The sequence below is a fragment of the Niallia sp. M35 genome, assembly GCF_050971705.1.
GTDB lineage: Bacteria > Bacillota > Bacilli > Bacillales > Cytobacillaceae > Niallia > Niallia circulans_A.
The window spans coordinates 1-57,442 of record NZ_JBPCEP010000024.1 but is presented as its reverse complement, the minus strand read 5'-3'; the positions used below and the strand labels follow the sequence as shown (position 1 = coordinate 57,442).

General features: G+C 35.6%; 58 protein-coding genes and 1 tRNA gene. 56 read left to right on the top strand and 3 right to left on the bottom strand.

From position 1 onward, the window contains the following. Nucleotides 1–39: 39 nt before the first annotated feature. Nucleotides 40–243 (bottom strand): sigma factor G inhibitor Gin, encoded by a 204-nt coding sequence (locus NiCM35_RS24665; protein WP_095333999.1) that lies wholly within the window; start codon nt 241–243, stop codon nt 40–42. Between the two features lie 257 nt (nt 244–500). Between NiCM35_RS24665 and NiCM35_RS24660 the strand changes: the two genes are divergently transcribed. From NiCM35_RS24660 to rsmI, 10 genes are all read left to right on the top strand, one after another. Further along, nucleotides 501–1,937, top strand: coding sequence for an aminotransferase class I/II-fold pyridoxal phosphate-dependent enzyme (locus NiCM35_RS24660; protein WP_433780844.1), 1,437 nt, complete (start codon nt 501–503; stop codon nt 1,935–1,937). A gap of 20 nt (nt 1,938–1,957) precedes the next feature. Continuing rightward, nucleotides 1,958–2,587 (top strand): dTMP kinase, encoded by a 630-nt coding sequence (tmk, locus tag NiCM35_RS24655; protein ID WP_095333995.1) that lies wholly within the window; start codon nt 1,958–1,960, stop codon nt 2,585–2,587. 171 nt (nt 2,588–2,758) lie between these two features. After that, nucleotides 2,759–3,088, top strand: coding sequence for a cyclic di-AMP receptor DarA (darA, locus tag NiCM35_RS24650; protein WP_016204713.1), 330 nt, complete (start codon nt 2,759–2,761; stop codon nt 3,086–3,088). A 253-nt stretch (nt 3,089–3,341) separates the two neighbouring features. Next, nucleotides 3,342–3,599: a YaaR family protein gene (locus tag NiCM35_RS24645; RefSeq protein WP_123258659.1), complete on the top strand. Its 258-nt coding sequence runs from the start codon at nt 3,342–3,344 to the stop codon at nt 3,597–3,599. 57 nt (nt 3,600–3,656) lie between these two features. Continuing rightward, nucleotides 3,657–4,664, top strand: coding sequence for a DNA polymerase III subunit delta' (gene holB, locus NiCM35_RS24640; RefSeq protein ID WP_171509172.1), 1,008 nt, complete (start codon nt 3,657–3,659; stop codon nt 4,662–4,664). After that, nucleotides 4,657–5,484, top strand: a complete 828-nt coding sequence (locus NiCM35_RS24635; protein ID WP_095333991.1) for a PSP1 domain-containing protein — start codon at nt 4,657–4,659, stop codon at nt 5,482–5,484. The genes holB and NiCM35_RS24635 overlap by 8 nt, the downstream gene beginning before the upstream one ends. A 12-nt stretch (nt 5,485–5,496) precedes the next feature. Continuing rightward, on the top strand, nt 5,497–5,874 hold the full coding sequence (yabA, locus tag NiCM35_RS24630; RefSeq protein WP_095333990.1) for a DNA replication initiation control protein YabA: 378 nt from the start codon (nt 5,497–5,499) through the stop codon (nt 5,872–5,874). Between the two features lie 128 nt (nt 5,875–6,002). After that, entirely contained in the window at nt 6,003–6,746 is a 744-nt protein-coding gene (locus NiCM35_RS24625) for a tRNA1(Val) (adenine(37)-N6)-methyltransferase (RefSeq protein WP_123258660.1), read from the top strand. Beyond that, entirely contained in the window at nt 6,736–7,023 is a 288-nt protein-coding gene (locus tag NiCM35_RS24620; RefSeq protein ID WP_095333986.1) for a GIY-YIG nuclease family protein, read from the top strand. Before NiCM35_RS24625 ends, NiCM35_RS24620 begins: the two co-directional genes overlap by 11 nt. Next, nucleotides 7,001–7,864, top strand: coding sequence for a 16S rRNA (cytidine(1402)-2'-O)-methyltransferase (rsmI, locus tag NiCM35_RS24615; protein ID WP_249879543.1), 864 nt, complete (start codon nt 7,001–7,003; stop codon nt 7,862–7,864). The genes NiCM35_RS24620 and rsmI overlap by 23 nt, the downstream gene beginning before the upstream one ends. A 170-nt stretch (nt 7,865–8,034) precedes the next feature. On the opposite strand, the gene abrB is transcribed toward rsmI, so the two are convergent. Further along, nucleotides 8,035–8,319: a transition state genes transcriptional regulator AbrB gene (gene abrB, locus NiCM35_RS24610; RefSeq protein ID WP_047944355.1), complete on the bottom strand. Its 285-nt coding sequence runs from the start codon at nt 8,317–8,319 to the stop codon at nt 8,035–8,037. 468 nt (nt 8,320–8,787) lie between these two features. On the opposite strand from abrB, the gene metG reads away from it, so the two are divergent. The 28 genes from metG to NiCM35_RS24470 all read left to right on the top strand — a co-directional run bounded on the left by metG (nt 8,788) and on the right by NiCM35_RS24470 (nt 37,175). Next, nucleotides 8,788–10,776 (top strand): methionine--tRNA ligase, encoded by a 1,989-nt coding sequence (gene metG, locus NiCM35_RS24605; protein ID WP_123258662.1) that lies wholly within the window; start codon nt 8,788–8,790, stop codon nt 10,774–10,776. A gap of 194 nt (nt 10,777–10,970) precedes the next feature. Beyond that, entirely contained in the window at nt 10,971–11,738 is a 768-nt protein-coding gene (locus NiCM35_RS24600) for a TatD family hydrolase (RefSeq protein ID WP_433780843.1), read from the top strand. A gap of 237 nt (nt 11,739–11,975) precedes the next feature. Next, nucleotides 11,976–13,157, top strand: a complete 1,182-nt coding sequence (locus NiCM35_RS24595; protein WP_164463805.1) for a G5 and 3D domain-containing protein — start codon at nt 11,976–11,978, stop codon at nt 13,155–13,157. Nucleotides 13,158–13,422: 265 nt separating this feature from the next. Next, nucleotides 13,423–13,983: a ribonuclease M5 gene (gene rnmV, locus NiCM35_RS24590; protein ID WP_095333978.1), complete on the top strand. Its 561-nt coding sequence runs from the start codon at nt 13,423–13,425 to the stop codon at nt 13,981–13,983. Beyond that, nucleotides 13,976–14,857: a 16S rRNA (adenine(1518)-N(6)/adenine(1519)-N(6))-dimethyltransferase RsmA gene (gene rsmA / locus NiCM35_RS24585; protein ID WP_095333977.1), complete on the top strand. Its 882-nt coding sequence runs from the start codon at nt 13,976–13,978 to the stop codon at nt 14,855–14,857. Before rnmV ends, rsmA begins: the two co-directional genes overlap by 8 nt. 255 nt (nt 14,858–15,112) lie before the next feature. Beyond that, nucleotides 15,113–15,997, top strand: a complete 885-nt coding sequence (gene yabG, locus NiCM35_RS24580) for a sporulation peptidase YabG (protein ID WP_095333975.1) — start codon at nt 15,113–15,115, stop codon at nt 15,995–15,997. Between the two features lie 314 nt (nt 15,998–16,311). Next, the gene (veg, locus tag NiCM35_RS24575) at nt 16,312–16,575 is read left to right on the top strand and encodes a biofilm formation stimulator Veg (protein WP_016204729.1); all 264 of its coding nucleotides are present in this window, start codon (nt 16,312–16,314) and stop codon (nt 16,573–16,575) included. 198 nt (nt 16,576–16,773) lie between these two features. Beyond that, on the top strand, nt 16,774–16,956 hold the full coding sequence (locus tag NiCM35_RS24570; RefSeq protein ID WP_016204730.1) for a small, acid-soluble spore protein, alpha/beta type: 183 nt from the start codon (nt 16,774–16,776) through the stop codon (nt 16,954–16,956). A gap of 418 nt (nt 16,957–17,374) precedes the next feature. Then, nucleotides 17,375–18,244 (top strand): 4-(cytidine 5'-diphospho)-2-C-methyl-D-erythritol kinase, encoded by an 870-nt coding sequence (ispE, locus tag NiCM35_RS24565; protein ID WP_095334005.1) that lies wholly within the window; start codon nt 17,375–17,377, stop codon nt 18,242–18,244. Nucleotides 18,245–18,299: 55 nt separating this feature from the next. Then, on the top strand, nt 18,300–19,121 hold the full coding sequence (gene purR, locus NiCM35_RS24560; RefSeq protein ID WP_095333973.1) for a pur operon repressor: 822 nt from the start codon (nt 18,300–18,302) through the stop codon (nt 19,119–19,121). A 20-nt stretch (nt 19,122–19,141) separates the two neighbouring features. Continuing rightward, nucleotides 19,142–19,516, top strand: a complete 375-nt coding sequence (locus tag NiCM35_RS24555; protein WP_095333972.1) for a RidA family protein — start codon at nt 19,142–19,144, stop codon at nt 19,514–19,516. A gap of 185 nt (nt 19,517–19,701) precedes the next feature. Then, complete coding sequence (gene spoVG, locus NiCM35_RS24550) at nt 19,702–19,992, top strand: septation regulator SpoVG (RefSeq protein WP_026574035.1); 291 nt, start codon at nt 19,702–19,704, stop codon at nt 19,990–19,992. Nucleotides 19,993–20,293: 301 nt separating this feature from the next. After that, a complete protein-coding gene (glmU, locus tag NiCM35_RS24545) occupies nt 20,294–21,652 on the top strand; it encodes a bifunctional UDP-N-acetylglucosamine diphosphorylase/glucosamine-1-phosphate N-acetyltransferase GlmU (RefSeq protein ID WP_095333970.1) in 1,359 nt (452 codons plus the stop codon). Between the two features lie 85 nt (nt 21,653–21,737). Continuing rightward, nucleotides 21,738–22,694 carry a ribose-phosphate diphosphokinase gene (locus NiCM35_RS24540; RefSeq protein WP_047944366.1) on the top strand — a complete coding sequence of 319 codons (957 nt, stop codon included), beginning with the start codon at nt 21,738–21,740 and terminating at the stop codon, nt 22,692–22,694. Nucleotides 22,695–22,863: 169 nt separating this feature from the next. Beyond that, nucleotides 22,864–23,505, top strand: coding sequence for a 50S ribosomal protein L25/general stress protein Ctc (locus tag NiCM35_RS24535; protein WP_433780842.1), 642 nt, complete (start codon nt 22,864–22,866; stop codon nt 23,503–23,505). A gap of 153 nt (nt 23,506–23,658) precedes the next feature. After that, entirely contained in the window at nt 23,659–24,222 is a 564-nt protein-coding gene (gene pth, locus NiCM35_RS24530; RefSeq protein ID WP_095333966.1) for an aminoacyl-tRNA hydrolase, read from the top strand. Between the two features lie 89 nt (nt 24,223–24,311). Continuing rightward, the gene (gene fin / locus NiCM35_RS24525; protein ID WP_095333964.1) at nt 24,312–24,542 is read left to right on the top strand and encodes an anti-sigma-F factor Fin; all 231 of its coding nucleotides are present in this window, start codon (nt 24,312–24,314) and stop codon (nt 24,540–24,542) included. Nucleotides 24,543–24,968: 426 nt separating this feature from the next. Further along, on the top strand, nt 24,969–28,508 hold the full coding sequence (mfd, locus tag NiCM35_RS24520; RefSeq protein WP_433780841.1) for a transcription-repair coupling factor: 3,540 nt from the start codon (nt 24,969–24,971) through the stop codon (nt 28,506–28,508). A 615-nt stretch (nt 28,509–29,123) separates the two neighbouring features. After that, entirely contained in the window at nt 29,124–29,660 is a 537-nt protein-coding gene (gene spoVT, locus NiCM35_RS24515) for a stage V sporulation protein T (protein WP_047944373.1), read from the top strand. 167 nt (nt 29,661–29,827) lie between these two features. Further along, nucleotides 29,828–30,211, top strand: a complete 384-nt coding sequence (locus NiCM35_RS24510; protein ID WP_328588027.1) for a GntR family transcriptional regulator — start codon at nt 29,828–29,830, stop codon at nt 30,209–30,211. 3 nt (nt 30,212–30,214) lie between these two features. Next, a complete protein-coding gene (locus tag NiCM35_RS24505; protein WP_235850358.1) occupies nt 30,215–31,315 on the top strand; it encodes a DUF1648 domain-containing protein in 1,101 nt (366 codons plus the stop codon). Between the two features lie 458 nt (nt 31,316–31,773). Then, nucleotides 31,774–33,384, top strand: coding sequence for a putative polysaccharide biosynthesis protein (locus NiCM35_RS24500; RefSeq protein WP_433780840.1), 1,611 nt, complete (start codon nt 31,774–31,776; stop codon nt 33,382–33,384). 1 nt (nt 33,385) lies between these two features. After that, nucleotides 33,386–34,843, top strand: a complete 1,458-nt coding sequence (yabN, locus tag NiCM35_RS24495) for a bifunctional methyltransferase/pyrophosphohydrolase YabN (protein WP_433780839.1) — start codon at nt 33,386–33,388, stop codon at nt 34,841–34,843. A 21-nt stretch (nt 34,844–34,864) separates the two neighbouring features. Further along, nucleotides 34,865–35,122, top strand: coding sequence for an RNA-binding S4 domain-containing protein (locus tag NiCM35_RS24490; RefSeq protein ID WP_016204747.1), 258 nt, complete (start codon nt 34,865–34,867; stop codon nt 35,120–35,122). Between the two features lie 135 nt (nt 35,123–35,257). Continuing rightward, the gene (gene yabP, locus NiCM35_RS24485) at nt 35,258–35,563 is read left to right on the top strand and encodes a sporulation protein YabP (RefSeq protein ID WP_095333955.1); all 306 of its coding nucleotides are present in this window, start codon (nt 35,258–35,260) and stop codon (nt 35,561–35,563) included. After that, nucleotides 35,560–36,183, top strand: a complete 624-nt coding sequence (yabQ, locus tag NiCM35_RS24480) for a spore cortex biosynthesis protein YabQ (protein WP_433780838.1) — start codon at nt 35,560–35,562, stop codon at nt 36,181–36,183. The genes yabP and yabQ overlap by 4 nt, the downstream gene beginning before the upstream one ends. 19 nt (nt 36,184–36,202) lie before the next feature. Next, nucleotides 36,203–36,598: an FtsB family cell division protein gene (locus NiCM35_RS24475; protein WP_433780837.1), complete on the top strand. Its 396-nt coding sequence runs from the start codon at nt 36,203–36,205 to the stop codon at nt 36,596–36,598. Nucleotides 36,599–36,692: 94 nt separating this feature from the next. Continuing rightward, nucleotides 36,693–37,175: a S1 domain-containing RNA-binding protein gene (locus tag NiCM35_RS24470; protein ID WP_047944385.1), complete on the top strand. Its 483-nt coding sequence runs from the start codon at nt 36,693–36,695 to the stop codon at nt 37,173–37,175. 175 nt (nt 37,176–37,350) lie between these two features. Here NiCM35_RS24470 and NiCM35_RS24465 read toward each other — a convergent pair. Then, nucleotides 37,351–37,424, bottom strand: a tRNA-Met gene (locus tag NiCM35_RS24465). A gap of 403 nt (nt 37,425–37,827) precedes the next feature. On the opposite strand from NiCM35_RS24465, the gene spoIIE reads away from it, so the two are divergent. The 18 genes from spoIIE to lysS all read left to right on the top strand — a co-directional run bounded on the left by spoIIE (nt 37,828) and on the right by lysS (nt 57,101). Beyond that, nucleotides 37,828–40,305 carry a stage II sporulation protein E gene (gene spoIIE, locus NiCM35_RS24460; RefSeq protein ID WP_172859216.1) on the top strand — a complete coding sequence of 826 codons (2,478 nt, stop codon included), beginning with the start codon at nt 37,828–37,830 and terminating at the stop codon, nt 40,303–40,305. 181 nt (nt 40,306–40,486) lie between these two features. Continuing rightward, nucleotides 40,487–41,221, top strand: a complete 735-nt coding sequence (locus NiCM35_RS24455) for a vWA domain-containing protein (RefSeq protein ID WP_172859217.1) — start codon at nt 40,487–40,489, stop codon at nt 41,219–41,221. Continuing rightward, nucleotides 41,190–42,197, top strand: a complete 1,008-nt coding sequence (gene prkT, locus NiCM35_RS24450; RefSeq protein WP_171509175.1) for a serine/threonine protein kinase PrkT — start codon at nt 41,190–41,192, stop codon at nt 42,195–42,197. The genes NiCM35_RS24455 and prkT overlap by 32 nt, the downstream gene beginning before the upstream one ends. A 150-nt stretch (nt 42,198–42,347) precedes the next feature. Further along, nucleotides 42,348–43,733 (top strand): tRNA lysidine(34) synthetase TilS, encoded by a 1,386-nt coding sequence (gene tilS, locus NiCM35_RS24445; protein ID WP_123258669.1) that lies wholly within the window; start codon nt 42,348–42,350, stop codon nt 43,731–43,733. Between the two features lie 22 nt (nt 43,734–43,755). Beyond that, on the top strand, nt 43,756–44,304 hold the full coding sequence (gene hpt / locus NiCM35_RS24440; protein ID WP_047944392.1) for a hypoxanthine phosphoribosyltransferase: 549 nt from the start codon (nt 43,756–43,758) through the stop codon (nt 44,302–44,304). Nucleotides 44,305–44,411: 107 nt separating this feature from the next. Then, on the top strand, nt 44,412–46,319 hold the full coding sequence (gene ftsH, locus NiCM35_RS24435; RefSeq protein WP_047944393.1) for an ATP-dependent zinc metalloprotease FtsH: 1,908 nt from the start codon (nt 44,412–44,414) through the stop codon (nt 46,317–46,319). A 218-nt stretch (nt 46,320–46,537) separates the two neighbouring features. Next, nucleotides 46,538–47,314: a type III pantothenate kinase gene (locus NiCM35_RS24430; RefSeq protein ID WP_163187701.1), complete on the top strand. Its 777-nt coding sequence runs from the start codon at nt 46,538–46,540 to the stop codon at nt 47,312–47,314. A 60-nt stretch (nt 47,315–47,374) separates the two neighbouring features. Beyond that, nucleotides 47,375–48,253: an Hsp33 family molecular chaperone HslO gene (gene hslO, locus NiCM35_RS24425; RefSeq protein WP_095333941.1), complete on the top strand. Its 879-nt coding sequence runs from the start codon at nt 47,375–47,377 to the stop codon at nt 48,251–48,253. 296 nt (nt 48,254–48,549) lie between these two features. Next, the gene (cysK, locus tag NiCM35_RS24420) at nt 48,550–49,482 is read left to right on the top strand and encodes a cysteine synthase A (RefSeq protein WP_095333939.1); all 933 of its coding nucleotides are present in this window, start codon (nt 48,550–48,552) and stop codon (nt 49,480–49,482) included. Between the two features lie 167 nt (nt 49,483–49,649). Beyond that, a complete protein-coding gene (locus NiCM35_RS24415) occupies nt 49,650–51,062 on the top strand; it encodes an anthranilate synthase component I family protein (RefSeq protein WP_433780836.1) in 1,413 nt (470 codons plus the stop codon). Further along, nucleotides 51,059–51,640, top strand: coding sequence for an aminodeoxychorismate/anthranilate synthase component II (pabA, locus tag NiCM35_RS24410; protein WP_095333935.1), 582 nt, complete (start codon nt 51,059–51,061; stop codon nt 51,638–51,640). The genes NiCM35_RS24415 and pabA overlap by 4 nt, the downstream gene beginning before the upstream one ends. Before the next feature lie 3 nt (nt 51,641–51,643). After that, on the top strand, nt 51,644–52,519 hold the full coding sequence (gene pabC, locus NiCM35_RS24405) for an aminodeoxychorismate lyase (protein WP_095333933.1): 876 nt from the start codon (nt 51,644–51,646) through the stop codon (nt 52,517–52,519). Further along, nucleotides 52,513–53,346 (top strand): dihydropteroate synthase, encoded by an 834-nt coding sequence (gene folP, locus NiCM35_RS24400; RefSeq protein WP_433780835.1) that lies wholly within the window; start codon nt 52,513–52,515, stop codon nt 53,344–53,346. The genes pabC and folP overlap by 7 nt, the downstream gene beginning before the upstream one ends. Continuing rightward, the gene (gene folB, locus NiCM35_RS24395; RefSeq protein WP_095333929.1) at nt 53,339–53,704 is read left to right on the top strand and encodes a dihydroneopterin aldolase; all 366 of its coding nucleotides are present in this window, start codon (nt 53,339–53,341) and stop codon (nt 53,702–53,704) included. Before folP ends, folB begins: the two co-directional genes overlap by 8 nt. Further along, nucleotides 53,701–54,228 (top strand): 2-amino-4-hydroxy-6-hydroxymethyldihydropteridine diphosphokinase, encoded by a 528-nt coding sequence (folK, locus tag NiCM35_RS24390; protein ID WP_433780834.1) that lies wholly within the window; start codon nt 53,701–53,703, stop codon nt 54,226–54,228. Before folB ends, folK begins: the two co-directional genes overlap by 4 nt. Continuing rightward, nucleotides 54,177–54,392: a helix-turn-helix domain-containing protein gene (locus NiCM35_RS24385; RefSeq protein WP_095333925.1), complete on the top strand. Its 216-nt coding sequence runs from the start codon at nt 54,177–54,179 to the stop codon at nt 54,390–54,392. Before folK ends, NiCM35_RS24385 begins: the two co-directional genes overlap by 52 nt. A gap of 26 nt (nt 54,393–54,418) precedes the next feature. After that, on the top strand, nt 54,419–55,420 hold the full coding sequence (dusB, locus tag NiCM35_RS24380) for a tRNA dihydrouridine synthase DusB (RefSeq protein WP_095333923.1): 1,002 nt from the start codon (nt 54,419–54,421) through the stop codon (nt 55,418–55,420). Between the two features lie 190 nt (nt 55,421–55,610). After that, the gene (gene lysS, locus NiCM35_RS24375; protein WP_433780833.1) at nt 55,611–57,101 is read left to right on the top strand and encodes a lysine--tRNA ligase; all 1,491 of its coding nucleotides are present in this window, start codon (nt 55,611–55,613) and stop codon (nt 57,099–57,101) included. Nucleotides 57,102–57,442: the final 341 nt, after the last annotated feature.

Below are 57,442 nucleotides of genomic sequence, written 5' to 3'. Positions count from 1 at the left end.
CAAGCATCTATTCATTAGATGCTTGTTTTTTATTTATATCTAAGCTTGCCGTCTTTCCTGAAGAGTTCGTGCTTTTCTCATTTGATGAACAAAAAATAGATATTTGGGATCATTTGTTTTCGTATTAACAATCTCTCTTTCGCAATCCATACATATAAAGGATTCGAATAGATGAATACCTTCTAATTTATGTTCTTCACATATGAGACAGGCTTCTGCTCTACTTGATTGATATTTCCCCATTTCTCCACCTCCATAGACATTATTCTATCCATTTTAGTAATCACTCATACCTTTATTCTTAAAAACTACCAAACTAAAATACTACAAAATAGGAAAGACTAAAGGGGGATTGATAATATAGCCCAATATGGGTGGATAAGGGATTTATATTATCTGAAATACTTAGATAAGAAAATGGAAAGAAGGAAACGTAAATTACTTCCTATGAAGAAAAAGTGATAAAATAAATAGAGTGAAAAAAGAAAAGAGGAATACTATTGCAAGAAAACACACCGTTATATTCTAAACTGTTGCAATTCCAGTCGAAAAATAATATTTCTTTTCATGTACCTGGTCATAAGAATGGGGAATTAATTTCTTCGGAAGAGGAGTGGAAAGGACCCTTATGGAATTTTGATGTGACAGAGCTCAATGGCTTAGATGATTTACATGCACCAACAGGTGTTATTGCAGATGCAGAAAAATTACTAACAGATTTTTATGGAGTTAAGAAAAGTTATTTTCTTGTAAATGGAAGTACTGTTGGGAATTTAGCAATGATATTAGCGGCCTTAACAGAGGGTGACAAAGTATTTGTACAAAGGAATAGCCATAAATCAATTATGAATGGAATAAAGTTAGCAAAGGCAGAGCCTATTTTACTTAGCCCTGATTATGAGGAAGATTGGAAAGTCGATACTGTCCTTTCAAAAAAAACAATTGAACAGGCAATTGCACGATTCCCAGAAGTCAAAAAGCTTATTTTAACTTCTCCTAATTATTATGGAATGGTTGGAAATTTACAGGAGATTATTGGCTTAGCCCATGCTAATGGCATTTGTGTATTAGTAGATGAAGCGCATGGAGCACATTTTAAAGGAAACCCACATTTTCCACCTTCAGCAGTTGAGTTAGGTGCAGATATAGTTGTTCAATCAGCACATAAGACGCTTCCTGCATTAACAATGGGTGCTTATTTACATTATAATACAGCATTCGTTCAACAAGAGGATGTTAAACATTACTTAGACATTTTACAGTCCAGCAGTCCATCTTATCTTATTATGGCCTCTCTAGATAAGGCTAGGCATTATATAGCAAACTATAGCATGGAGGATTGGGAATACCTACATACGATGCTTACACTTTTTCGGGAACAACTTCATACAATACCCCAGCTAAATGTACTAAATTATCCTTATGATGGAGATCCTTTAAAAATTACTATTCAATCAACAGAAAATAGAAGCGGATTCGAATTACAAAAAGAATTAGAAAAAGAGGGCATTTATACGGAGTTAGCTGATTCAAATAATATATTATTTGTCTTTCCATTGTTAAAGAAAGGAATCTCTTACCCATTAGAAAAGGTTATTTATAAAATAAAAAGGGCACTTCTTAAACATACACATGCTTATTCTTCACAGAGTGAGACAGTTGAATCTATAAAAAAGCGTCAGGATATAGTAGAATTAAAACTTAGTGAAAAAGAACAAGCAATACGAAGTAAGGTAGAAGTTTCATTAAGTGAAGCTTTACATGCAGTTTGTGCAGAAACAATTATTCCATATCCTCCAGGAATTCCTATTTTAATGCCTGGAGAGGAGATAACGAACTATCATATTAAACAAATAACGAACTTATTAAAGGATGGAGCAAGATTTCAAGGAAGTCCATCTATTTATAAAAATAGAATTACAATTTTTAAGAAATGACAACTTAGGAGGACAATAAGGTGACAAAAGGGCTCTTTATTACATTAGAAGGACCAGAAGGAGCGGGAAAGACAACCGTTATCGATATGTTGTTAAATTATTATCAAGAAAAAGAACTACAGATTATAAAGACTAGGGAACCAGGTGGAATTCCTATTTCAGAAAAAATTAGAAATATTATATTAGATCCTAAGCATATTGAAATGGATGCTCGGACAGAAGCGTTACTATATGCAGCTGCTAGAAGACAGCATTTAGTAGAGAAGGTCGTTCCAGCTTTAAACGGCGGAGCAATTGTATTATGTGATCGCTTTATTGATAGTTCATTGGCATATCAAGGGTATGCAAGAGGAATTGATATGGATGAAATTTGGAAAATTAATCAATTTGCAATTGGAGATATCATGCCTGAACTAACCATTTATTTTGATTTAGATCCAAGGGTTGGTTTAGCAAGAATTAATAATACGAGTGATAGAGAAATTAACCGTTTGGATTTAGAAACGATTGAATTCCATGAAAGAGTACAAGAAGGCTATTCTAAGGTAATAGAGAAATTTCCAGAGAGAATAATAAAAGTAGATGCATCGAAACCACTAGAACAGGTTTTGGAGGATACAGTGGATATTATTAATCGTTTTTTAAAGTAGAAGTGCGTTGCTAATTATATATTAGGGTATTATGCATATAGTGATAACAAACAAAAAATAGATAGGCTTTCAAAGAATTATTTTCCTTTCAGCTGTTTGTTTTTATATTTATTGCTATAATAGGAACAAGTTATAAAATCATTCGGAAACTATAATAAGGGGCGGGATAAAATGAAATTAATTCTAACAGTCATTCAAGATAAAGATAGTAACAAATTACTTAATGCACTAGTTGAAAATAATTTTAGAGCAACAAAGCTTGCGAGTACTGGCGGATTCTTGAAATCTGGAAATACCACCTTTATGATAGGAACGGAAGATATACGTGTGGAAAAAGCACTGCAAATCATTAAAGAAAATTGTCAATCAAGAGACCAATTAGTAGCACCTGTATCGCCAATGGGAGGAAATGCAGATTCTTATGTCCCTTATCCAGTAGAAGTGGAAGTTGGTGGAGCAACAGTCTTTGTATTACCTGTAGAGCAATTTAAACAATTTTAAGCTGTACATCGGTTAACTTCTGTTACCGATGTACTTTCATGGTTAAATGATAAAAGTTAAAAGTGAGAGCAGATCTTTTTGCTAACAAGTAGTAGATCGTTCTTCAGGAGGAAGAATATGAAGATTAATAAAGACATTCGAATCAATCTGGAAGGGAATAGATTAGAAACAAAAGGTAGTCTAGGGACTCTAAATTTCAGGGATATGTCCAACAACAAAATGAGAAATTAAAGGTCGATCAGCTTCAAAATTGATGAAGAACATCGATGATATTGGCAATAGGTTAGGGCGATCCCAAAATTTAAAAGACTTAACAAAATATAAATCTCTTGTTAAACAGTTTGTAAAAGAAGCTGTTGAATTAGGGATGAAAGTAAAAAAAGACAACTCGTGGGATCAGTTTGGCCAAGGGAGAGACTTGCGTGTTGTACAGGTAATTGATGATAAGTTAGTAGAATTAACAGAAGAAGTAATTGCGACTGAGAAAAAATGGCATAAATATCTTAGATAAAATTGGTGAAATTAAAGGTTTACTAATTAATATATATACGTAAATGGAGTGATTGTCTTGACAAGGACGTGGGAACAGCTTGAACAGACACAACCCATTGTTTTAAAAATGCTAAAAAACAGCTTGAAAAAAGAGAGATTAGCTCATGCATATCTTTTTGAAGGAATGAAGGGAACTGGTAAACGGGAAATAAGTCTAGTTCTCACTAAGAGCATTTTATGTGAAAATACTATAGATGGATATGTTCCATGTGAAACATGTTCAAATTGCAAGCGGATAAATAATGGTAACCATCCTGATGTGCATTTACTTGAGCCAGATGGATTATCCATAAAGAAGCATCAAATACAAAGCCTACAAGAAGAGTTTTCCAAGACTGGAGTAGAGTCAAAGCAAAAGGTGTATATTCTTGTTCATGCAGATAAAATGACTACAAATGCGGCTAATAGTTTACTGAAATTTTTAGAGGAACCAAATGCAGAAACAACGGCCATTCTAATAACAGAACAAATTCAGCAAATATTGCCGACTATTTTGTCTCGGTGTCAGGTCCTTTCCTTTACACCATTATCCCCAAATGAAATGGCTAAAGAACTAGTAAGAAATGGCATAAAATCAAATGAAGCCCCTTTACTTGCGCAAATTACCAATAATTTTGAAGAGGCATTGACACTTAGTACGGATGAATGGTTTGTACAAGCGCAAAAAATAGTGGTAAAATTATATGAGGCTCTCAAAGGAGCTCCTTTAGAAGCATTAGTAGCTCTTCAAAGGGACTGGTTTTCTCATTTTAAAGAAAAGGATCAGTTTGATAGAGGACTCGATTTATTATTGCTGCTTTATAAAGATTTATTATATATACAGCTTGGCAAGCACGATCAGATTGTATACGTTAGCGAAAAGGGACGATTAGAGACTTATGCTTTAAGAACTTCTAACAGGCGCTTAACGGAACAAATGACAGCTATTTTTGAAGCAAAGCGAAAGCTGCAGGGGAATATGAATCCACAGTTATTGATGGAGCAGCTGGTGCTAGAGCTGCAGGAGGGATCTTCAGTTGTATGATGTTGTAGGAATCCGCTTTAAAAAAGCTGGAAAAATATATTATTTTGATCCAAATGAATTAATCATTCAAAAGGGAGACTTCGTCATCGTCGAAACTGTTCGAGGTGTAGAATTCGGGAGAGTAGTTATTGGACCGAAAAAAGTAGATGAAAACGATGTTGTTTTACCCTTGAAAAAAGTATTAAGAATTGCGGATCATAAAGATCAAATGATTGTAGCCGAAAACAAGGTTGCAGCAAAAGAGGCTTATGATGTTTGTTGTGAGAAAGTTACGCTACATGAATTAGATATGAAATTAGTGGATGTAGAATATACATTTGACCGTAATAAAATTATTTTTTATTTTACCGCTGATGGTCGAGTAGACTTTAGGGAATTGGTAAAAGATTTAGCTTCCATTTTTCGAACAAGAATTGAACTTCGTCAGATTGGTGTAAGAGATGAAGCTAAAATGCTAGGTGGAATTGGTCCTTGTGGAAGAATGTTATGCTGTTCGACATTCTTAGGGGATTTCGAACCAGTATCTATTAAGATGGCAAAAGACCAAAACCTTTCCTTAAACCCAACGAAAATTTCCGGATTATGCGGACGATTAATGTGTTGTTTAAAATATGAGAATGACGATTATGAAGCTGCCAAGGAACTTTTACCAGACTTAGGTGATTGGATTAATACACCGGATGGAAAGGGAAAAGTTGTTGGTTTAAATATTTTAGAACGTGTACTCCAAGTGGAAATTTCTGAACAAGAACGAGTGCTTGAATATACATTAGATGAGATACTGCAAGAGGATGCTGTTTCAGTTCAATCCACAGATTAATGAGGTGGAAGAGTGGATAAAAAAGAAGTTTTTGAATCAGTAATAAATATGGAAAGTCAAATTGGTAATTTGTATAAGCAATTAGGTGATCTTAAACAGCATGTAGCTGAGCTTATTGAAGAGAATAATAGGCTGCAGCTAGAAAATGAAAATCTAAGAAGGCACTTAGAGGATATACCAAGAGAAAAAGATTCGAAACAGGATAAAAATAAAAGAAGGAACATAAAACAAGGTAAGACGATGGAGGAAAAAAATATTGATATAGGGGAAGGGTATGACAACCTAGCAAGACTATATCAAGAAGGTTTTCATATTTGTAATCTTCATTTTGGAAGTCCTCGAAAAGATGGAGATTGTCTTTTTTGTTTATCGTTTCTTAATAAAAAATAAGGATGTCTCAAAGAAATTATTGCCCGAGTATGTAAGCAATACAATCAATGTATTGTCAGGGGATGACTCTTCTTCTTGAGACATCTCTTTTTCTATGCAGGAATAGGAAAGATGGAGGTAAAAAAAGAGTGGTTCCATTAATTGGAGATGAAAGATTAGATTATTTGCTGGATGAACGATTAAGAATTATTCAAAGTCCATCTGTTTTTTCTTTCTCATTAGATGCAGTATTATTAGCGGATTTTGTCTCTATTCCTTTGAAGAGGGGGGCAATTGTTGATTTATGTAGTGGGAATGGAGTAATTCCACTCTTTTTGTCACTTCGAACAGAGGGAGATATTGTAGGAGTAGAAATACAAGAAAGATTATATGATATGGCAAATAGAAGCATTCAGTATAATCATTTAGAACAAAAAATAAAAATGATTCATGGTGATATTAAGGATGCTCCTAGTTTACTTGGGTATGAGAAGTATGACGCAGTGACGTGTAATCCTCCCTACTTTAAGAAGACGAACTCAATGGCAGAGATTAATGGTAATGAGCATCTTGCTATAGCTAGGCATGAGATTCTCTGTACACTTGAGGATACAATTAGTATATCTAGTCAATTGGTTAAACAAGGTGGAAAAGTAGCTTTTGTTCATCGACCTGGCAGGCTATTAGATATCATTACATTAATGAGGGAGAATCGATTGGAACCAAAGCGAATCCGATTTGTCTATCCAAAAGAAGGTAAAGAAGCGAATATTTTATTAGTTGAAGCAATAAAAGATGGGAAACCAGATTTAAAAGTTCTCCCTCCGTTATTTGTTTATAAAGATGGCAACAATTATACAGAGGAAATGAGCAGAATACTGTATGGAAAATAAGAATCATTATTTTTATGTATTAAAGTGTAAGGATGGCAGCTATTATGCTGGTTATACAAATGATCTTCAAAAGCGAGTAAAAACGCATAATGATGGCAAAGGGGCAAAGTATACAAGAGGGCGTTTACCGGTATCTGTTATTTACTATGAGGAATTTCAGACAAAACAAGAGGCCATGAAAGCAGAGTATGCTTTTAAACAGTTAGATAGAAAGAAGAAGGAAAAGTTTTTATGGAAGGAAGTAGGTGAAGGAAATGAAACAACAAAAAAGCTTTAAAGAAAAAAGGGGAGCGCTGTATTTAGTCCCTACTCCTATCGGGAATTTAGAAGATATGAGTTTTCGAGCAATTAGAATTTTGAAAGAGGCAGATATTATTGCTGCAGAGGATACGCGTAATACAAAAAAACTATGTAATTATTTTGAAATTGCAACTCCAGTAGTCAGCTATCATGAACATAATAAAGAGACTAGTGGTCAAAAGCTAATACAAGCTTTGAAAGAGGATAAAATAATCGCATTAGTAAGCGATGCAGGAATGCCAACCATTGCAGATCCAGGATATGAGCTAGCTATAGATGCTATTAATCAAGAAATCCCAGTTATTCCTCTTCCTGGAGCAAATGCAGCATTAACAGCTCTGATTGCTTCGGGACTTCCGACACATCCTTTCTACTTTTATGGTTTCCTTAATCGTCAAAAGAAGGAGAAGAAGAAGGAGTTGCTTTTCCTAAAGAGTGTTCCAGGTACGTTGCTCTTATATGAATCCCCGCATCGTTTAAAAGAAACATTGGTTTTAATAAGGGAAATTCTCGGTAATAGAAAGATCACATTATGTAGAGAGTTGACAAAGTTATATGAGGAATTTATTCGTGGAACTCTAGAGGAGGCAATTGCTTGGTCTCAGTCAGAAGAAATAAGAGGAGAGTTCTGTTTAGTTATCGAACAAGGAGAATTACAAACGGAAGACAATAATTGGTGGGAAGACTTATCTATTGTTCAACATGTAGATCACTATGTGGAAAAAGAGGGAATTACGGTAAAAGAAGCAATTAAAAAGACTGCATTAGATAGAGAAATGCAAAAAAGAGACATTTATCAAGAATACCATATTCAATAAGAAAAAGGGCTGCTGCCTTAAATCGGAACATCAAAAATATGATGGTGTTCCCCTTTAAGGCGGCAGTCCTTTAGTTTATAAAAAAGAACGAATAAGCTTTTCTTATTTATTCATTCAAGAAACTATGAATAAATAAAGAGTGATGTACTTACACATTTCTAACTTTATTCTTATTTTGCAAGTTCAAAATTGCTTTTAATTTCCGCGATTAATTGCTCTGCACCTTCACGGCTAAGAATTAATTTACCACCAGCTAAAGATAGATTATCATCTGATACTTCTCCAGTAACTTGGCAAGTCATGTTTGGTTTATATTTTTTTAAGATGATTTTTTCATCATCTACATAAATTTCTAGAGCATCCTTTTCCGCAATTCCTAATGTACGTCTTAATTCGATTGGAATTACCACACGACCTAATTCATCAACTTTACGAACAATACCTGTAGATTTCATTTTCTTTTCTCCTCCCAAAAGTAAGTATTTATATTTTTTTCGCTAATTTTCGACAAATTTCTTTGTATGTTTATTATAATACCAGCCATTCCCATAAACGTCAATTATTTATTTTGAAATAAATGTATTTTAAAAAACCTTATTAAAGTAGGCTTTTCTGGAGTATGAAATGATAAATAAACATAGGATGGGATAAATTGGTATAGTATTTTCGTTCTATTTTTGTTATTTTTTCGACAAAAAACAACATTTTTATTTGTCATTTTTTCTTCCAAAACATCGCTGTTGCATTACTAATTATTTTTAGGTATATTTTGATGGGATAAAAGGAAAAATGGCAATAATTATGCGGTTTATAAATGTTCTTATACTTTTTTGTTTCGATAAAAAAGAAGAATGGTTACAATAGTAATAGCAGTTATTTTACTAAAGGTACATATTATATACATATACATAGGAGGAAACTAAGTGAAGGATCAAGAAAAAACTTTTTATATTACTACGCCAATCTATTATCCAAGTGGCAATTTACATATTGGGCATGCCTACACAACAGTTGCTGGAGATGCAATGGCTCGTTATAAAAGAATGAGAGGATATGAAGTTCGTTACTTAACTGGAACGGATGAACATGGGCAAAAAATTCAGCGCAAAGCAGAAGAAGCAGGAATTACACCTATTCAGTATGTAGATGAAATTGTGGCAGGAATAAAGGAATTATGGGATAAGCTTGATATTTCCTATGATGATTTTATCCGTACAACAGAAAAACGACATACGGATGTTGTCGAAAAAATGTTTAAGAAATTAGTGGATCAAGGAGATATTTATTTAGATGAATATCAAGGATGGTATTCTGTTTCTGATGAAACGTATTATACAGAACTACAGTTAGTTGATCCTATATATGATGAACATGGCAAAGTAATTGGAGGGAAAAGCCCCGACAGTGGTCATGCCGTTGAACTAGTAAAAGAGGAATCATATTTCTTTAGAATGGGGAAATATGCAGATCGCTTGTTAGCATTTTACGAGGAAAATCCAGAATTTATCCAACCAGAATCTCGCAAGAACGAGATGATTAATAACTTTATCAAACCAGGATTGGAAGATTTAGCAGTCTCAAGAACGACTTTTGATTGGGGAATTAAAGTGCCAGGGGATCCGAAGCATGTTGTGTATGTATGGATCGATGCCCTTTCCAATTATATTACTGCGCTAGGGTATGGCTCTGACGATGAAACATTATATAAAAAGTTCTGGCCAGCAAATGTACATTTAGTTGGGAAAGAAATTGTTCGTTTTCACACGATATATTGGCCAATCATGCTTATGGCATTAGATCTACCATTGCCTAAGAAAGTCTTTGCACATGGCTGGATTCTAATGAAAGATGGTAAAATGTCTAAATCAAAAGGAAATGTGGTTAATCCAGTGACGTTAATTGATCGTTATGGATTAGATGCTCTTCGTTATTATTTATTAAGAGAAGTACCATTTGGTTCTGATGGTGTGTTTACTCCAGAAGCGTTTGTAGAGAGAGTGAACTTTGATTTAGCGAATGACTTAGGGAACTTATTAAATCGTACAGTGGCGATGATTAATAAGTACTTTAATGGTGAAATTCCTACCTATAAAAATTCAGAGGGAACTTTTGAAAAGTCACTTGTGGAAGCACATCAAGAAACGGTTAAGAAATATGCGGAGCATATGGAAAATATGGAGTTCTCCGTTGTACTAACAACGTTATGGCAATTAGTCAGCAGAAATAATAAATATATCGATGAAACACAGCCATGGGTATTAGCGAAAGAGGAAAAGACAGAAGAATTAGCAGTTGTGATGAATCACTTAGCAGAATCTTTAAGAAGAATCGCAATTATGTTAAAACCATTCTTAACAAGAACACCTGATAAAATTTTTAAACAGTTGAACATACAAGATGAATCCTTACAGACATGGGACAGCTTGGAACGTTTTGGCATAATCCCTGCGGGTACTATAGTAGAGAAGGGAGATCCTATTTTCCCTAGATTAGATATCCAAGAAGAAGTGGAATTTATTAAGAGCGAAATGAAGGGACCTCAAAAGGAAGAAGAAACGAAACAAGAGGTTCAAGAAGTTCCGGACGTAGAGGAAATCACAATAGATGACTTTATGAAGGTAGATTTACGTGTAGCACAAGTGCTGGAAGCTGAACCTGTGAAAAAAGCAGACAAGTTATTGAAGTTACAATTGGATCTTGGTTATGAGAAAAGACAAGTAGTTTCTGGAATTGCTAAATATTATTCTCCTGAAGACTTGGTAGGACGAAAGGTTATTTGTGTAACAAATTTAAAACCAGTTAAATTAAGAGGCGAACTTTCTCAAGGAATGATTTTAGCTGGAAGTCATGACGGCGAATTGTCTCTTGCGACAATCGCAGAGGCTTTACCACTTGGAGCAAAAGTAAAATAAAATGATAGGAAAAACATGGAGATGTTTTAATTGGGGAAATCGCCAAGATCTTTAATGGGAATGGGCGAGAAAACTCCATATTTTAATCATCTCTATGTTTTTTCTTCTTTCATTAAGACTGTGGTGGCAAGGATAGAACGGTCTGAGAAAATAAAGTGTAAATATATTTAACAGATGATGGAGGGATGTTTATCATGTTATTTGATACACATACACATATTAATGCAAATGAGTTTCAAGATGATATAGAAGAAGTGATACAACGAGCACTCGATGTAGGAATGGAAAAAATGGTAGTGGTTGGGTTTGATAGACCTACTATTACAAAGGCGATGGAGCTTATTGACCAGTATGATTTTGTTTACGCAAGCATAGGGTGGCATCCTGTAGATGCTATCGATATGGTAGATGAAGATTTGGTTTGGATTGAAGAATTGGCAAAGCATCCAAAAGTCATTGCAATAGGAGAAATGGGACTAGATTATCATTGGGATAAATCGCCAAAGGATATTCAAAAAGAAGTGTTTAGAAAGCAAATTCAATTAGCAAAAAAAGTAAAACTTCCGATAATTATTCATAATCGTGAAGCGACTGCTGATATTGTTGAAATCTTAAAAGAAGAGGATGCAAAAGAGGTAGGCGGGATTATGCATTGTTATGGAGGAAGTGTAGAAACTGCGCTTGAATGTATAAATATGAATTTTTATATTTCGCTTGGTGGAACGGTTACTTTTAAAAATGCACGAAAGCCAAAGGAAGTTGCAGAAGCCATTTCGTTAGATCATTTATTAATCGAAACGGACTGCCCATATTTAGCACCGACCCCTTTTAGAGGAAAACGCAATGAACCTAGTTATGTAAAACTAGTAGCAGAAGAGATTGCTGCTATAAAAGGGATTTCCTACGAAGAGGTGGCGTCAAAAACAACAGAAAACGCAAAAAAATTATTCGGCATAAACTGATAAAGATTTTTGTCGAATGAAGAAAGAGCTTGTCCGAACTTCCTCTTATTTTTAATCGTTCTACATTGCTTCCTTTTCTCATAGACTAATTATGTCGAGATTTCTTTCTTTCCTTTCGCTTGTTTTTTTTGCATAATAGGATATACGTTCAAAGATTCTAAAGGGTTGACAGCGGACATGATACTCTATATAATCACTCCGAGAGAAAAGGAGGCGTTTTTCATCGTAATCAAAAACATGAAAAACCTGTTTTCAAAATCTTTGAGCAAGAAGAAAGTGTCTATCTTTTTAGCTAGTTTCATCGTTTTTGCGAGTAGTATTGGATTTATAATTTATGAAACTACTAAAAGTACTGTGGCACTAACGCTAAATGGTAAAGAACAAATCATCGAGACGCACTCATCTACTATACAACAAATATTTGATGATTTAGATATTACCGTCGGTTCAAAAGATTATGTGTTTCCCTCGTTAAACACAAAGGTGACAGATAACCTAGAAGTTGTCTGGAAAAAAGCTAAACAGGTTGAATTGCAAAAAGACGACGAGAAGAAAACGGTTTGGACAACAGTAGATACTGTTAAGGAGTTTTTAGAAGAACAAAAAATTTCTTTGAACGAGCACGACCAGATCAATCAGAAAGAAAATAACCCTATAGAACATAAAATGGACGTTGTCGTACATACAGCATTTCCAGTAACGCTAGTAGACGCAGGAAAGAAAAAGCAAGTATGGTCCACTTCGACTACGGTCGCTGACTTTTTAACACAACAGGAGATCTCACTTGATAAATTAGACCGAGTTGAACCAGCTCTAAAGGAAAAAGTGAAAGAAGAAGCTATTGTTAATATAACAAGAATAGAAAAGGTCACCGATGTAGTGGAACAACCGATTAATTTTGCCGTAATCACCCAAAAGGACGATGATCTTCCACACGGAACAGAAAAAGTACTTAAAGAGGGAACTGAAGGAGTGGTCTCTAAAAAGTATGAAGTGACGAAGGAAAATGGCAAAGAGATTTCCCGAAAATTGCTAAGTGAAACAACAGTAAAAGAAAAGCAGGATAAAATTGTCTCTGTTGGAACAAAAGACGAAGTCATTCAACTTGCATCCCGTGGTGAAGAACGTGGGCAAGAAGTGTTCGTCAATTCAACAGCATATACTGCTAGCTGTAATGGATGTTCTGGCCGAACGGCTACTGGAATTGATCTGAAAGCTAATCCTAATGCAAAAGTAATTGCTGTCGACCCAAGTTTTATCCCATTAGGAACAAAAGTTTATGTGGAAGGCTATGGCTACGCTGTTGCTGCCGATACTGGCGGAAGTGTAAAAGGGCAGAAAATTGATGTTTTCTTTTCCACAAAAGCCGAAGCTTACCGTTGGGGTAACAGGCAAGTTAAGATAAAAATAATTAATTAGGTAAAATAGAAATCTCGACAATTTATCATCCAATATCAGATGATAGAAAGTTAGCTAATTTGGCAGAGGGAGCATCTCCTCTGTCCTTTTTTATGTTTCATCACTTGTTAATTAAATTGCAATGAATCAGCCATTTGTTTAAACATAAATATTAGCTATAATGATAATAATTAAAACATTTCTTTCTCTCTGTATATATAGACGATTCATGTTACAATTATGTTTCATTTTTTTTTCAAATTTTAAATATTTTTTTGGAGGTTCCATGAAGATTAAAGAAATAATAGTAGTGGAAGGTCGAGATGATACTACCGCTATTAAGCGAGCGGTAGATGCAGATACAATTGAAACAAACGGTTCAGCTATTAATCAAGAGACATTGGATAAAATAAAGCTAGCCCAAAAAACAAGAGGAGTTATTGTTTTGACAGATCCAGACTATCCAGGTCAAAAAATTCGTCATACAATTGAAATGCATGTTCCTGAATGCAAGCATGCCTTTATTCCGAAGGAGCTTGCTATCCATAAGCATGGTAAAGGTGTTGGGGTGGAACATGCATCAGTAGAAGTAATTAGAGAAGCATTAAAAGAAGCACATCTGATGCAAGAAACAATAAAGGAAGAAATTACAAAGGAAGATTTAATTGATGCGGGCTTAATTGGCGGTGCTGATTCTAAGGAGCGAAGAGAACAGTTAGGTAAGCTGCTTAAAATTGGGTATACAAATGGAAAACAGCTCTATAAACGATTATTGATGTTTCATATTACAAAGGCAGAGTTTGCACAAGCGATTAAGGAAATACGCCAGGAGGATAAGCATGTATAAAGATATAGCAACACCCGCAAGGACAAGAGCAATACTAGATAAATATGGTTTTTCCTTTAAGAAAAGCTTAGGACAGAACTTTTTAATTGATACAAACATTTTGAGAAATATTGTGGATCATGCGCAGTTAACAGAAGATTCAGGTGCAATTGAGGTTGGCCCTGGAATTGGCGCATTAACAGAACAATTAGCAAAGCGGAGCAAAAAGGTTGTAGCGTATGAGATTGATCAACGTCTATTACCGATTTTAAAAGAGACACTTGAACCATATCCTCACGCAAAAATTATCCACCAGGATATTTTAAAGGCAAATGTTAAGGAAATGTTAGACACAGAGTTTAAAGATATCAAGGATATTATGCTTGTTGCTAATTTACCTTATTATGTTACAACGCCGATTATTATGAAGATACTAGAAGAAAAGTTACCTTTAAGAGGCATTGTGGTAATGCTACAAAAAGAAGTGGCAGAACGAATTTCAGCGAAGCCAGGAACGAAGGAATATGGTTCTCTTTCAATTGCCATTCAGTATTATACAAAACCAGAAGTGGTTATGATTGTACCAAAAACTGTTTTTGTCCCTCAACCAAATGTGGATTCAGCTGTTATTCGTCTTACGATTAGAGAAACACCGTCTGTTGTAGTGAAAAATGAAGCATTTTTCTTTCAAATAACAAGAGCCAGCTTTGCACAAAGAAGAAAAACGATTCTCAATAACTTATCGAGCCAATTAGAGGGTGGAAAAGAAAAGAAGGCAGAAATCATAGAAGCGCTGGAACAAGCGGAAATTGAGCCTTCTAGACGCGGAGAATCATTATCTATTGAAGAGTTCGCGAAGCTCAGTGACATACTTTATGAAACGTTTGGAAAATAATGATGATAAATAGGTGTACAGATTAATTGCTTTTCCTAAAAAATATCAAGGAAGAGGAAGCTTTCTGTGCACCTTTTTATATGATGTTTTATTTGGTAAAGGTTGTTGTTAGGAAAGGGGAGCAGCCGATGTTCTCATTCTTCTTTTTCGAATTGCTCACAACTTTATAGACGTATGCATAATTTATCAGAGATAGATATTGAATAATAATATCCACTCAGGAGAAACAAGTTTGGGTTAATTGGAGTGACAAGAGTGACTATAAATATCATGGATATCGTCGGTAGAGAGTCTTATCAATGTGATTTATTGTTTCGAATAATTGACATGAAAGAGGTAAATGGCCAAAAAATTGCCATTCTTTATGGAGAAGATTTTCGCTTGATTGCAGATGCTCCATATGAGGATTTAGTATTAATTAATCAACCGATGCAACGAAAAATTTCCCAAAAGGTTCAGTTAATGGAGGAACAATCTCTCCAATTATTTCGACAAGATGTGAATCTTTTGCGAAGAAAGCAGGAGTATCAAGTAACAGAAGCTTATAGCAAGCCTTCTAACTATTTTCAATTACCGGGTAAAGTACTCCATATTGATGGAGATCCCAACTATTTGAAAAAGTGTCTCACTTTATACGAAAAAATTGGGATACCCGTCAATGGAGTGCACTGCAATGAAAAAGAGATGCCAAGTAAAATAGGCAGTCTTTTGGATTACTATCGCCCTGATATACTGGTTATAACAGGTCATGATGCTTATTCTAAAGCACTAGGAGACAAAAGTGATATTAATGCATACCGACACTCTAAATACTTTGTACAGACCGTCAGAGAGGCGAGAAAGAAGCTTCCTAATCTGGATCAGTTAGTTATTTTTGCTGGTGCTTGTCAATCCCACTTTGAATCCCTTATTTATGCAGGAGCTAATTTTGCAAGTTCCCCCTCAAGAGTAAATATTCATGCCCTTGATCCAGTTTATATTGTTGCCAAGATAAGCTTTACACCTTTTATGGAAAGAGTAAACGTTTGGGATGTTTTAAGGAATACATTAACGGGTGAAAAGGGACTAGGTGGAATTGAAACAAAGGGAGTACTGCGAACAGGCATGCCATATCATGTAGATTCGGCGGAAGAGGTGTAACAAAGACAGAAGCTTTTAAATATTACACACAGGATAAGGTACGCTTTTACCCTTTAAAAAATGGGGAGCTATCTGGATTCTGTGTGTTTTTAGCTAGAAGATGCTTTATTTCCTTTGAAAGATATAAGTAGTTGAAAAAAATTGAAATTTTCTACATATTTATGCTCACTTTGTGCAAACTATATTTGTTGAAAAATTGGAGAAAAATAAGAATAAAAAATATTGACAACTTCTAAAAAAGACTGTTATAATTTATGTTTTTATTTGACTCTGTTGTGTCAGTATGATATACTTTACACAGTGAGGTGGACCGAATGGCAAAAACATTATCAGATATAAAAAAAGCTCTTGATTCAAATTTAGGAAAAAGACTTATGCTGAAGGCAAATGGCGGTCGTCGGAAGACAATTGAACGTTCAGGAGTATTAGCAGAGACTTATCCATCTGTGTTTGTAGTGGAGTTAGATCAGGATGAAAATGCATTTGAACGTGTATCATACAGCTATGCAGATGTTTTAACAGAAACGGTTCAAATTACCTTCTTCGAGGATACATCAGGACAAATTGCTTTAAGCTAACTATTATTGCTTGAAAGCATTAAGCGGCAGTGAACAATTTGTTTGCTGCTTTTTTCATGGAGAAAAATAATGATTTGCAAATAAAGATGATTGCAGATGTATAAATAAGCATATGTTTTGGCAACAAATAGATAACATGAAAAACTAGTGATGGATACATACTAAGCTTACCGTGGGTGATGAAAGGAGAGATTCACTTTGGGTAGACGAAAAGGAATTATGTCTGAAGGATTGAAGGAAGAATTAGCAAAAGAGCTTGGTTTCTATGATGTAGTCCAGAAAGAGGGCTGGGGCGGTATTCGTGCAAGAGACGCAGGGAATATGGTCAAAAGGGCAATAGAAATAGCAGAGCAAAGTCTTCTTACTCAAAATAAAGAGTAATGTGTAACTTCGAAATTCACTTTACGTCCATCTTATTTGTACGATAATCAAATTGGATTTACCCACGGCAATTTATAGAATCTATCATTAGCGTATATCTATATTATCGATTAAATAGTATAGATATAAGGAGTTAATGATAGATTCTTTTTTTATTCAAGGATGATGGGGAGTAAGAGCTCACCTCAATTGTTGATAAATTATAGGAAAACACAATCTCAATTGTATGTAAGAGAATAATTTGTGGTAAAATCACTATATCTATATAGAAGATTAGATGAGCATAAAGCTTGTTAGGCACGGAATAAGGGTAAGATAAAGTTCGTCTAGCCTACTATTATTATCTCCTTTAAGGAAAATCCTCTTTCGTTAGTTGGAGAAAAAAGTAAATGATGAAATTGTTAAGTGGGTGGAAATATTGAAGCTTTTGGTGAAAGCGCCAGCTAAAATCAATTTGTCATTAGATGTGCTTCATAAGAGACCAGATGGGTATCATGAAGTAGAAATGATTATGACGACAATTGATTTAGCAGATAGAATTGAGCTAGCATTGTTAGATAACGATGTAATAAAAATAGTTTCTCTTAATAGGTTTGTTCCTGATGACCAAAGAAATCTTGCTTATCAGGCAGCAAGTATATTAAAGGAAAAGTTTGATGTGAAAAAAGGCGTAGAAATTAAAATTGAGAAACATATTCCTGTTGCAGCAGGTCTTGCTGGAGGAAGCAGCGATGCAGCGGCAGTATTACGCGGTTTAAATAAGTTATGGGATTTAGGATTAACATTAGATGAATTAGCTGTCATTGGAGCTGAAATTGGGTCTGATGTGTCTTTTTGCGTCTATGGGGGCACTGCCCTTGCAACTGGAAGAGGGGAAATCATTAAGGAGTTGCCTGCGCCACCAGTGTGCTGGGTTATTTTAGCAAAACCATTTATTGGTGTATCAACAGCTGATATTTATAAAAGACTAGATATTGAGACAATTGAGCATCCCAATACGGAGAAAATGATTGAGTCCATTTCAGCGAAAGATTATGATCTTATGTGTAATAGCGTTGGGAATGTGTTAGAGAATGTTACTCTATCCTTATACCCAGAGGTTGCTCAAATTAAAGAACAAATTTGCAAATTTGGTGCAGATGCTGTTCTTATGAGCGGAAGTGGACCCACTGTTTTTGGATTGATTCAACATGATTCAAGGATGAATCGGGTTTACAATGGTTTGAGAGGATTTTGTGATCAAGTATTTGCGGTTCGAATGATTGGGCAACGACATACTCTTGATTAAATCCGTATAATAATGTAAAATTGTCTTTAAATATTCGGATTTTGGGGGTTCAGTTATGAAATTTCGTCGTAGTGAGCGTTTAATAGACATGACGAATTACTTGCTGGAGCATCCTAGGCAGTTAGTATCTCTTTCTTACTTTGCAGAAAAGTACGGTGCAGCCAAGTCTTCAATCAGTGAAGATTTGGCTATTGTTAAAGAAACATTTGAGCAAAGAGGAATAGGGACTTTACATACATTGCCAGGAGCAGCCGGTGGAGTAAAGTATCAAGTAAAAGTCAGTGATGAAGCAGCGAAACCATTTGTTGAGGAGCTTTGTGATTTGATAAAAAGTCCAGAAAGGCTTTTGCCCGGCGGATATCTATATATGAATGATATTCTGGGAAATACGACTATCATGCAAAAAGTGGGAAGACTGTTTGCCTCTGCTTTTGCTGATACGGATATTGATGTGGTCATGACAGTTGCTACTAAAGGGATTCCTTTGGCATATGCAGTTGGAACTTATTTAAATGTTCCGGTAGTTATGGTTAGAAGAGACAGTAAAGTAACAGAAGGCTCCACGGTGAGTATTAATTATGTTTCTGGTTCTACAAAAAGAATCCAAACGATGCTGCTTTCTAAAAGAAGTTTAGAAGATGGCTCAAAAGTATTGATTGTGGATGACTTTATGAAAGCTGGCGGTACCATCAATGGTATGATTAGTCTATTAGAGGAATTCAATGCAAGCGTTGCAGGAATCGCAGTATTAGTAGAAGCAGAGGAAGCAGAGGAAAGACTAGTGGATGATTATTTATCACTAGTAAAATTATCCGGTGTTGATGTAAAAGAAAAGAAAATTTCTGTGGAAAATGGTAATTATTTCGACAAAAAGTAACTCTTAGGGGGAAAAGACAAATGAAAGTTGTTCAAACAAGTAACGCACCAGCAGCTATCGGACCGTATTCTCAAGGGATTATTGTGAATAATTTATTTTTCAGTTCTGGTCAAATTCCTTTAACTGCAGAAGGTACCTTAGTAGAGGGAGACGTGCAGACACAGACACATCAAGTATTCAAAAATTTAGCAGCCGTCCTTAAAGAGGCAGGAGCATCCTTTGAAACGGTTGTGAAGGCAACGGTGTTTATTAAAAATATGGAAGACTTTCAAGCAATCAATGAAGTATATGGAGAATATTTCTCTACACATAAGCCCGCTCGTTCATGTGTAGAAGTAGCTAGACTTCCTAAGGATGTATTAGTTGAAATCGAAGTTATCGCACTTTGTAAATAAGTTACTTCATAAAGGAAGATAGTCGGAGATTAAGTGGAAAAACAGAAGATTTTATCACTTTTAGGCACTTTTTCTTTATTTTATTCCTAAATATTCTAAAAAATTTCACCTTTAAAGAAGGAGTTATGAGAATTCTGTTGAATTTAATAACTAGATTTTATCTTCTAGTAAAGGTGGTGAACAGGATGGAAGTAACTGATGTAAGGCTACGCCGAGTTAACACGGATGGACGTATGAGAGCTATTGCCTCTATTACACTAGATAATGAATTTGTTGTTCACGATATTAGGGTAATTGACGGAAATAATGGACTATTTGTAGCGATGCCAAGTAAACGAACTCCAGATGGTGAGTTTAGAGATATCGCTCATCCAATTAACTCTGGTACAAGAGGAAAAATCCAGGAAGCAGTTTTGGCAGAATACCACCGCCTGGGTGAATTAGAAATTGAATTTGAAGAAGCTGGAGCTTCCTAAAATAATCTGCAGCTAGAGCCTACTTCCTAAGAGTAAGGCTCTTTTTTTATTCCTATTTCTCTCCTATTTACCCCTTGATTTTCCAATGAAAACAATTTGTTCTTCTAGTATCATAAAAGAGATAAGTTTTTTTTATTTTTCATGGTTGTTGGAAGTAGTTCTCCGTATAAAAAAGGAAAATGTTACAATTAATAAACAGCTTTTATAAAGAAGCGTACATAAAATGTGAATCCTTCCTTGAAATCAAGAGTTATTTAAGATATATTTTTTAGTGGATAAAAAGGTTATTGGAGGCCTGTGAATGACAACTCGTTACGCAGTGATTTTAGCCGCAGGACAGGGTACTAGAATGAAGTCAAAACTTTATAAAGTACTTCATCCTGTTTGTGGGAAACCGATGGTACAGCACGTTGTAGATCAAGTGGAAAAGCTACAAATGGATTCAATCGTAACAGTAATTGGCCACGGTTCAGAAAAAGTAAAAGCACAGCTTGGCAATAGTGTTAAATACGTAAATCAAAAAGAACAGCTTGGAACGGCACATGCAGTAATACAAGCAAAAGATCTTCTTGTAGACAAAGAAGGAGTGACACTTGTTATATGTGGGGATACGCCTCTCATGACAAGTGAAACGATAGAAGCGCTCTTTTTACACCATGAGAAAGTAGGAGCGAAGGCAACCATTTTAACGGCAAAGGCAAGTAAGCCAGATGGGTACGGCAGAATCATTCGTAATTCAATGGGTGTAGTAGAGAAAATCGTAGAACACAAGGATGCAACGGATGAAGAAAGAAAAATAACAGAAATTAACACAGGTACCTATGTATTTGATAATGCTCTATTATTTCAGGCTTTAGATAATGTTTCCAATGAAAATGTTCAAGGAGAGTATTATCTGCCAGACGTTATCGAGATTTTAAAACAGCAGGGAGAAACTGTAAGTGCATTCCAAACCACAGATTTCAATGAAACAATTGGTGTGAATGATCGGATTGCTTTATCTGAAGCAGAATCAATCATGAGAAAGCGAATCAATGAACAGCATATGCGCAATGGCGTAACAATTATTGATCCGACCAATACTTATATTGGAGCAGACGTAATGATTAAAGAGGATACAGTTATATATCCTGGAAGTATGATTAAAGGAAATACTGTAATAGGTTCAGATTGTATTATTGGGCCAAATACAGAAATAAATAATTGTTCAGTGGGAAATAATACGGCTATTAAACAATCTGTTGCCCACGATAGCAGCATTGGGTCTGATGTGAATATTGGACCGTTTGCCCATATTCGTCCAGCCTCTATGATTGATGATGAAGTGAAAATTGGAAACTTTGTTGAAATCAAGAAAGCGACATTTGGAAAAGGCAGTAAGGCATCACATTTAAGTTATATTGGAGATGCGAATGTTGGTAGTGATGTCAATATTGGCTGTGGTACCATTACAGTTAATTATGATGGCAAAAAGAAGTTTTTGACGACGATAGAAGATGGCGCATTTATTGGATGCAATTCCAATTTGATTGCACCTGTCACAGTTGGTAAGGGTGCTTATGTTGCAGCAGGCTCCACCATTACAGATAACGTTCCTTCTGAGGCACTTTCAATTGCCCGTGCACGTCAAGTTAATAAAGAGAATTATAAACGTAAATAAATAGGTTAAAAGGAAGAATAATTCGTTTAATAGATATGTTTCATTCTTCGTACTATAAGTGGAAAAAGACCAGTGGAGGTTCAGCATGCCAGTTAAGAATTTAGATCCAAATTTGAAGGTATTCAGTTTAAACTCTAATCCTGCCTTAGCGCAGGAAATTGCCGATTCAATTGGAGTAGAATTAGGGAAATGTTCAGTAACACGTTTTAGCGATGGTGAAATTCAAATTAATATTGAGGAAAGTATCCGTGGTTGTGACGTATATGTTATTCAGTCAACAAGTGCACCCGTTAACGAACATATTATGGAGTTATTAATTATGATTGATGCATTGAAGCGTGCCTCAGCTAAGACGATTAACCTAGTAATTCCTTATTATGGGTATGCTAGACAAGATAGAAAAGCAAGAGCACGAGAACCAATTACAGCGAAATTAGTTGCCAATTTATTAGAGACAGCTGGAGCAACTCGTGTTATTACATTAGACTTGCATGCACCACAAATTCAAGGTTTCTTTGATATTCCGATTGATCACTTAATGGGTGTGCCAATCCTTGGTAATTACTTCAGTCAACGAGAATTTGATGGAGAGCTTGTTATTGTTTCTCCAGATCATGGTGGGGTTACAAGAGCAAGAAAACTTGCAGAACGATTAAAGGCGCCAATTGCTATTATTGATAAAAGACGTCCAAAGCCAAATGTTGCGGAAGTAATGAATATTGTTGGTAATATTGAAGGGAAAATTGCTATCCTTATTGATGATATTATTGATACAGCAGGTACCATTACACTTGGTGCCAATGCTCTAGCAGAAAATGGAGCAAAAGAGGTTTATGCTTGCTGTACACATCCTGTTTTGTCAGGACCTGCAATGGAGAGAATTAACAATTCTAAAATCAAAGAATTAGTTGTAACAAACTCAATTGAATTGGGTGAAAAGAAACTTTCAGCTAATGTTATTCAATTATCAGTTGCTGATCTATTAGGTGAAGCAATTTTACGTGTTCATCAAGATCAATCAGTAAGTTTCTTATTTGATTGATAAAACCCTTTATATCATTCTAATTAGTCGCTTGTCTAAAAGGCAGGCGGCTATTAGTATTGTGCCTTTCTTTTAAACAGATAGTAAATTCTTTATGTTTAAATATCTTCCATTTAGGGCATTTTTTATATAAGAGTGTTCATTTGATAAAATAATGGAAGGTGAAATCATGACAACTACTTTACAGGCAAAAAAACGTACGATGGACAAACATTCAAGCTTAACAAAATTAAGAAATAATGGAGAAATTCCAGGTATCGTTTATGGATCAAAAGTAGAAAATACGGCTATTTCCTTGAGTGAGGCTAATTTCTTGAAAACGATTCGTGAAGTTGGGAGAAATGGCGTTATTTCACTAGATATTGATGGGGAAAATTATAATGTCGTTTTAAATGAGTATGATGCTGATCCAATTAAGCGAGGCATTATACATGTGGACTTTTTAGCGGTAGACTTATCGAAGGCTATCAGCGCACCAGTAAAAGTATCTTTAGTGGGGGATGCTGCTGGAGTAAAGGATGGTGGCGTTATGCAGCAGGCTTTATACGAAGTAACAGTTACAGCAAAGCCTAATGATATACCATCTAGTATTGACATTGATGTAACAGAGCTTCAGGTAGGAGATACGATTACTATCGAAGATGTGAAGGGTTATGATAAAATAGAAATTAACCATGAAAAAGAGGAAGTAATAGCATCAATTCTTGCACCGAGACAGGAAGAAGAGATTAGTACAGGAGAACAACAAGAAGAAGGTATGCCGGATAATGTAGAAGGCAGAGAAACAGAGCCGGAAACAGCTGAAGAATAATCCGATTTATCAAAATGTATTCTCCCTGTACGTTTTTAGAAAGGGATTTCTAGAAAAGCAAAAGCAAGAAAAAGGTTTGACCGATTAGCATTCTAATGGCCAAACCTTTTTCTTGTATGATATAAGTATAGAATGAAAAGCAGGGGGATTCATATGAAATTAATTGTAGGCCTTGGTAACCCAGGGAAGCAATATGATAGAACAAGACATAATATTGGATTTGAAGTAATTGATTTTTTATCAAGTCATTATAATATTCCATTAGATAAGGCAAAATTCAAAGGGAATTATGGAATTGGAGTTATTGGCGGTGAAAAAGTGATTTTATTAAAGCCGCTTACATATATGAATCTTTCTGGGGAGTCTATTCGCCCCATTATGGATTACTATGATCTAGTGCCAGAAGATTTAGTCGTTATTTATGATGATCTAGATCTGCCAGTCGGAAGAATCCGACTTCGACAAAAAGGGAGCTCTGGCGGACATAATGGGATTAAGTCAACTATTCTTCATGTTGGTACAGAAAAATTCAATCGTATAAGAGTTGGAATTGATCGTCCTAAAAACGGAATGAAAGTAGTTGATTATGTCCTTGGGAAATTTACGAAAGAAGAAATGGATATATTAGAGGGAACCATTAAAAAATGTGCAGATGCGTGTGCGCAATGGGCAGAAGAACCCTTTTTGCAAGTAATGAATAAATATAATATCCAGTAAGATAGAGAATCATCCGCTTATTTTGGTTATATTTACATCCGAATAGGTGAATACTAGCAATATTAATGTGCTAGTAAGGAGGCCTAGGGATGGCTATACATTATCATTGCAGACATTGTGGTGTGCATATGGGAACACTTGATGCAGAATCCATTGCAGCAAATCGCTTAGGATTTGATCATTTATCAGATGAAGATCGATCAGAAATGATTCAATATCATCAAACAGGTGATATTGAGGTAAAGTCTATTTGTGAAGATTGCCAAGAGTCATTGTCAAAAAACCCTGGCTACTATGAAAATGATTATTTGATTCATTAGAGGAGATTTGGCTGTTTTTTAATTCGGGAAAAGCTTTGGAATAATCCAAAGCATTTTTCCGTTGTCTATATATTTGTTTTCTTGCGGATAGCAGGAATATAGGCAAGATATCTCGTATATAACAACATTAAGGAGTATTTTCTTTAACCTTTTTTTAAATGATGCCATGATAAGCACGGTTCCATTCTGCTTAAGGGGGCATGAACTGAAGGATTAATAGTAACTATGTCATTAATCACGAAATAAATAGATTGCAATCATAATTATTTCTTGTAAGATAAGAACAAATTACCAGAAATGGATGCACGTTGAAAATAAAAAGAGCTAGCGAGCAGGCAGTCATATACTTTACTAAAAAAATAAGATAAAACTAGCTCAACACCACTTTTATGGTGTCTTTTGCTTTCGAATGGGAGGGAAAATTTTTTGTTAGGGCTAAAACAATTATTTAAACAGCAAGAAGATATACAAAATGTCATTTCAGGACTAGAAGCTGGGTTACATGAACAATTGGTTTCAGGACTTTCCAATTCAGCACGTACTCTATATATGACTTCAATTTATGAAAAAACAAAAAAGCCATTACTAATTGTGACTCATAATTTATTACAGGCGCAAAAACTATACGATGATATTACCAATATTGTGGATGAAAAGGATGTTTTTCTCTATCCTGCAAATGAGTTAATTGCAGCTGAAATTAGTATTGCAAGTCCAGAATTAAAGGCTCAGCGTATAGAGGTATTGAATTATTGGGCGAAAAAAAAGTCGGGAATCATGATTGCGCCAGTAGCAGGTCTGAGAAAGCTACTTCCTCCAAAAAAGTTATGGAAGGAAGCTCAGCTAAAACTTGAGATTGGGCAAGATCTTGATTTAGAAGCCTTTTTATTAAAGCTTGTTCATATGGGATATGTACGCTCGGAGATGGTTTCATCGCCGGGAGAATTTAGTGTGCGCGGTGGAATTTTAGATATTTATCCATTAACGGAGGAAGATCCGCTCCGGATTGAATTATTTGATACAGAAATTGATTCGATTAGAGCCTTTTCACTTGAAGATCAACGTTCGAAGGAAAAAAAGGAAAACGTTAGCATTGGACCAGCGACAGAAATTCTTTATGATGAGAATGCAGTCGGCGACTTGCTGGCTATGTTGGAAAAAGGCTTAGCCCAAAGCTTAAAGAAAATAAAAGATGAAGCGACAAAGACGTTACTGACCCAAAATATTAGTAGGGAAATGGAACAGCTAAGAAATGGGCAAAAGCCAGAACAATTATATAAATACTTATCCATTCTTTATGGAGAGCATATCAGTTTAATAGATTATTTACCGAATAACGGTTTTTTAATTGTCGATGAAATTAGTAGAGTGCAAGAAATGAATGACACGCTTGAGAAAGAGGAAGCTGATTGGTATACAAGCTTGTTAGGTGAGGGAGAAATTATTCATGGGTTAACCTTATCGCAGAGTATCAATCATCTTTTACATCAGGCAAAACAGCCCATTGTCTACTTATCTTTATTTTTACGCCATGTGCCAAATACTAATCCGCAAAATATCATAAATGTTTCTTGTAAACAAATGCAGAATTTCCACGGGCAAATGAATGTTTTGAAGACAGAAATGGAAAGGTGGAAAAAAAATCATTACACCGTTGTTCTGCTTGGTAATAGTGAGGAACGCTTAGAAAAGTTAGAGCAAGTTCTTCAAGATTATGATATGGAAGTAATGATTCAAAAAAATGCTAAGAAGATTTCTGAAGGGAAAATTCAATTATTAGAAGGACATCTTCAGTCAGGCTTCGAGCTTCCTATCCTAAAATTAGCGGTAATAACAGAAGAAGAACTATTTAAGACAAAGACTAAAAAGATATCCAAAAGAAGACAAAAGCTGACAAATGCAGAGCGTATTAAGAGCTACTCTGAGTTAAATGTTGGTGACTATGTAGTCCATGTTAACCATGGTATTGGTAAATATCTTGGGATTGAAACACTTCAAATTAATGGTGTCCACAAGGATTACCTACATTTGCGATATCAAGGAAATGATAAGTTATACGTTCCTGTTGAGCAGATTGATTTGGTCCAAAAATATGTTGGATCAGAGAGCAAAGAACCAAAGATATACAAATTGGGCGGTAACGATTGGAAGAAAGTAAAGAAAAAGGTAGAGTCTTCTGTTCAGGATATAGCGGATGATCTTATTAAGCTATATGCAGAAAGAGAGGCTTCTGTTGGTTATGCCTTCTCTCCGGATGGAGAAATGCAGCGAGAATTTGAAAGTGCATTTGCCTACCAGGAAACAGAGGATCAATTACGGTCTATTCATGAGATTAAAAAAGACATGGAAAGAGAAAGACCGATGGATCGCCTTCTTTGTGGAGATGTTGGTTATGGGAAAACAGAGGTTGCAATCAGAGCGGCTTTTAAAGCGATAGCGGATGGAAAGCAAGTAGCCTTCTTGGTTCCAACAACTATTTTAGCGCAACAGCATTATGAAACATTGAGAGAGCGTTTTCAGGATTATCCAATTGAGATTGGCTTACTCAGCAGATTTAGAACGAGAAAACAGCAAAATGACACGCTAAAAGGTCTTAAAGCGGGAACAATTGATATTGTCGTAGGAACGCATCGGATTTTATCAAAGGATATCTCTTATCGAGATTTAGGTTTATTGATTATCGATGAGGAACAACGCTTTGGTGTAACGCATAAAGAGAAAATAAAACAATTAAAAACCAACATTGATGTATTGACGCTAACGGCTACACCAATTCCAAGAACACTCCATATGTCTATGCTAGGTGTACGTGACTTATCAGTTATCGAGACCCCTCCTGAAAATAGATTCCCTATTCAAACCTATGTAATGGAGTATAACGGTGGGCTTGTAAGAGAAGCGATTGAAAGAGAACTTGCTAGAAATGGCCAAATTTATTTTCTGTATAACTGGGTAGAAGACATTGAGAGAAAGGCTGAGGAAATTTCAATGTTGGTGCCTGACGCTAGAGTTACTTATGCTCACGGGAAAATGACAGAAAATGAATTGGAATCAGTAATGCTTGGGTTTTTAGAAGGGGAATATGATGTTTTAGTAAGTACGACGATTATTGAAACAGGAGTAGATATACCAAATGTAAATACACTAATTGTCCAGGATGCAGATCGTATGGGGTTGTCGCAATTATACCAATTACGAGGAAGGGTTGGACGTTCGAATCGAGTAGCTTATGCATATTTTACGTATAAGAAGGATAAAGTTCTAACAGAAGTTGCGGAAAAGAGATTGCAGGCAATTAAAGAGTTTACGGAATTAGGATCTGGCTTTAAAATTGCTATGCGTGATTTGACTATTCGTGGTGCTGGAAATCTTCTCGGTGCCCAACAACATGGATTTATTGATTCAGTTGGGTTTGATTTATACTCTCAAATGCTAAAAGAAGCCATTGAAGAGAGAAAAGGAACAATTAGTGAAGAACAAAGGCAGACGATTGAAATTGACCTAGATATAGATGCCTATATTCCTGATTTTTACATTAATGATGGACAGCAAAAAATTGAAATGTATAAACGCTTTAGAGGTGTTACTTCCTTAGAGGATATGGAAGAGTTAAGAGAAGAATTAATTGATCGTTTTGGAGACTATCCAGAAGAAGTTTCGTATCTTTTCAAAATCACAGAAATGAAGATTTATGGAAAGCAAGCAGGAGTAGAATTGATCAAGCAGACGAAGGATGAAGTTCTTATTTTATTATCGGAACATGGAAGCGATCGAATGGATGGCCAAAAAATATTTGAGAAAAGTTCTAAGTATGGTCGAATGATTGGTCTTGGTATGGAAGGAAGAAAATTAAAAATGATCTTCCATGTAAAAGGTGTCGAAAAAGAAAAGTGGCTGAAAGCTTGCCATGAAATGGTAGAAGCATTAAATACATTTAAAAAAGAACCAGAACAAGTAACTAAATAATGGGGACGAACTTCCTTACAGTCTTGTAATAAGAGCGTAAGTATCCCCAAACAAGAGAAACCCGAGTAATTATACGGATGCTAATAAAATTTCGTATAATCATTGGGTTTTTCGTTTTCAAAAATCTAAAGTCCTCTAATTCGGATAAGTGTTCTCTATTGGCTTATATAAATACTATAAACCAGTCATTATTTAAATCGTTATATAGAGTGCTTATCTTTCCCCACTAGCTAACTTGTTTGTGCCGCCCGTCCTTCCTGTTCCTATTTTATAAAGAAAATTGCGTTAATAGGATGTTTAATATAGGGGGACAAGGGTATAAACAATATAGATAACAATAGTAGATTTTCCTTTGAATGACATCTAAGTAAATACAGGAATAAATAAATGATTTATCCCAATATGGGAGTCAAGATTGATAATATGGTAAATCTTTTTCCTTCGTGAAATATTCAAAAAGGAAAATAAAGCTACCTAGAGAAAATTTTGCATGATTAATGTATAGAACTTACCATATGAAAGATACTATGTTTAAATATGGTGAACATTTCATGTATAGTGAGAATGCTTTCGCCAATTTTAAAAAATCATCTGATGAAAGTGAGGCAACACGGAATGAAAGCAACTGGAATTGTGCGTCGAATCGATGATTTGGGTCGTGTCGTTATCCCAAAAGAAATCAGAAGAACATTACGAATTCGCGAAGGGGACCCATTAGAGATTTTTGTTGATCGAGATGGAGAAGTTATTTTAAAGAAATATTCACCTATAAGTGAATTAAGCGATTTTGCTAAGGAATATGCAGAGGCTCTCTATGATAGTTTAGGAAATGCTGTGCTAATTTGTGATAGAGATTCCTACATCGCTGTTTCGGGTGGATCGAAAAAGGACTATTTAAATAAGAACATTAGTAGTGTAGTGGAAAAGGCCATGGAGGATAGAGGGTCCATTCTGATGAATCAACAAGATCAAGTATCCTTAGTTGATGGTACTACTGAAACGATTTCTGCCTATACTATTGGTCCTATTATTGCAAATGGTGATCCAATTGGGGCGGTTGTCATTTTCGCAAAAGAGGACTCACTTGGTGATGTAGAGAAAAAGGCAGTAGAAACCGCAGCAGGATTTTTAGCTCGCCAAATGGAATCATAAGGTTTACCTAACAATTTTACTAAAGCATAAATTTTAAAGTCGGCAAACTCGAAAAAGAGTTGTCGACTTTTTTCATTTACGAATAGAATAGACTCTATGATGAAAATTGTTCTATTAAACGTAGAACAAATCTGTTATAATAAGAATATAACAGTATGAGGTGATTAATGATGTATATACAAATAAATCCTGAATTGGAAATGCCCATCTATGAACAACTTACCATGCAAATCATGATAGGGATAATTAGGCAAGAATTACAGAATGGTGATGTGTTACCATCTGTTCGTTCACTGGCCGCTGATTTAGGTGTCAATATGCATACTGTGAATAAAAGTTATCATGCTCTCGAAAAAAAGGGGCTCATTCAAATTATTCCTAAATCTGGTGCAATCATTCGAACAAACAATGGGATTCCAACCCAAGAAGAGCAGGGCAGAATTTCAAATAGCCTAAAACCAATGATTGTGGAAGCTTTAGTAATAGGAATGAAGGAAAAAGAAATAACGGGGTTAATACAATCCATTATCCATAAATTAAAGGAGGAATAAAATATGGAGACCATTATTTTTATTAGTATGATCATCATAACTGTTTTTTTTGAAGCTGCTATGCCTTTTCTAGTACGAAAAACAGTTGTATTTGGGGTAACCATTCCCAACAAACAAGTAAATAATCCGCAAATTTCAACCTATAAAAGACGATATTCTCTCTTGGTTATCATTCCTTCTCTTATTGGAATTATTGCTTATTATATTTGGCAAGCTGCGAATAATATTCAAGCAGATCAAGTAGCGATTGGTGGAACCGTTTTGCTGTTTGCTATTTTGTTTTGGAGCTTAAGTCTCTACTTTTATTTTCACGGAAAAATGATGGCACTAAAAGCAGAGAACAAGTGGGAGGCGGAGCTAAAAGAAATAAATATAACAGAAATTGGAGTTAGACAAAAGGATGAGATGCTCCCGTGGTATGTTTTTCTTATTCCAATAATTATTACGGTAGGATTTTTGATCTTTACGGCAACACAGTATCATTTATTACCAGCGGAAATTCCTGTACACTGGGGATTGTCTGGAAAAGCTGATCGATTTACGAAGAAGACGCCTATATCTGGTGTGTCCATGCTACTGATTTTACTGGTTATGCAGATTATGTTCTTAAGCATAAACAGCGCCACTAAAAAATCAGGGATTAAAATAAGTGCCAATAATAAACATGCATCTAAGCTTAGACAGCTAAAGTATCGCAAATATACAAGCTGGTTTTTCCTTCTTACGTCTATTGCTATAACAGTTCTTATTATATTGTTACAATTAACTATTTTATACGATAATATCTTCAGTGATCACTTAGTTTTTCTTATTCCAATTATTATTACCTTATCTATATTAATTGGGGCAATTTTATTTACGATTAAATTAGAAAGATTAAATCGCGGAGCAGAGGGGGAAGAACAGGACACCAAAGAAATCTCATCTTTTGATGGGGATAGCTATTGGAAGGGTGGTTTAATTTATTTTAATAAAAGCGATCCTTCTATTTTTGTAGAGAAGCGTTTTGGTGTTGGTTGGACATTGAACTTTGCGAATCCAATTGGGTATGTCATTGTTTTTGTTCCATTGCTAATTATTATCTTACTAAGCATTATAGAATAAAGGAATTGTTTTTAGGCTGCTGGTACAAAACAAAATATATAATGGATAAAGAAAAAATTAGACACATTATTTTAACCTATGGTCTGAGTTCAATATTCTATTGGACACAGACCATTTAGTTTTTAAGCAAACTAACATTACTAGGAAAAACGGAGCAGGCTGAATACACGTAGACTCCTATGGGAGGCTTGGCGCTTGCCCCAGGGAAAGTAAAGTGTATTCAGGCTGCGGGTGATCACCACAAACCTTCTTTCTTGAAATTAATTAACCCTCGAACAATTATACGTACACACAAAAAATTTCGTGTAATTGTTCGGAGTTAAAGTTAATTGAAATACTTATATCCCACCGTCTTCTTTTTGTGTTAATATATGGAAAAAGTATTATGTACAAGGATACATCTTCCATCTAACTATGCTATAATACTAGCGAAAGTAATTATGGAAGGAGCTAGACATGTGAAGACTTCGCAATCAAATGTCTGGTTTAAAGGCGCTTTTATTCTTATGATAGCTGCCTTAATAACTAAAGTACTAAGTGCTGTATATCGAATACCGTTTCAAAATATTGTCGGTGATAAAGGCTTTTATATCTATCAGCAGGTTTATCCTTTCTATGGGGTAATCATTGCTTTATCTACATATGGTTTTCCAGTTGTACTATCAAAATTGTATATGGAAATGAAAGTAGAGGGGAATCAATCGGGTATAAATAGACTTGTGAGTTCCTCTTTTTTCTTATTTTTTCCCATTGGAATGATAGCTTTTCTGGCTTTGTTTTTTAATGCAGGGAGACTAGCTTCATGGATGGGGGATCCTTATTTGGCATCCTTATTGAAGGTTATTTCTTTTGCGTTTCTGTTTTCCCCTTTGATCGCTATTTTGAGAGGGATTTTCCAAGGGGAGGGAAATATGATTCCGACTGCAGTTTCACAGGTGGGCGAACAATTAATCAGAGTAGGGATTATTCTGTTTGTCGCTGTGTTTTTTTCTTATCAAAATTACTCCTTATATGCCATTGGGTCAGGTGCTATGTTTGGCTCTGTTGTCGGAGGCTTACTCTCCTTGTTCGTCTTAATCTATTTTTATAGAAAATCCGCCCTTTCTTTTTCTCTGTTTCGCTTTTCGCTTCTTTTTGAAAAGGAGAATCGTATTCTTTGTAAAAGAATACTATATGAGGGCATAACTATTTCTATTAGTAGTATGCTTTTAGTGTTATTGCAATTAGCGGATTCATTGAATTTATATTCCTTATTAATGGAAGATGGCATGGCTGATGAAAAGGCCAAAGTGATGAAGGGAATTTATGATAGAGGGCAGCCGCTCATACAAATTGGAAGTATCATTTCTACTTCGATGGCTTTAAGTATTGTCCCTCTTATTACAAAGAATCGCCAAAAAACAAGTAAGAAAGATCTTATGAGAAATATTCATTTTTCTCTTATAGTTAGTTTTTTTATTGGACTTGGAGCAACAGTAGGACTAATTGGTATCATTCGAGAGACAAACAGCATGCTGTTTAAGAATGATGCCGGTTCAGAGGTTCTTACTGTTCTGTTTTTTGTAATATTTCTTAATGCTATTATTGCAACAATAATGGCCATCCTGCAAGGATTAGGGCATTCTTTCTATCCAGCTGTTTTGATTGTATTAGGCTTTATAGGGAAGTATGTTCTTAACATCATACTCATTTCTTCTTTTGGGATATATGGAGCAGCCTATGCATCACTTATTGTATTATCTATCATTCTAATTTTAATGGCAGTAAAATTAAAAAAAATAGTCAAAGAGCCGCTTGTTAGTATAAGGCACGTAATGATTATAAGTGGTGCGAGTTTAGTTATGTTACTTGTGCTTAGAGGGTATATACCACTTTCTTCTTTATTGCTTGAAGGGATAGAGCATAGCCGGATAAAAAGCGCTATTCAAGCAGTATCTGGAGTAGTAATAGGTGGAATAATATATGTGGTTATAGTGGTACGAGGAAATGTTTTTAAAGAAAAGGAATTATCTTTATTACCGTTAGGAAGTAAACTAAAATGGTTTTTACCGAAAAAAGGAAGGAAATAAAATGAGTCAAATTAAAATTATTGGATTAGGCGCAGGAGATATAAACCAGCTGCCGTTGGGCGTTTATCGCAGCTTAGTTGATGAGAATAAGACTATATATGTACGAACGAAGGATCATCCTGTTCTCTCTATGCTTGAGCAAGAAGGAATAACCTTTTATTCCTTTGATTCTATTTATGAAAAACATAATCAATTTGATGCTGTATATGAAGAGATTGTTGAATTTCTATTAGAGAAAGCAAAAGAAACGGATATTGTCTATGCTGTTCCAGGTCACCCGCTTGTTGCAGAAAAAACGGTACAAATCTTAATAGAAAAAGATAAAGAAGGAATGGCCTCTATCGAAATTGCTGGTGGTCAAAGCTTCTTAGACAGTATTTTCCAGGCGTTGCGAATCGATCCAATCGAAGGATTCCAGCTGCTAGATGGAACTGCTCTTAATCGAGCAAGTATTCAGCTTAGAAATCATTTGATTATTGGCCAGGTATATGATACTTTTTCTGCATCGGAAGTGAAGTTAACCTTGATGGATATTCTCCCGCATGATTATCCAATTAAAGTTGTTACTGCAGCTGGAAGTAGTCTAGAAAAGATAAAAGAAATAGAGCTGCATGAGTTAGATAGAGAGGTAGACTTAAATAATTTAACAAGCATATATGTACCACCTGTTCAAGAAGAAAAGATCTTATATAAAGACTTTTCTCAGCTGAGACAGATAATAGCGGAGCTTCGTGGACCAAATGGCTGCCCATGGGATAAAAAACAAACTCATGAAACCTTACGAAAATATTTATTGGAAGAAAGCTATGAATTAATTGAAGCCATTAATGAAGGAGATATTGACCACATTATTGAAGAGCTTGGAGACGTGTTATTGCAAGTGATGCTTCATAGTCAAATTGGAGAAGACGAGGGATATTTTTCAATTGATGATGTAGTGGAAGGGATTTCCGATAAAATGATTCGTAGACATCCACATGTATTTGGAGAAGAACAAGCAGATTCTGTTGATGATGTGATGAAGCACTGGCAAAACGCGAAAAAACGAGAAGTGAAAACGGACAGGGAGTCTGTTTTAGAAGGATTAAATAGTGCGTTACCTAATTTGATGCAAGCTTACGAACTGCAAAAAAGAGCGGCAAAAGTAGGGTTTGATTGGCCGAATGCAGAAGGAGCTTGGGAAAAGGTAAAAGAGGAAATTCTGGAGTTTCAAGAGGAATTAAAAGAGATTAATAATAATGTACAAATAGAAAGTGAATTTGGCGATATTTTGTTTTCGCTTGTAAATATTGCTAGGTTTTATAAAGTAGATCCAGAATTAGCCATCTTCCGGACAAACAAAAAGTTTATTGAGCGCTTTTCTTATATAGAAGAAAGGGTAAAAGAGTCTGAGAAGGAATGGAGCCAAATGAGTTTAGAAGAATTAGACGGCTTTTGGAATGAAGCAAAGAAAAAATAACAACGTGAAGGAGCTATTAGAATGAGACTAGATAAATTCTTGAAAATTTCGCGCTTAATCAAACGAAGAACATTGGCAAAGGAAGTTGCGGATCAAGGAAGAATTTTAGTGAATGGACAGCAGGCGAAAGCAAGCACCAATGTAAAGGTCGGTGATGAGCTGCAGGTTCGTTTTGGGCAAAAGCTAGTTACAGCTAAGGTGGAAATGTTGCAGGAATCCACGAAGAAAGAAGATGCTGCCAATATGTATAAAATAATTAAAGAAGAAACACTTTCATAAGTTTAGTAATCGAAATAGATGGCAATAAACAAAGTAGAGTTCTTTTCTTCGCCTATAAGGCTTGTTCTAAAATAAGGATTCCTCACATATATTTGTACAAGTAGAGATTGTACTAATGGATTGTGAGGGATAATGATGAGCCAATATCATGAATCAAATATGACGAAAAGTAATAATACGGTAGACCATGATGTGATCATGAGAGGAAGAAAGCTGCTCGATATTACGGGAGTAAAGCAAGTAGAGAGTTTTGATAACGAAGAATTTATATTAGAGACAGTAATGGGATTTTTATCTATTCGTGGTCAAAATCTGCAAATGAAAAACCTTGATGTAGAAAAGGGAATCGTCTCTATTAAAGGTAAAGTATTTGATTTAGTTTATGTAGACGATCAAAGTGGAGATAAGGCTAAGGGATTCTTTAGCAAGATATTCCGATGACACTATCTACACAATTTATGACCATGCTGGCTATGGTTAGCATGGGTCTATTCTTTGGTATAAGTTTAGATACATATCAATACTTCTTGAAAAGGCCAAAAAGGAAAAGAAGTATTGTCTTTATCCATGATATCCTTTTTTGGGTTTTGCAAGCTCTTCTTATGTTTTATATTCTTTTCCTAGTAAACAAAGGAGAAGTTCGCATTTATTTGGTCCTAGCATTGCTATTAGGTTTTGCTATGTATAAAAGTTTGTTTCAAACTCTTTATCTTCAATTATTAAAAGGAATCATTTCTTTTTGCGTCCATACTTATCGTTTTTTCCTTAGAGTAGGAGTAAATATTGTATACAAGCCAATTAAATCTATCATTTTCTTCCTTTTTTCGATAATAATTGCTCTGGGCAGGGGACTTATGGCACTTGTCAGTGGTATAATTAGGACATTAAGATTTATTATAGGGATACTCTTTAAACCAATTGAATGGCTTTTATCTCTACTGTGGCTAATTGTGCCGAAAAAGGGTAAATTATTCGTCGAGAGAATTTTTAATAAATTGGCAGGATATTACTTTAAAATAAAGAACTATTTGAAACAATGGATGGCTAAAAGAAAAAAATAATGGAAAGGAGGAGCCTCATATGAGTGCTATAAAAAAACCAGATGTTACAACATTTCCAACAGAATATAATTTACAGCATCAAGCTAATAGTCTTAGTGGAGCTAGAAAGAAAAAGCTATTGATGCGCAGGCTGACAACGTTCTTCGTATGTGCTGCTGTTATTGGCTTTATTATGATTTCCACACTCATATCACAAAGCTCCACTTTAAAAGAGAAAAGAGCAGAGAAAGAACAGTTAGATGGACAACTTGTTGCATTAGAAAAGAAAGAAGCAGACCTAAAAGACCAAATTGCTAAGTTAAATGATGAAGAGTATTTAGCTAAATTAGCAAGGAAAGACTTATTACTTTCAAAAAAAGGGGAAATTATTTTTAATATCCCTGAAAAAGATGCAAAAAACACAACTGGAAAATAATAAGGTTGGCAGTAATATTGACACTCTTTTTTTCCATTCTGTATAATATAAGTAAGTACGATTTTTTATATCCTTAAGGAGGCAAAACTTTTTTATGTCAATCGAAGTAGGCAGCAAGTTACAAGGAAAGGTAACAGGAATTACTAATTTTGGTGCGTTTGTTGAGCTCCCAGAAGGCGCAACAGGTCTTGTTCATATTAGTGAGGTCGCAGACAATTATGTAAAAGACATTAATGATCATTTAAAAGTAGGCGATGAAGTCGAAGTGAAAGTGATTAATGTCGAGAAAGATGGAAAAATTGGACTATCTATTAAGAAAGCAAAAGATAGACCAGAAAGACCCGAGAGACCAGAAAGACCACAATACGAACGCGGAGAAAGAAGAGAATCAAGAGGCGGCTATTCCGGTGGGAATTCTCAAAGGTCACGTAATGCAAAATCAAATGAAAATCGTGCTCCTAAAGAGAATTTCGAATCGAAAATGGCTCGTTTCTTAAAAGACAGTGAAGATCGATTAGCTTCTCTGAAACGAAATACTGAGTCGAAACGCGGGGGAAGAGGCGCTAGACGAGGGTAACTTGCTGCTGAATAACCAAATAGATAGCAGGGTTTATCGTTTATATATTCCCATAGCTTAGGCAAGCCAATTTGGCTTGCTTTTTATATTTTATAGGAAGTTTGTCTGTTTAGCTATTCCCGTAAAAAGAACACAAAAAACCCACGTAAAAATTTTTACGTGGGTTTTTTTGTGATAGCGGCGGAGGGGATCGAACCCCCGACCTCACGGGTATGAACCGTACGCTCTAGCCAGCTGAGCTACACCGCCATAATATTAACAAGACAATTAATATAATACAAATAAATAATCGCAATGTCAATAGATTTTAGACATTTATTTAATATGTTAATATGGTGTATGTTTAAGCACTTGTTAATGAGTTGAAAGACCAAAAAGCATATTGCATGAAATGACAAAAATAAGCAATAAATATAAAAAAGTGACTGTAGAAAAGATCATTTATATTAAGATTGTCTGTTGGTAAGGCTGACTAATTATAAAGTAACTTCTTTTTGCTTGATAGAAGGAATCTATCGAATTTTGTATTTCCATAAAAAAATGGAGGAAAGAAGTCGAGCGAAAGATTGGAACTGCTTCGTTATTTTGACAAACTTTTAAATAACTAGCTTCTATAATGTGGAGCAACGATACTTGTTAGGGAGTGTGGTTTATGGAGAAAGTGGAAAGGGATATAATCGATCCGATTGGTGAAGTTGATTTTGGGAAGTCGCGAGATAGCTTCAGTACATTAGTTCATAAATTTTATACAAAAGTAGAAAACTTCTTTTTAGTAAAAGGCTTTTTATTGTTGATTCTCGGATTTTTACTTGGACGAGCTTTAATATTAGGACAACTTACCCCTTTTGCTCTTCCATTTTTTGCAGCAGTATATCTATCAAGGAAAGATAAAGCACCACTCGCGCTTATTGGATTAATAGCCGGCGCTGCTACTTTAGGGGTAACAGAGGCAGCTTCTAACTTTGTCTTGTCTTTCTTATTTTTGATTAGCTATAAAATTATTTTAAATTGGAAAAATAAAGAGCAGCAACTTGTCCCATTATTTGTGTTTGGACTAGTCTTTTTAGGCAGCTTAGTGAAAGCCTATCTTTTAACAAATGGTTTTACACTGTATGGTGGAATGTTAGCGTTTGTAGAAGGAAGTCTTGGCTATATACTTACATTAATTTTTTTACAAAGTCTGCCGTTACTTACGGTCAATAAAAGAAGACAAGCCCTTAAAACAGAAGAAATTGTCTGTCTTATCATTATGCTAGCTTCTATTATGACTGGAACAATTGGCTGGGCCGTTTATGGCTTATCGATTGAACATATTATGTCTCGTTATTTAGTTCTCCTATTTTCCTTTATGGCAGGGGCCACTATTGGCTCGACTGTTGGCGTTGTGACCGGATTAATTTTTAGTCTTGCAAGCATTTCTAGCTTCTATCATATGAGCTTATTGGCTTTCTCTGGTCTTCTAGGTGGATTGCTGAAAGAAGGAAAGAAAATCGGTGTAGCACTTGGTTTATTTATTGCCACTCTCCTTATTGGCATGTATGGAGAAGGTGGTGGCGTCCTATCTGTTTCGTTAATGGAAACAACTATAGCTGTTTTCCTGTTTCTTATGACACCGAGAAGTTTAACCTCACGCATAGCAAAGCATATACCAGGAACAGCAGAATATTCCCAAGAACAACAGCAATATATGAGAAAAATGAGAGATGTAACAGCTCAAAGAGTATCTCAATTCTCCAATGTATTTCAAGCACTCTCTAAAAGTTTTTCTTCCCCAAATATAAGTGAAATGATAGAGGAAGAGGATAAGGAGCTAGATTACTTTTTAAGCAATGTGACAGAAAAGACGTGTCAGACATGTTTTCGTAAAGAACATTGCTGGGCACGTAACTTTAATACAACCTATGATTATATGAAAGATATTATGACTGAAATGGCTGATACTGGTGGAAATATTTCCACTAGTCTTCAAAGGGAGTGGGATAAACATTGTACAAGGTCGAAGAAGGTGACGGATGCAATCCATCAAGAATTGACATTGTACCAGGCAAACCAAAAATTAAAAAAACAAGTCCAGGAAAGCAGGAAATTAGTTGCAGATCAATTGCTTGGTGTATCTGAGGTAATGGGTGATTTTGCAAAAGAAATTCAAAGAGAAAGAGAAAATCACTACAAACAGGAGGAATTAATCCTAGAAGCTATTCAAGAGTTTGGCATTCATATTGAAAATGTTGAAATATACAGCTTGGAACAAGGAAATGTAGATATCGATATCACTATTCCATACAACACAGGCTATGGAGAATGTGAAAAACTAATTGCGCCAATGCTATCGGATATTCTTGGTGAGACCATTATTGTAAATAAAGAGGAGGTATCTGAGTACTCCAAAGATTATAGTCATGCAACATTCCGGTCAGCGAAAGCTTATATAATAGAGACTGGTGTTGCACATGCAGCAAAGGATGGCGGGTTTATTTCAGGAGATAGCTACTCTACTATTGAACTAGGTTTAGGTAAATACGCTATGGCAATTAGTGATGGAATGGGAAATGGGAAGCGGGCCCATGTAGAAAGCGAAGAGACCCTTCAATTATTACAAAAAATTCTGCAATCAGGAATTGAAGAACAAGTAGCGATAAAATCAATTAATTCCATTCTATCTTTGCGAACAACAGATGAAATTTTTTCTACACTGGATTTAGCAATGATTGATCTCCAAAACGCAGCGGTTAAATTTCTGAAAATTGGCTCTACACCTAGTTTCATCAAAAGAGGTTCAAAGGTTATAAAAATACAGGCAAGTAATCTGCCAATGGGAATTCTCCAAGAATTTGATGTGGATGTTGTGAGTGAACAATTAAAGGCTGGAGATCTTCTCATTATGATGAGTGACGGTGTATTTGAAGGACCAAAACATGTTGAGAACTTTGAAATTTGGATGAAGAGAAAAATTAAGGAATTGAAAACAGAAAACCCTCAAGAGGTTGCAGATTTAATTATGGAGGAGGTTATCCGATCTCGCTTAGGCTTAATTGAAGACGACATGACCGTGTTAGTTGCGAAAATCGACCATAATATTCCGAAGTGGGCATCCATTCCAGTAAAAGGTTTTAAGCAAATCGCAAACTAAATGTGATCGTTTAAAATGGTCTTTCTAGTTTTATATAAATTTAAAGGACTAACATTCAGTAGGAGAAAAACACTGTTTGTTAGTTTTTATTATACTAATCTGTTTATTCTTGGAAAAGGTATAAATACTTCTCTTTTCGTCGAGAATGGGACTAACTCATAAAGATGGAGGGGAGATATTTATGAAAACAGGTACGTTAAAGCAGATTTTGCTTATCACAGATGGATGTTCTAATAAAGGAGAAGATCCTATCGCAATGGCAGCATTAGCAAATGAACAAGGAATTACGGTAAATGTTATTGGAGTCATGGAACAAGATACAATTGATGAGCAGGGAATGAAAGAAATTGAAGGCATTGCACTCTCTGGAGGCGGTGTTAGTCAAGTTGTGTATGCGCAGCAGTTAAGTCAGACTGTCCAAATGGTAACGAAAAAGGCGATGACCCAAACACTCCAAGGGGTAGTAAATAAAGAGCTTCAGCAAATACTAGGTTCCTCTAAAACAATGGAGGATCTTCCTCCAGAAAAAAGAGGAGAGGTAATGGAGGTTGTGGACGAACTGGGGGAAACAGTTGAACTGGAGGTGTTAGTATTACTAGATACAAGCGCCAGTATGAAGCATAAATTACCAACTGTAAAAGAAGCTTTACTTGACCTATCTTTAAGCTTGAATGCCCGATCTGGCGAGAATCGCTACTCTGTGTTTGTATTTCCCGGGAAAAAGAAAGATGTCGAAAAATTAATGGATTGGACACCTCGTCTAGAATCTCTAACAAGTATCTTTCCAAAGTTATCGACAGGAGGCATTACACCAACAGGTCCAGCTTTAAAAGAAGCCATTCGTTACTTTAAGCATAAGCGCTCATTAAGGAGCTTGATTTCAAGTGATGATGAATACATCGAAGAGTCAATTTAAAATAAATAGTGGAACAGTAATAAAAGGAAAGTGGCATAACAAGCAATATACAGTCTTAAAGGAACTTGGCTATGGAGCGAATGGTACAGTTTTTTTAGCAGATTCCAAAATAGGAAGAGTTGCTTTGAAATTAAGCAACAATAGTGTATCTATAACTTCTGAAGTAAATGTTTTGAAATCCTTCGCAAAGGTCCAAGGTTATAGCCTTGGACCTTCTTTAATAGATGTAGATGATTGGGTAACAAATAGAGGAACTACTTCTTTTTATGTAATGGAGTATATTAGTGGACCAGATTTACTAACCTTTATTCATAATAAGGAAGTATTATGGATTGATGTGCTAATGATCCAATTATTAAAGGATTTACAAAATCTTCATGAAAATAATTGGGTCTTTGGAGATTTAAAACCAGAAAACCTAATTATTACAGGGCCCCCAACGAAAATTAGATGCATTGATGTAGGGGGGACAACCATAAAAGGGAGAGCGATTAAAGAATTTACAGAGTTTTTTGATAGAGGATACTGGGGGTTAGGAACAAGAAAGGCAGAGCCAGGATATGATTTGTTTGCTGTTGCGATGATTATACTGAATCTTTATTATCCACAGCGTTTTAATAAAAAGGAGGGCGGAATCAAACAGCTGCATATGATGATTCGACAAAAGCAAGGATTAATGCGTTTTGAGGGGATTCTAGTAAATGCGTTAACAGGAAAATATCTATCGGCAAAAGAAATGCGATTAGATTATTTAAATTTAACAAGTGGAGAATCAAAAAAAACAAGTAGAAGCACAATAACAGCTGGAACGAATAGAAGTAAAGCTCGCCAAGCGAACAGTCAACCTGCTCCTTCTGCTCAGACAAGAAGTAAATTGGTTAAAAAGAAGAAAAAGGCAGGATGGGCTGAATCTATAGTCATCATTATCCTTATCTCTATTTGTTATATTTTGTATATATATGGTCAATTAACTTGAAAAGAGGATTTTTAGCAATTTTTAGAGAATAGTCTTTGGTATCACTTTTAAAAAAGTGATATCCTAGACTATAGTAACTACAACCTCTGATGAAAAAGTAATAACATCAGGGCTGGTAGAATAGTGATAGTAATAAGGAAGTAATCAAAAATGTTTGAGGATCAAATTTTAAATTACCTGCAAGGAAAAAATATGAACCTAGAAGGTAAGAAAATCTTGGTTGGAGTTTCTGGAGGACCAGATTCTTTAGCACTCCTTCATTTTTTATGGACAAAACAAGAAGAATGGAAAATCAAGGTTTTTGCTGGACATGTGGATCATATGTTTAGAGGGGGGGAGTCGCTCGAGGAGGCTGAGTTTGTAAAATCGTTCTGTGAAGAAAGAAATATTCCTTTTTCTTGGGAGCGAATAGATTTACCAGCATTTATCCAAAAAACAGGAATGAATTCACAAAAGGCAGCAAGAGAATGCAGGTATTCCTTCTATGAAAAAGTAATGGAGAAGCACAACTTAGATTACTTAGCATTAGGTCATCATGGAGATGATCAAATAGAAACCATCTTGATGCGATTAACGAGAGGAAGTTTAGGTAAATCAAGGGCTGGAATTCCTTTTATGCGTCCATTTGGTACAGGAAAAATTATTCGTCCCTTTTTATGTTTAGAAAGGGAAGACATTGAGGAATATTGTAAAGTACATAATCTTAATCCAAGAAGAGATCCAAGCAATGAAAAAGATACCTATAGCCGCAATAGATACAGAAAACAAGTTGTGCCCTTTTTAAAAAAAGAAAACATTCATGCGGCAAAGCATTTTCAACGGTTTAGTGAAGAATTAACAGATGATGAAACCTATTTAATGAAGCAGGCTGAAGAAAAGCTTTCTGAGGTATTGGTTGAAAAAAAGGCTGCGGAAGTAGTAGTTGATATTAATCGTTTTCTTTTAATAGCTATTCCTTTACAAAGAAGATGTATTCAACTAATATTAAATTATCTCTATGACGAGATACCTATTTCATTATCCGCATTACATACTGAGCAAATGATGATATTACTTAAGAGTCCTCATTCTTCTGGAAATATTGATCTCCCGAATGGTTTGAAAGTGAAAAAGTCGTATCATTTTCTTCATTTTCAACTTAATTTATCTCCAGCACAATCCTTTTATTATGAATTATCAAAAATGGGAGAGTTATTATTACCAAATGGGTACAATATTAAGGTAGAATATATAAACGGTGAAACGATTACTAATGACCATTGTATTCTTTTGGATGCAACTTCTATTTCTTTTCCTCTTATTATCCGTACTAGAAGAGATGGTGATAGAATTCATTTAAAAGGAATGGATGGAAGGAAAAAAGTGAACCGTATTTTTATCGATGAAAAGATTCCAATCCATAAGAGAGATCATTGGCCAATCGTTACGGATAGCAAAGGTGAAATTCTTTGGATACCAGGACTAAAAAAATCGATATATTCTCATAGTAATACGAATAGTGGTAGTAATCTATTAATAACATATAAAAAGCAATGATCTTCTAGGGGGCACACAAGAAATGAAACACGATATTGAAAAAATATTGATATCTGAAGAGGAAATACAAGGTAAAATCAAAGATTTGGCATTTCAACTTACAGAGGAATATCAAGATAAATTTCCTTTGGCAATTGGAGTATTAAAAGGTGCTATGCCCTTTATGGCAGATCTTTTAAAACGCGTGGATACATACCTTGAAATGGATTTTATGGATGTGTCAAGCTACGGTAATTCTACTGTATCTTCTGGAGAAGTAAAAATCTTAAAAGATTTGGATACTTCTGTGGAAGGAAGAGACATACTAATTATCGAGGACATTATTGATAGTGGATTAACTTTAAGCTATCTTGTAGAGTTGTTCCGTTATCGTAAAGCAAAATCAATCAAAATTGTGACACTTCTTGATAAACCAACTGGTAGAAAGACAGATCTTAAAGCAGATTATGTAGGATTTATCGTACCAGACGCTTTTGTTGTTGGTTATGGATTAGACTACGCGGAAAGGTATCGAAATCTACCATATATTGGTGTTTTAAAACCGGAAGTTTATACTAGTGACAGTGAATAAGTACATGAAAAGAGGAATTCTAGCCCGAAGAGGGTAATTCCTTGAATTTACTTAATTTTCTATGTTACTATACTCTATAGTTTGTTTACCGTGGGAGGAGGTAAGGGATGAACCGTATTTTTCGTAATACCATTTTTTATTTATTAATATTTTTAGTAATTATCGGTGTGGTTAGTTTTTTCAATGGAAATAATCAGCCTACCAAGCAATTAACATATACTGAATTAATAAATCACCTTGATGCTGGTGATGTTGCCGAAATAACGCAGCAGCCTGAAAGAGGTGTCCTTGAAATACGCGGGAAATTAAAGGGCTATAAAGAAAATGAAACATTTGTTTCCTATGTAACTAATAATGAAACAAATGCTCAAGTGATCTTAAAGGCTGCTACAGAAGGTTCCAAAATCGATGTCAAGCCTGCACAAGAAACAAGTGGATGGATCACATTCTTTACTTCAATTATTCCGTTTGTGATTATTTTTATCTTATTTTTCTTCTTGCTAAATCAAGCCCAAGGTGGCGGCGGCGGCCGTGTAATGAACTTTGGTAAGAGTAAAGCAAAACTATACAACGAAGAAAAGAAAAAGGTTCGCTTTAATGATGTAGCGGGCGCAGATGAAGAAAAGCAAGAGCTAGTAGAAGTAGTGGAATTCTTAAAAGATCCCCGAAAATTTGCTGAGCTAGGTGCTAGAATACCAAAAGGTGTCCTTCTTAATGGACCTCCAGGAACAGGTAAAACATTACTTGCTAGAGCTGTTGCAGGAGAAGCTGGTGTACCTTTCTTCTCTATCAGTGGTTCTGACTTCGTGGAAATGTTTGTTGGGGTAGGGGCTTCTAGGGTTCGTGATTTATTTGAAAATGCGAAGAAAAATGCTCCTTGTATTATCTTTATTGATGAAATCGATGCTGTTGGTCGTCAACGTGGCGCTGGTTTAGGTGGAGGACACGATGAACGTGAACAAACGTTAAACCAACTATTGGTTGAAATGGATGGATTCGGTGCAAATGAAGGGATTATTATCATTGCTGCTACAAACCGTCCTGATATTCTTGACCCTGCATTATTACGTCCAGGTCGTTTTGACCGACAAATTACGGTAGATAGACCAGATGTTAATGGTCGTGAGGCGGTATTACGTGTACATGCTCGTAATAAGCCTTTAGATGAGTCTGTTAATTTAAAAAGCATCGCTCAACGTACTCCGGGATTCTCTGGTGCGGATTTAGAAAACCTTCTAAACGAGGCTGCACTTGTTGCAGCGAGAGCGGATAAAAAGAAAATCGACATGGAAGACATGGATGAAGCGACAGATCGTGTTATTGCTGGACCTTCCAAGAAAAGTCGTGTTATTTCCAAAAAAGAAAGAAACATTGTTTCTTACCATGAAGCTGGACATACGATTATTGGTGTTGTATTAGATGAGGCGGATATGGTTCATAAAGTAACAATCGTACCTAGAGGTCAAGCTGGTGGATATGCAGTTATGCTTCCTAAGGAAGATCGTTTCTTAATGACGAAACAAGAGCTTCTTGATAAGATTACTGGATTACTTGGCGGTCGTGTTGCAGAGGATATCGTATTTGGGGAAGTAAGTACTGGAGCCCATAATGATTTCCAAAGAGCTACAGGTATTGCCCGTAAAATGGTAACAGAATACGGAATGAGTGATAAACTTGGACCATTACAATTTGGTCAAGCGCAAAGTCAAGTATTCCTTGGTCGTGACTTAAATAATGAACAAAATTATTCAGATGCAATTGCATATGACATTGATTTAGAAATTCAACGAATTATAAAGGAATGTTATGAAAGAGCAAAACAAATTCTTACAGAAAACCGTGAGAAGTTGAACTTAATCGCTGAAACACTTCTTGAAATTGAAACGTTGGATGCAGAACAAATCAATAGTTTATACAAAGATGGTGTCTTGCCTGACCGTACAAAGAAGGCTGATACTACTTTAGGCACAGAAGATCTAAAAGTAAATATTAACAAAAAAGATGATAACGAGTAATCGTTGAAAAAAGATGCGCTTTCAAGCGTGTCTTTTTTTTGTTAAAACCTCTACAACCACATCTTTTGGAAACAGCCATTGCTTTAGGCTTTGTCTCTTTCTTGTTGTATGTTATGATATTTCCAGTATTGGATAGACTCTAGATATAGCTTTCCTAAGTATATAAAGCGATACAAGATATGACGGGAAAATGAAATTAATAAAAAGTGGTGACTATAATGATTTTTGTCTTTGATATTGGAAATACAAATATAGTATTAGGTGTTTATGATAAAGAAGAATTAAGACATCATTGGAGAATTGAAACAAATCGTTATAAAACGGAAGATGAATATGGTATGATCATTAAATCCCTATTTGATCATGTTGATTTAACGTTTTCAGATATTGATGGAATAATTATTTCTTCTGTTGTTCCTCCAATTATGTTTTCTTTAGAAAGAATGTGTCAAAAGTATTTTCACTTAAAACCGTTAGTTGTTGGTCCAGGAACAAAAACGGGACTAAACATAAAATATGATAATCCTAAGGAAGTCGGAGCTGATCGAATTGTTAATGCAGTTGCGGCTATTCACGAATATGGAAGTCCGTTGATTATTGTTGATTTCGGAACTGCTACAACATTTTGTTATATAAATGAGCAAAAGCAATACATGGGTGGAGCGATAGCGCCTGGTATTAACATTGCGACAGAGGCATTGTATTCAAAAGCAGCTAAATTACCGCGTATTGAAATTGCAAGACCAGAAGGAGTAATTGGTAAAAATACTGTATCAGCTATGCAGTCAGGAATTCTTTTTGGGTATGTCGGCCAGGTAGAAGGCATTGTGAAAAGGATGAAGGCAGAAAGCAATGTACAGCCAAAGGTTATTGCTACAGGTGGATTAGCGAATCTTATTGCAAAAGAGTCAAATATTATTGATGAAATAGATCCGTTTCTTACTTTAAAGGGATTACAGCTTATTTATAAGAAGAATAAGGATACACTAAAATAAAATATGTTTAAACGGAACTTTCATTCCGTTCATTAACTGATAGAAGATAAGGAGTATACAATGAGCGATTATTTAGTAAAAGCATTAGCGTTTGATGGTGAAGTTCGTGCATATGCAGTAAGAAGTACAGAAACAGTAGGAGAAGGACAAAGAAGACATCATACTTGGCCAACAGCATCCGCTGCTTTAGGGAGATCATTAACAGCTACAGCAATGTTAGGAGCAATGCTAAAGGGTGATCAAAAGCTAACAGTGAAAATCGATGGCGGCGGTCCGATTGGTCTTATTCTAGTAGATGGGAATGCGAAAGGGGAAGTCCGCGGTTACGTTACTAACCCACAAGTACATTTCGATTTAAATGAACATGGAAAATTAGATGTTAGAAGAGCTGTTGGAACGGAGGGCACGCTATCGGTTGTAAAAGATATTGGAATGCGTGATTACTTCACTGGGCAGGTGCCAATTGTTTCTGGAGAGCTTGGAGAAGATTTTACTTATTACCTGTTTAATTCAGAACAGGTGCCTTCCTCTGTTGGCGTGGGTGTTTTAGTAAACCCAGATAACAGCATTTTAGCAGCTGGAGGCTTCATTATTCAATTAATGCCCGGAGCGAAGGATGAAACAATTACAAAGATTGAACAAAGATTAAGTGAAATTCCGCCTATTTCGAAATTAATTGAAAAAGGTTTAACGCCAGAAGAGCTTTTGGAAGAAATTTGTGGAAAAGATAATGTGAAGGTAATTGAGAATATGCCAATTTCCTTTACTTGCACATGTTCGAAAGAAAGATTTTCAAATGCAATTATTAGTTTAGGTCAAGCAGAAATTGAAGATATTATCAACACAGACGGTCAGGCAGAGGCGGAATGCCATTTTTGTAATGAGAAATATCTGTTTACAAAGGATGAGTTAGAAACATTATTAAAAGAAGCAAAATAGTTATAAGACACCTGCAGAATTGGGACTTACTATCCCTTGCAGGTTTTTTTTATGTAGAATAGCTGAATAAGGAGTTTCTTTTTTTAGAATAAAGTGGAGATTAAGTGGTTTGGCTGATATGTCCTTGTGTTTATCCTCTTTGTCCCTGTTTAAGTATAAACTGCGATAGAAAGCAACTAAAGATTAATTTTTCGGAAAATACAAACATATCAATTGACAAACAAAAGGGTTATTTGGTAAATTAATATTATAAAACCAATTAAAATACTCGGAATAAAGATAAGGGGAGATAGAACATGTCAAGAATCGCAAATTCTGTAGTAGATCTTATCGGTGGCACACCCATTGTAAAATTAAATCGTTTAGTGGATGATTCAAGTGCAGATGTTTATTTAAAGTTAGAATACATGAATCCAGGAAGCAGTGTAAAAGATCGTATTGCGCTTGCGATGATTGAAGCTGCTGAAAAAAGCGGAGACTTAAAACCAGGCAGTACGATTATTGAACCAACAAGTGGAAATACTGGTATTGGCCTTGCAATGGTTGCTGCTGCAAAAGGTTATCGTGCGATTTTGGTTATGCCTGAAACGATGAGTATGGAACGTCGTCGACTTTTGAAAGCTTACGGTGCTGAATTAGTATTAACCCCTGGACCAGAGGGGATGGGTGGAGCTATTCGCAAAGCAGAAGAATTGGCAAAAGAGAATGGTTACTTTATTCCACAGCAATTTAAAAATATTTCAAATCCTGAAGTACATAGATTAACGACAGGGCCAGAAATTGTGGAGGCTTTTGGCGAGGGAGGTTTAGATGCATTTATTGCTGGTATCGGTACAGGTGGAACTATTACTGGTGCTGGGGAAGTGCTTAAAGAAAAATACAGCAATATCAAAATATATGCAGTAGAGCCTGCTGATTCTCCTGTACTGTCAGGTGGAAAACCAGGACCACATAAAATCCAAGGTATCGGTGCTGGATTTGTTCCGGAAATTTTAAATAGTGAAGTTTATGACGGTATTATTAAGGTTACAAATGAAGACGCTTTTGAATATGCTCGTCGTGCAGGGAAAGAAGAAGGCGTATTAGGTGGAATTTCTTCTGGTGCGGCTATTTACGCAGCATTACAAGTTGCAAAAGAGCTAGGAAAAGGTAAAAAAGTACTTGCAATTATCCCAAGTAATGGAGAACGTTACCTAAGCACACCTCTTTATCAATTTGATGAAGAATAAGCATAAAAATCAGCCTTGGAAATAGGCCTCCTTTGAAAAGGGGGCTTTTTGTTTTAGATTAAAAAACTCTTGTTATGCAGCTATCTGCCGAATAGGTGATTTTTTTGTATTTCTCTCTGTACATCTTGTATGATGAGAACAGATAAAATATAAGGAGCGAAGTCTGTTTGAAAAATTACAAAGTATATAGTAAGACTATTCCTCTTTCATATGACCAGTTTTTTAGGCGCTTTTTAACCATTGCTGAAGATAAGTCCCATTATGTTCTGTTAGAAAGTGGACGTGGTGGCAGATATAGTATTGGTGGAGTTTCACCTATAGTGAAAATGATAGGCCGAAGTAATGGTTTAGAAGTGATAGACGGAAAAGGAACTGTACGAATCGAAGGAAATCCCCTCCATTCTATAAAAGAAGTGATGAATAAGTATGTTGTAGAGACTAATCCAGATCTGCCAGATTTCCAAGGAGGAGCGATAGGATTTATTAGTTATGATTATATCCGTTGTATTGAAAAAATCCCCAATCTGACGACAGATGATATGGAAATACCGGATGTGTTCTTTTTGTTATTCGAGGAATGGTTTACTTATGATCATAAAGAAAATAAATTATGGATATCAGCCTTATACGAAGAAAATCAGTTAGTGATGATTCAAGATAAAGTAGAAACCTATGCGCAAGGCTGGATGGATGAGGAGAAGGAAGAGACAGTTCAAAGCCATACAGAGAAATCGGTAGGATTAAAAGTATCGATGGCGGACAATGAATTTCAACAATCTGTCCGCAAGATTCAGAACTATATTTCTGAAGGAGATGTGTTTCAGGTTAACTTGTCTGTTCGGCAGGCTAAACCACTGCATGTGTCTGCGCTTGAAGTGTACTGGCAGCTAAGAGTTTTAAATCCTTCTCCTTATATGGGGTATTTTCATACACCTGAATTTCAGCTAGTTAGTGGATCACCAGAACTCCTAGTTAAAAAGAAAGGAAAGGAAGTAAGCACAAGACCTATAGCAGGAACAAGGTCCCGTGGGAGAGATGAAGCAGAGGATGTCGAGCTTGCTCGTGAATTAATCGAGAGTGAAAAGGAAAGAGCAGAGCATGTAATGCTAGTAGACCTTGAAAGAAATGATTTAGGAAGAGTATGTACATACGGAAGTGTTCAAGTAGACGAATTTATGGTAATAGAAAAGTATTCTCATGTTATGCATATTGTGAGCAATGTAAAAGGGCAGCTTGCGGACAATAAAGATGAGTATGATCTTATTAATAGTATGTTTCCTGGTGGAACCATTACGGGTGCGCCAAAGATAAGAACAATGGAAATTATTGAGGAACTAGAACCAGTGCGACGAGGCCCATATACCGGTTCATTAGGATGGATTGGTTTTAACCATGATATAGAATTGAATATTATGATCAGAACTATGTTGGTGAAGGAAAACCAAGCATATGTACAAGCAGGTGCGGGAATTGTAATTGATTCTATTCCTGCAAATGAATATAAAGAATCGATGAAAAAGGCCAGAGCGTTGTGGAATGCGAAAGAATTAGCAGAAGAGAAATTAGGTGATGGCAATTGATTTATATGATTGATAATTATGATTCCTTCACCTATAATCTAGTTCAATACTTAGGTTCATTAGGGCAGGAACTGCAAGTGAAAAGAAATGATGAGACTTCTATCGAGGAGATCAGAGGGGAAAAGCCGATGTACTTAATGGTTTCTCCTGGACCATGTACGCCTAATGATGCAGGTATTAGTTTGGAAGCGATTCGTACCTTTGCTGGTGAAATACCGATTTTTGGTGTGTGTCTTGGTCATCAAGCAATTGGGCAGGTTTTTGGAGGAGAGGTTGTGAAAGCTGCCAATTTAATGCATGGAAAGACATCCCTTATTTATCATGATAATCAAACCATTTTTCAGGGTTTACCTAATCCCTTCCCAGCTACGCGCTATCATTCACTGATTGTTAAAAAGGAATCATTGCCAAAGTGTTTAGAGATCTCTGCTTGGACGAAAGAAGGAGAGGTTATGGGGCTTAGACATAAAGAGCTTCCTGTCGAAGGAGTTCAGTTTCATCCAGAATCTATCATGACTAAGGCGGGGATGGAAATCTTACATAATTTTATCCAATTTTATCAAAAAGGAACTAAGTAGAAGATGTATATATATTTAAATGGACAAATAATTCGTCAGGAAGAAGCGGTTATCTCTGTTTTTGACCATGGATTTATGTATGGCTTAGGCTTATTTGAAACATTGCGTATTTATGATGGACATCCTTTCTTATTAGATGATCATCTTAAACGATTAAATGATGGGTTATCGGAGTTGAATATAGAAAAATCTTTTGAGCGAGAAGATGCAGTATCCGTTATAAAAACACTGCTCAGTAAAAATAACATAGAAAATGCCTATATTCGCTGGAATGTTTCAGCAGGAATTGGCATGATCGGACTGCAAACAGAGACGTATACACAACCAAATACGATTGTGTATATAAAACCTCTTCCAAAGGTAGTTGATATGGTTGAAAAAACAGGGCAAATAGTTACAGTTCCAAGGAATACACCAGAGGGATTCTTTCGCTTAAAATCCCATCATTATTTAAATAATATTCTTGCCAAGCGAGAGATTGGGCCAGAGCAGACTATGGAAGGAATCTTTTTGACGAAGGAAGGATATCTAGCAGAAGGTATTACCTCTAATATTTTCTGGGTTGTAGATGGAGAGCTCTATACTCCTAGCTTGCAGACAGGAATATTAAATGGCATCACAAGGCAATTTATTGTAAAACTTGCACAGGATCATGGGGTGGCTGTGAAAGAAGGCATTTTTTCACTAAATATTCTTGCACGTGCCAAAGAGGTATTTGCAACCAATTCCATTCAGGAAATTATCCCGATTAAAAGAATCGATAAGTATGAATATAAGGGAAAAGAGGGTCCTGTTGTTACAATGCTATATAAAGAATATAGAAAACATACTAGTCAATTATGGTCCGTAAAAGAGTTGGAGGGAATAAAGGAATGGTAAATAAAATTGTTTGTGGCCCATATACGTTAAACTATGAACAAAAAACAATCATCATGGGAATTTTAAATGTGAATCCTGATTCTTTTTCTGATGGAGGAAAATATAACAAAATGGATAGAGCTGTTAAGCGTGCGGTCCAGATGGTGGAGGATGGAGCAGATATTATTGATATAGGCGGGGAATCCACCAGACCAGGTTATACAGAAATATCAGTTGAGGAAGAATTAGAACGAGTTATTCCGATTATTGAACGATTAGCTAACGAAGTGAATGTTCCTTTATCGATTGATACATATAAAGGAGAAGTGGCGAGACAATCTTTACAGGCGGGTGCTCATATTATCAATGATATATGGGGAGCAAAAAGAGACCCTAATATGGCTGAGGTTGCAGCCGAGTTTCAAGCTCCTATTATTTTGATGCATAATAGAGATAATCTAAGTTATACTTCTTTTTTGGAAGATGTAGTGTCTGATTTGCGGGAAAGTATTGATATGGTAAAAAGAGCAGGAGTTTCTACCGAGAAAATCATTCTTGATCCAGGTATTGGATTTGCGAAAGATTTAAAGGGGAATTTGGACATGATGCGAGGATTAGATAAGCTTGTTGAAATGGGCTATCCTGTCTTGTTGGGAACCTCGAGGAAATCATTGATTGGCAATGTATTAAATTTACCTGTTAGCGAACGATTAGAAGGAACAGGTGCAACAATATGCTATGGCATTCAAAAAGGATGTCAGTTAATTCGTGTTCATGATGTGAAAGAAATGACAAGAATGGCATGTATGATGGATGCTTTAATGGGAAAGGGCGAATACAGTGGATAAAATAATATTAAACCAAATGGAATTCTATGGTTACCATGGTGTGTTTAAAGAAGAGACTAAGTTAGGTCAGCGTTTTATAGTGGATTTACAAGTAGATGTAGATTTAGCGAAAGCGGGAGCAACAGATGACTTACAGTATTCGGTTAATTATGGCCAGCTATTCTTAGATGTAAAGGAGATTGTGGAGGGGGAGCCATATAAATTGATTGAAGCAGTAGCAGAGAATATTGCAAAGAAACTATTGGAATCTTACTCTCTTATTGAAGGTTTAACTGTTCGGATCATTAAGCCAGATCCCCCGATTCCGGGCCATTATAAATCAGTTGCGGTAGAAATCACAAGGAAGAGAAAAGAATGAATAAAGTTTATTTATCTTTAGGATCCAATATAGGAGATCGGTTAGAATATATACGTGAAGCTGTACAAATGCTACATAATCAGGAAGAGATAAAGGTGGTAAATATTTCATCTGTTTATGAGACGGATCCAGTAGGATATGAGGAGCAAGCACTATTTTTGAATATTGTCATACAGGTTGAAACTTCCTTAAATCCATTTTCTTTATTAGAACAATGCCAAAAGATTGAAAGTGAACTTGGAAGGAAAAGGATAATCAGATGGGGACCAAGAACAATAGACCTTGACATTTTATTGTATAATCAAGAAAATATAGTATCAGAGAAGCTAATTATTCCACATCCAAGAATAGAAGAAAGAGCATTTGTTTTAGTGCCGTTAATAGAAATTGCTCCAGACATAAAGTTACCAAATAAACCAATACTTTTAAAAGAAAGTTTGCAACTTTTGCGAGATAGAGAAGGAGTAAGGGTATGGAAACAACAGAAAAATGGGGAAGACGTATTCGCGCTTTTCGAAAGCTAAAAGGATATACACAGGAAGGTTTAGCAAAAGAGTTACTTGTTTCTGTTTCTATTTTAGGGGAGATTGAGCGAGGGAATCGGATGCCTTCAGAAGAAATGATCGATTCTATTGTAGGTGTGCTAAAGATAACGAGAGAAGAGTTAGATCCACATCAAAATAAATGAGCACGGTTCGTTAGGGAGGTAAAAGATTGTTTAAAATAGGAAATGTTGAAATTAGTAACCGTGTTGTACTTGCGCCAATGGCTGGTATTTCAAATTCTGCTTTTCGTCTAACAGTGAAGGAATTTGGAGCGGGTCTAGTTTGTGCGGAAATGATTAGTGATAAAGGGATTGTTTTGAAAAACAAGAAAACAATGAACATGCTCTATATTGATGAGCGTGAAAATCCAATGAGTTTACAGATTTTCGGCGGAGAAAAGGAAACGTTAGTAGAAGCGGCGCAATTTGTTGATCAGAATACCAATGCAGATATTATCGATATTAACATGGGATGTCCGGTACCTAAAATTACAAAATGTGATGCAGGAGCTAAGTGGTTGTTAGACCCGGATAAAATTTATGATATGGTCTCTGCTGTTGTAGACAATGTTCGTAAACCTGTAACGGTTAAAATGCGTATGGGCTGGGATGAAGACCATATATATGCAGTAAGAAATGCTCAAGCGGTTGAACGCGCAGGTGGAGCGGCAGTTGCCCTGCATGGCCGAACTCGTGTTCAGCTATATGAGGGAACTGCAAACTGGGATATTATTCGTGAAGTAAAACAAGCGATCAATATTCCTTTAATGGGGAATGGAGATGTAAATACACCCCAAGATGCGAAAAGAATGTTAGATGAAACTGGCTGTGATGGTGTTATGATTGGCAGAGCGGCGCTTGGAAATCCGTGGATGATTTATAGTACGGTTAAGTATTTAGAAACGGGTGAGTTAGTTAGTGATCCATCGGTTCGAGAAAAGATGGATGTATGCATATTGCACTTAGATCGGTTAATCCATTTAAAAGGGGAGTATGTAGCCGTTAGAGAAATGCGAAAACATGCTGCTTGGTATTTGAAAGGCATTAAAGGAAATGCAAAAACAAGAAGTGCTATTAATGAATGTGAGACTAGGGAACAATTAGTAACGATCTTGAATGCGTTGGTCTTGGAAGTAGAAGCAAGAGAACAATCTGGGATCGAAGTAGGTTAATTTTAAACGTAACTGTTTAAATTTCCTGTAATATGTGTAAAAATAAAGCTGTTGGACAAAAAATCTGACAGTTTTTTTTCTTTTTTAGTGTCTGTAATCGTGACATTGTGTAGAATAATAAAGTATGTATAAATTGAACGATTCCTTTTTTAGGTGATCATACATAAAAAGATGTTGGAGATGATTAAGCATGAGTCATGAAGAATTAAACTTAAATGACCAATTACTAGTTAGACGTAACAAAATGAATGAGTTGCGTGAACAAGGAATAGATCCGTTTGGTAAACGTTTTGATAGAACTCATTTATCTGAAGCTTTAAAAAAACAATATGAATCCCTAGAGAAAGAAGAACTAGAGGAAAAGAATATCTCTGTTTCTATTGCTGGAAGAGTAATGACAAAAAGAGGAAAAGGGAAAGCTGGATTTGCTCATATTCAAGATCTTGAAGGACAAATTCAACTGTATGTCCGTAAAGATAATGTAGGGGAAGAGCAATATGCAATTTTTAACTCTGTCGATTTAGGAGATATTGTTGGTGTTGAGGGTGTTTTATTTAAAACAAACGTAGGGGAGCTTTCGGTTAAAGTTCAAGATTTTACTTTACTTACAAAGGCTCTTCGTCCTTTACCTGATAAATTCCATGGTTTGAAAGATATTGAGCAACGTTATCGCCAACGTTACTTAGACTTAATTTCAAGTGAAGAAAGTAAGAATACCTTTATTCTGCGCAGTAAGATCATTCAATCTATGCGCCGTTATTTAGATAGCAATGGCTATTTAGAAGTAGAAACGCCAATGATGCATTCTATTGCAGGGGGAGCTTCTGCACGCCCGTTTATTACACATCATAACGCGTTAGACATGCCTTTATATATGCGTATCGCTATTGAGCTTCATTTAAAAAGATTGATAGTTGGTGGATTAGAAAAAGTATACGAAATTGGCCGCGTATTCCGTAATGAAGGAGTATCAACAAGGCATAATCCAGAATTTACGATGATCGAACTTTACGAAGCTTATGCTGATTATCGTGATATTATGAGTCTTACAGAAAACTTAGTTGCTCATATTGCACAAGAAATCCATGGTTCTACAACTGTGACATATGGAGACTACCAAGTTGATTTAAAACCAGAATGGACAAGACTTCATATGGTAGATGCAATTAAGGAATACACAGGAGTAGACTTCTGGCCAAAAATGACTGTAGAAGAGGCTAGAAGATTAGCGAAAGAAAATGATATTGAAATTAATGATAATATGACGTATGGCCATATTGTTAATGAGTTTTTTGAGCAAAGAGTAGAAGAAAAATTAATTCAACCTACTTTCATTTATGGTCATCCTTTAGAGATTTCGCCATTAGCGAAGAAAAATGAGGAAGATTCTCGTTTTACAGATCGTTTTGAACTATTCATAGTAGGAAGAGAGCACGCAAATGCCTTCACTGAATTAAATGATCCTATCGATCAACGTGAAAGATTTGAAGCACAATTAAAAGAGCGTGAACAAGGAAATGATGAAGCACACTTAATGGATGAGGATTTTGTAGAAGCATTAGAATATGGTATGCCTCCAACAGGTGGATTAGGTATTGGTATTGACCGACTAGTAATGCTGTTAACAAATTCTCCTTCCATTAGAGATGTATTATTATTCCCGTTAATGAGACATCGCTAAGTAGGATAAGACACCTTTTGAAGGTGTCTTATTTTTTATAATAGTAATGGTTGTTATAGAACTATATAGAAGAGGTAGTAAAGGGATAAGCATAATAGTATAAGGTTATCTGAAAAACTTATTTATCCCTTATTATATTATCTAAATAAAGAGAGAATACGCAGGTGAATAATAAGAATATTTTTTCTTTTAAAAAGTAGTTGCATAGAGAGTTAAACGGTGGTATATTAATATTCGTTGCTGAAATAAGTGACGATGAAACAAAAAAGAAATTCAAAAAAGTGTTGACATCGAAAACGACTTCTGGTAATATTAAAAAGTCGCCGATGACGACGATAAAC

What these genes read in the sequence shown, in the direction of transcription:
- NiCM35_RS24665 (WP_095333999.1), bottom strand. Translation starts at nt 243, where the DNA reads ATGGGGAAATATCAATCAAGTAGAGCAGAAGCCTGTCTCATATGTGAA.
- darA (WP_016204713.1), top strand. Translation starts at nt 2,759, where the DNA reads ATGAAATTAATTCTAACAGTCATTCAAGATAAAGATAGTAACAAATTA.
- NiCM35_RS24645 (WP_123258659.1), top strand. Translation starts at nt 3,342, where the DNA reads ATGAAGAACATCGATGATATTGGCAATAGGTTAGGGCGATCCCAAAAT.
- NiCM35_RS24620 (WP_095333986.1), top strand. Translation starts at nt 6,736, where the DNA reads ATGGAAAATAAGAATCATTATTTTTATGTATTAAAGTGTAAGGATGGC.
- rsmI (WP_249879543.1), top strand. Translation starts at nt 7,001, where the DNA reads ATGAAACAACAAAAAAGCTTTAAAGAAAAAAGGGGAGCGCTGTATTTA.
- abrB (WP_047944355.1), bottom strand. Translation starts at nt 8,319, where the DNA reads ATGAAATCTACAGGTATTGTTCGTAAAGTTGATGAATTAGGTCGTGTG.
- NiCM35_RS24600 (WP_433780843.1), top strand. Translation starts at nt 10,971, where the DNA reads ATGTTATTTGATACACATACACATATTAATGCAAATGAGTTTCAAGAT.
- NiCM35_RS24595 (WP_164463805.1), top strand. Translation starts at nt 11,976, where the DNA reads ATGAAAAACCTGTTTTCAAAATCTTTGAGCAAGAAGAAAGTGTCTATC.
- rnmV (WP_095333978.1), top strand. Translation starts at nt 13,423, where the DNA reads ATGAAGATTAAAGAAATAATAGTAGTGGAAGGTCGAGATGATACTACC.
- rsmA (WP_095333977.1), top strand. Translation starts at nt 13,976, where the DNA reads ATGTATAAAGATATAGCAACACCCGCAAGGACAAGAGCAATACTAGAT.
- veg (WP_016204729.1), top strand. Translation starts at nt 16,312, where the DNA reads ATGGCAAAAACATTATCAGATATAAAAAAAGCTCTTGATTCAAATTTA.
- purR (WP_095333973.1), top strand. Translation starts at nt 18,300, where the DNA reads ATGAAATTTCGTCGTAGTGAGCGTTTAATAGACATGACGAATTACTTG.
- NiCM35_RS24555 (WP_095333972.1), top strand. Translation starts at nt 19,142, where the DNA reads ATGAAAGTTGTTCAAACAAGTAACGCACCAGCAGCTATCGGACCGTAT.
- spoVG (WP_026574035.1), top strand. Translation starts at nt 19,702, where the DNA reads ATGGAAGTAACTGATGTAAGGCTACGCCGAGTTAACACGGATGGACGT.
- glmU (WP_095333970.1), top strand. Translation starts at nt 20,294, where the DNA reads ATGACAACTCGTTACGCAGTGATTTTAGCCGCAGGACAGGGTACTAGA.
- NiCM35_RS24540 (WP_047944366.1), top strand. Translation starts at nt 21,738, where the DNA reads ATGCCAGTTAAGAATTTAGATCCAAATTTGAAGGTATTCAGTTTAAAC.
- NiCM35_RS24535 (WP_433780842.1), top strand. Translation starts at nt 22,864, where the DNA reads ATGACAACTACTTTACAGGCAAAAAAACGTACGATGGACAAACATTCA.
- pth (WP_095333966.1), top strand. Translation starts at nt 23,659, where the DNA reads ATGAAATTAATTGTAGGCCTTGGTAACCCAGGGAAGCAATATGATAGA.
- fin (WP_095333964.1), top strand. Translation starts at nt 24,312, where the DNA reads ATGGCTATACATTATCATTGCAGACATTGTGGTGTGCATATGGGAACA.
- spoVT (WP_047944373.1), top strand. Translation starts at nt 29,124, where the DNA reads ATGAAAGCAACTGGAATTGTGCGTCGAATCGATGATTTGGGTCGTGTC.
- NiCM35_RS24510 (WP_328588027.1), top strand. Translation starts at nt 29,828, where the DNA reads ATGATGTATATACAAATAAATCCTGAATTGGAAATGCCCATCTATGAA.
- NiCM35_RS24505 (WP_235850358.1), top strand. Translation starts at nt 30,215, where the DNA reads ATGGAGACCATTATTTTTATTAGTATGATCATCATAACTGTTTTTTTT.
- yabN (WP_433780839.1), top strand. Translation starts at nt 33,386, where the DNA reads ATGAGTCAAATTAAAATTATTGGATTAGGCGCAGGAGATATAAACCAG.
- NiCM35_RS24490 (WP_016204747.1), top strand. Translation starts at nt 34,865, where the DNA reads ATGAGACTAGATAAATTCTTGAAAATTTCGCGCTTAATCAAACGAAGA.
- yabP (WP_095333955.1), top strand. Translation starts at nt 35,258, where the DNA reads ATGAGCCAATATCATGAATCAAATATGACGAAAAGTAATAATACGGTA.
- yabQ (WP_433780838.1), top strand. Translation starts at nt 35,560, where the DNA reads ATGACACTATCTACACAATTTATGACCATGCTGGCTATGGTTAGCATG.
- NiCM35_RS24475 (WP_433780837.1), top strand. Translation starts at nt 36,203, where the DNA reads ATGAGTGCTATAAAAAAACCAGATGTTACAACATTTCCAACAGAATAT.
- NiCM35_RS24470 (WP_047944385.1), top strand. Translation starts at nt 36,693, where the DNA reads ATGTCAATCGAAGTAGGCAGCAAGTTACAAGGAAAGGTAACAGGAATT.
- spoIIE (WP_172859216.1), top strand. Translation starts at nt 37,828, where the DNA reads ATGGAGAAAGTGGAAAGGGATATAATCGATCCGATTGGTGAAGTTGAT.
- NiCM35_RS24455 (WP_172859217.1), top strand. Translation starts at nt 40,487, where the DNA reads ATGAAAACAGGTACGTTAAAGCAGATTTTGCTTATCACAGATGGATGT.
- tilS (WP_123258669.1), top strand. Translation starts at nt 42,348, where the DNA reads ATGTTTGAGGATCAAATTTTAAATTACCTGCAAGGAAAAAATATGAAC.
- hpt (WP_047944392.1), top strand. Translation starts at nt 43,756, where the DNA reads ATGAAACACGATATTGAAAAAATATTGATATCTGAAGAGGAAATACAA.
- ftsH (WP_047944393.1), top strand. Translation starts at nt 44,412, where the DNA reads ATGAACCGTATTTTTCGTAATACCATTTTTTATTTATTAATATTTTTA.
- NiCM35_RS24430 (WP_163187701.1), top strand. Translation starts at nt 46,538, where the DNA reads ATGATTTTTGTCTTTGATATTGGAAATACAAATATAGTATTAGGTGTT.
- hslO (WP_095333941.1), top strand. Translation starts at nt 47,375, where the DNA reads ATGAGCGATTATTTAGTAAAAGCATTAGCGTTTGATGGTGAAGTTCGT.
- cysK (WP_095333939.1), top strand. Translation starts at nt 48,550, where the DNA reads ATGTCAAGAATCGCAAATTCTGTAGTAGATCTTATCGGTGGCACACCC.
- pabC (WP_095333933.1), top strand. Translation starts at nt 51,644, where the DNA reads ATGTATATATATTTAAATGGACAAATAATTCGTCAGGAAGAAGCGGTT.
- folP (WP_433780835.1), top strand. Translation starts at nt 52,513, where the DNA reads ATGGTAAATAAAATTGTTTGTGGCCCATATACGTTAAACTATGAACAA.
- folK (WP_433780834.1), top strand. Translation starts at nt 53,701, where the DNA reads ATGAATAAAGTTTATTTATCTTTAGGATCCAATATAGGAGATCGGTTA.
- NiCM35_RS24385 (WP_095333925.1), top strand. Translation starts at nt 54,177, where the DNA reads ATGGAAACAACAGAAAAATGGGGAAGACGTATTCGCGCTTTTCGAAAG.
- lysS (WP_433780833.1), top strand. Translation starts at nt 55,611, where the DNA reads ATGAGTCATGAAGAATTAAACTTAAATGACCAATTACTAGTTAGACGT.